Source organism: Actinoalloteichus sp. GBA129-24, assembly GCF_001941645.1.
Classification (GTDB): Bacteria; Actinomycetota; Actinomycetes; order Mycobacteriales; family Pseudonocardiaceae; genus Actinoalloteichus_A; species Actinoalloteichus_A fjordicus.
Genome location: NZ_CP016077.1, coordinates 1 through 57671 on the forward strand (window position 1 = coordinate 1; position 57671 = coordinate 57671).

46 protein-coding genes, 3 tRNA genes and 2 pseudogenes (1 of these 51 running past the window's edge) are annotated in these 57671 nt (G+C 68.7%); 32 read left to right on the forward strand and 19 right to left on the reverse strand.

The window, feature by feature from the left end; genetic code table 11:
* The 13 genes and pseudogenes from dnaA (at position 1) to UA75_RS00070 (ending at position 16357) form a co-directional block, all read left to right on the forward strand.
* Positions 1–1974, forward strand: coding sequence for a chromosomal replication initiator protein DnaA (dnaA, locus tag UA75_RS00005; protein WP_075737760.1), 1974 nt, complete (start codon positions 1–3; stop codon positions 1972–1974).
* A 984-nt stretch (positions 1975–2958) separates the two neighbouring features.
* Complete coding sequence (gene dnaN / locus UA75_RS00015) at positions 2959–4128, forward strand: DNA polymerase III subunit beta (RefSeq protein ID WP_075737764.1); 1170 nt, start codon at positions 2959–2961, stop codon at positions 4126–4128.
* Positions 4129–4162: 34 nt separating this feature from the next.
* Positions 4163–5101: pseudogene (gene gnd / locus UA75_RS00020) on the forward strand (phosphogluconate dehydrogenase (NAD(+)-dependent, decarboxylating)); the annotation flags it as partial.
* 186 nt (positions 5102–5287) lie between these two features.
* Positions 5288–6445, forward strand: coding sequence for a DNA replication/repair protein RecF (gene recF, locus UA75_RS00025; RefSeq protein WP_075737768.1), 1158 nt, complete (start codon positions 5288–5290; stop codon positions 6443–6445).
* Positions 6446–6593: 148 nt separating this feature from the next.
* Positions 6594–7139 carry a DciA family protein gene (locus UA75_RS00030; protein ID WP_075737770.1) on the forward strand — a complete coding sequence of 182 codons (546 nt, stop codon included), beginning with the start codon at positions 6594–6596 and terminating at the stop codon, positions 7137–7139.
* A gap of 458 nt (positions 7140–7597) precedes the next feature.
* Positions 7598–9565: a DNA topoisomerase (ATP-hydrolyzing) subunit B gene (gyrB, locus tag UA75_RS00035; protein ID WP_075737772.1), complete on the forward strand. Its 1968-nt coding sequence runs from the start codon at positions 7598–7600 to the stop codon at positions 9563–9565.
* Between the two features lie 49 nt (positions 9566–9614).
* The gene (gene gyrA, locus UA75_RS00040) at positions 9615–12167 is read left to right on the forward strand and encodes a DNA gyrase subunit A (protein WP_075737773.1); all 2553 of its coding nucleotides are present in this window, start codon (positions 9615–9617) and stop codon (positions 12165–12167) included.
* Positions 12168–12574: 407 nt separating this feature from the next.
* Positions 12575–13234 carry a DUF3566 domain-containing protein gene (locus UA75_RS32350; protein WP_075743236.1) on the forward strand — a complete coding sequence of 220 codons (660 nt, stop codon included), beginning with the start codon at positions 12575–12577 and terminating at the stop codon, positions 13232–13234.
* 124 nt (positions 13235–13358) lie between these two features.
* A tRNA-Ile gene (locus UA75_RS00050) sits at positions 13359–13432 on the forward strand.
* Positions 13433–13508: 76 nt separating this feature from the next.
* Positions 13509–13625 (forward strand): annotated as a pseudogene (locus UA75_RS34230) (DLW-39 family protein); the annotation flags it as partial.
* Positions 13626–13742: 117 nt separating this feature from the next.
* Positions 13743–13815, forward strand: a tRNA-Ala gene (locus UA75_RS00055).
* 1019 nt (positions 13816–14834) lie between these two features.
* The gene (locus tag UA75_RS00065; protein WP_075737777.1) at positions 14835–15674 is read left to right on the forward strand and encodes a class I SAM-dependent methyltransferase; all 840 of its coding nucleotides are present in this window, start codon (positions 14835–14837) and stop codon (positions 15672–15674) included.
* A gap of 134 nt (positions 15675–15808) precedes the next feature.
* Positions 15809–16357 (forward strand): DUF2020 domain-containing protein, encoded by a 549-nt coding sequence (locus tag UA75_RS00070; protein WP_083682812.1) that lies wholly within the window; start codon positions 15809–15811, stop codon positions 16355–16357.
* 93 nt (positions 16358–16450) lie between these two features.
* On the opposite strand, the gene UA75_RS00075 is transcribed toward UA75_RS00070, so the two are convergent.
* Positions 16451–17608 carry a DUF418 domain-containing protein gene (locus UA75_RS00075; protein WP_075737779.1) on the reverse strand — a complete coding sequence of 386 codons (1158 nt, stop codon included), beginning with the start codon at positions 17606–17608 and terminating at the stop codon, positions 16451–16453.
* 105 nt (positions 17609–17713) lie between these two features.
* Between UA75_RS00075 and UA75_RS00080 the strand changes: the two genes are divergently transcribed.
* A complete protein-coding gene (locus UA75_RS00080) occupies positions 17714–18475 on the forward strand; it encodes a TetR/AcrR family transcriptional regulator (protein WP_075737781.1) in 762 nt (253 codons plus the stop codon).
* A gap of 115 nt (positions 18476–18590) precedes the next feature.
* Here UA75_RS00080 and UA75_RS00085 read toward each other — a convergent pair whose 3' ends face one another.
* Positions 18591–19187 (reverse strand): hypothetical protein, encoded by a 597-nt coding sequence (locus tag UA75_RS00085; RefSeq protein WP_157433909.1) that lies wholly within the window; start codon positions 19185–19187, stop codon positions 18591–18593.
* Positions 19188–19289: 102 nt separating this feature from the next.
* Between UA75_RS00085 and UA75_RS00090 the strand changes: the two genes are divergently transcribed.
* Positions 19290–19844 (forward strand): peptidylprolyl isomerase, encoded by a 555-nt coding sequence (locus tag UA75_RS00090; RefSeq protein WP_075737785.1) that lies wholly within the window; start codon positions 19290–19292, stop codon positions 19842–19844.
* A 231-nt stretch (positions 19845–20075) separates the two neighbouring features.
* Positions 20076–20816 (forward strand): rhomboid family intramembrane serine protease, encoded by a 741-nt coding sequence (locus UA75_RS00095; RefSeq protein ID WP_318533343.1) that lies wholly within the window; start codon positions 20076–20078, stop codon positions 20814–20816.
* 284 nt (positions 20817–21100) lie between these two features.
* Here UA75_RS00095 and crgA read toward each other — a convergent pair whose 3' ends face one another.
* Positions 21101–21367, reverse strand: coding sequence for a cell division protein CrgA (crgA, locus tag UA75_RS00100; protein ID WP_075737789.1), 267 nt, complete (start codon positions 21365–21367; stop codon positions 21101–21103).
* Positions 21368–22579: 1212 nt separating this feature from the next.
* On the opposite strand from crgA, the gene UA75_RS00105 reads away from it, so the two are divergent.
* The 3 genes from UA75_RS00105 (at position 22580) to UA75_RS00110 (ending at position 24854) form a co-directional block, all read left to right on the forward strand.
* Positions 22580–23926 carry a class E sortase gene (locus UA75_RS00105; protein WP_232251143.1) on the forward strand — a complete coding sequence of 449 codons (1347 nt, stop codon included), beginning with the start codon at positions 22580–22582 and terminating at the stop codon, positions 23924–23926.
* A 27-nt stretch (positions 23927–23953) separates the two neighbouring features.
* Positions 23954–24130, forward strand: coding sequence for a hypothetical protein (locus tag UA75_RS33655; protein ID WP_198042886.1), 177 nt, complete (start codon positions 23954–23956; stop codon positions 24128–24130).
* A gap of 82 nt (positions 24131–24212) precedes the next feature.
* Positions 24213–24854 carry an aminodeoxychorismate/anthranilate synthase component II gene (locus UA75_RS00110; RefSeq protein WP_075737791.1) on the forward strand — a complete coding sequence of 214 codons (642 nt, stop codon included), beginning with the start codon at positions 24213–24215 and terminating at the stop codon, positions 24852–24854.
* Between the two features lie 34 nt (positions 24855–24888).
* On the opposite strand, the gene UA75_RS00115 is transcribed toward UA75_RS00110, so the two are convergent.
* The 9 genes from UA75_RS00115 to UA75_RS00155 all read right to left on the reverse strand — a co-directional run bounded on the left by UA75_RS00115 (position 24889) and on the right by UA75_RS00155 (position 35539).
* Complete coding sequence (locus UA75_RS00115; protein ID WP_157433910.1) at positions 24889–25161, reverse strand: hypothetical protein; 273 nt, start codon at positions 25159–25161, stop codon at positions 24889–24891.
* 100 nt (positions 25162–25261) lie between these two features.
* On the reverse strand, positions 25262–25666 hold the full coding sequence (locus tag UA75_RS00120) for a nuclear transport factor 2 family protein (protein ID WP_075737795.1): 405 nt from the start codon (positions 25664–25666) through the stop codon (positions 25262–25264).
* 177 nt (positions 25667–25843) lie between these two features.
* Entirely contained in the window at positions 25844–27814 is a 1971-nt protein-coding gene (pknB, locus tag UA75_RS00125; protein WP_075737797.1) for a Stk1 family PASTA domain-containing Ser/Thr kinase, read from the reverse strand.
* Between the two features lie 101 nt (positions 27815–27915).
* Positions 27916–29400 carry a protein kinase domain-containing protein gene (locus UA75_RS00130; RefSeq protein WP_075737799.1) on the reverse strand — a complete coding sequence of 495 codons (1485 nt, stop codon included), beginning with the start codon at positions 29398–29400 and terminating at the stop codon, positions 27916–27918.
* 3 nt (positions 29401–29403) lie between these two features.
* Positions 29404–30870 (reverse strand): peptidoglycan D,D-transpeptidase FtsI family protein, encoded by a 1467-nt coding sequence (locus UA75_RS00135; protein ID WP_075737801.1) that lies wholly within the window; start codon positions 30868–30870, stop codon positions 29404–29406.
* Positions 30867–32312: an FtsW/RodA/SpoVE family cell cycle protein gene (locus tag UA75_RS00140; protein WP_075737803.1), complete on the reverse strand. Its 1446-nt coding sequence runs from the start codon at positions 32310–32312 to the stop codon at positions 30867–30869. The genes UA75_RS00135 and UA75_RS00140 overlap by 4 nt, the downstream gene beginning before the upstream one ends.
* Positions 32312–33748 (reverse strand): PP2C family protein-serine/threonine phosphatase, encoded by a 1437-nt coding sequence (locus UA75_RS00145; protein ID WP_075737805.1) that lies wholly within the window; start codon positions 33746–33748, stop codon positions 32312–32314. Before UA75_RS00145 ends, UA75_RS00140 begins: the two co-directional genes overlap by 1 nt.
* Positions 33745–34203: an FHA domain-containing protein gene (locus UA75_RS00150; protein WP_075737807.1), complete on the reverse strand. Its 459-nt coding sequence runs from the start codon at positions 34201–34203 to the stop codon at positions 33745–33747. Before UA75_RS00150 ends, UA75_RS00145 begins: the two co-directional genes overlap by 4 nt.
* Before the next feature lie 136 nt (positions 34204–34339).
* Positions 34340–35539 (reverse strand): DUF3662 and FHA domain-containing protein, encoded by a 1200-nt coding sequence (locus tag UA75_RS00155; RefSeq protein WP_075737809.1) that lies wholly within the window; start codon positions 35537–35539, stop codon positions 34340–34342.
* Between the two features lie 138 nt (positions 35540–35677).
* Here UA75_RS00155 and UA75_RS00160 point away from each other — a divergent pair.
* From UA75_RS00160 to UA75_RS32355, 6 genes are all read left to right on the forward strand, one after another.
* Positions 35678–35763 (forward strand) — tRNA-Leu (locus UA75_RS00160).
* Between the two features lie 1287 nt (positions 35764–37050).
* Entirely contained in the window at positions 37051–38799 is a 1749-nt protein-coding gene (gene argS, locus UA75_RS00170; protein WP_075737813.1) for an arginine--tRNA ligase, read from the forward strand.
* Between the two features lie 291 nt (positions 38800–39090).
* Positions 39091–39708, forward strand: coding sequence for a hypothetical protein (locus tag UA75_RS00175; RefSeq protein ID WP_075737815.1), 618 nt, complete (start codon positions 39091–39093; stop codon positions 39706–39708).
* A gap of 145 nt (positions 39709–39853) precedes the next feature.
* The gene (locus tag UA75_RS00180) at positions 39854–40504 is read left to right on the forward strand and encodes an SDR family oxidoreductase (protein WP_075743239.1); all 651 of its coding nucleotides are present in this window, start codon (positions 39854–39856) and stop codon (positions 40502–40504) included.
* 500 nt (positions 40505–41004) lie between these two features.
* Positions 41005–44229 carry an L-tyrosine/L-tryptophan isonitrile synthase family protein gene (locus UA75_RS00185; protein ID WP_075737817.1) on the forward strand — a complete coding sequence of 1075 codons (3225 nt, stop codon included), beginning with the start codon at positions 41005–41007 and terminating at the stop codon, positions 44227–44229.
* 341 nt (positions 44230–44570) lie between these two features.
* Positions 44571–44909, forward strand: coding sequence for a hypothetical protein (locus tag UA75_RS32355; RefSeq protein ID WP_157433911.1), 339 nt, complete (start codon positions 44571–44573; stop codon positions 44907–44909).
* Between the two features lie 343 nt (positions 44910–45252).
* Here UA75_RS32355 and UA75_RS00190 read toward each other — a convergent pair whose 3' ends face one another.
* The gene (locus UA75_RS00190; protein WP_232237573.1) at positions 45253–45879 is read right to left on the reverse strand and encodes a TetR/AcrR family transcriptional regulator; all 627 of its coding nucleotides are present in this window, start codon (positions 45877–45879) and stop codon (positions 45253–45255) included.
* Between the two features lie 197 nt (positions 45880–46076).
* Between UA75_RS00190 and UA75_RS00195 the strand changes: the two genes are divergently transcribed.
* The gene (locus UA75_RS00195) at positions 46077–47105 is read left to right on the forward strand and encodes a class I SAM-dependent methyltransferase (RefSeq protein ID WP_075737821.1); all 1029 of its coding nucleotides are present in this window, start codon (positions 46077–46079) and stop codon (positions 47103–47105) included.
* 556 nt (positions 47106–47661) lie between these two features.
* Here UA75_RS00195 and UA75_RS00200 read toward each other — a convergent pair.
* Together UA75_RS00200 and UA75_RS32360 are read right to left on the reverse strand one after the other, a co-directional pair.
* Positions 47662–48030, reverse strand: a complete 369-nt coding sequence (locus tag UA75_RS00200; RefSeq protein ID WP_075737823.1) for a hypothetical protein — start codon at positions 48028–48030, stop codon at positions 47662–47664.
* Between the two features lie 7 nt (positions 48031–48037).
* A complete protein-coding gene (locus UA75_RS32360; protein ID WP_157433912.1) occupies positions 48038–48190 on the reverse strand; it encodes a hypothetical protein in 153 nt (50 codons plus the stop codon).
* 516 nt (positions 48191–48706) lie between these two features.
* Here UA75_RS32360 and UA75_RS00205 point away from each other — a divergent pair.
* The 3 genes from UA75_RS00205 (at position 48707) to UA75_RS00215 (ending at position 51501) form a co-directional block, all read left to right on the forward strand.
* Entirely contained in the window at positions 48707–50080 is a 1374-nt protein-coding gene (locus UA75_RS00205) for a helix-turn-helix transcriptional regulator (protein WP_157433913.1), read from the forward strand.
* Positions 50077–50991, forward strand: coding sequence for an aminoglycoside phosphotransferase family protein (locus UA75_RS00210; RefSeq protein WP_075737827.1), 915 nt, complete (start codon positions 50077–50079; stop codon positions 50989–50991). The genes UA75_RS00205 and UA75_RS00210 overlap by 4 nt, the downstream gene beginning before the upstream one ends.
* A gap of 195 nt (positions 50992–51186) precedes the next feature.
* The gene (locus tag UA75_RS00215) at positions 51187–51501 is read left to right on the forward strand and encodes a hypothetical protein (RefSeq protein WP_157433914.1); all 315 of its coding nucleotides are present in this window, start codon (positions 51187–51189) and stop codon (positions 51499–51501) included.
* A gap of 147 nt (positions 51502–51648) precedes the next feature.
* Here the strand turns inward: UA75_RS00215 and UA75_RS00220 are convergent, their stop codons facing one another.
* From UA75_RS00220 to UA75_RS34235, 4 genes are read right to left on the reverse strand one after another with little or no spacing between them, the layout of a single operon-like run.
* Positions 51649–52665, reverse strand: coding sequence for a copper resistance D family protein (locus UA75_RS00220; RefSeq protein WP_075737831.1), 1017 nt, complete (start codon positions 52663–52665; stop codon positions 51649–51651).
* 42 nt (positions 52666–52707) lie between these two features.
* Entirely contained in the window at positions 52708–53271 is a 564-nt protein-coding gene (locus UA75_RS00225; protein ID WP_232237574.1) for a copper resistance protein CopC, read from the reverse strand.
* Between the two features lie 2 nt (positions 53272–53273).
* Positions 53274–53870 carry a YcnI family protein gene (locus tag UA75_RS00230; RefSeq protein ID WP_232251144.1) on the reverse strand — a complete coding sequence of 199 codons (597 nt, stop codon included), beginning with the start codon at positions 53868–53870 and terminating at the stop codon, positions 53274–53276.
* Positions 53837–54649, reverse strand: a complete 813-nt coding sequence (locus UA75_RS34235) for a hypothetical protein (RefSeq protein WP_232237576.1) — start codon at positions 54647–54649, stop codon at positions 53837–53839. Before UA75_RS34235 ends, UA75_RS00230 begins: the two co-directional genes overlap by 34 nt.
* Positions 54650–54937: 288 nt before the next feature.
* Between UA75_RS34235 and UA75_RS00240 the strand changes: the two genes are divergently transcribed.
* The 3 genes in view from UA75_RS00240 to UA75_RS00250 are tightly spaced (each overlapping or abutting the next) and all read left to right on the forward strand, a layout consistent with a single transcriptional unit that may run on beyond the window.
* Positions 54938–56632 (forward strand): BCCT family transporter, encoded by a 1695-nt coding sequence (locus tag UA75_RS00240; protein WP_257787613.1) that lies wholly within the window; start codon positions 54938–54940, stop codon positions 56630–56632.
* Entirely contained in the window at positions 56629–57276 is a 648-nt protein-coding gene (locus tag UA75_RS00245; RefSeq protein ID WP_075737839.1) for an ABC transporter permease, read from the forward strand. The genes UA75_RS00240 and UA75_RS00245 overlap by 4 nt, the downstream gene beginning before the upstream one ends.
* Positions 57263–57671, forward strand: the 5' portion of a protein-coding gene (locus UA75_RS00250) for an ATP-binding cassette domain-containing protein (RefSeq protein WP_157433915.1). The gene runs 800 nt beyond the window's last position; only the first 409 of its 1209 coding nucleotides appear in the window; the start codon lies at positions 57263–57265; its stop codon lies beyond the right edge, outside the window. Before UA75_RS00245 ends, UA75_RS00250 begins: the two co-directional genes overlap by 14 nt.

The window sequence follows — 57671 nt, forward strand, 5'->3', positions numbered from 1 at the left end:
GTGGCCGACCACCAGGCCGATCTCGGCGTCGTCTGGAATCAGGTGGTGCAGGAGCTCTCATCCAGCACCCTCTCCCCGTTGCACCGTGCGTGGATTCGGGATACGAGGCCGATCGGTCTTCTGGACGGGGTCGCGATTCTCGCCGCGCCGAGTGAATTCGCCAAGGACGCGCTCGAGCGGACCCTTCGAGTCCCGATCTCCGACGCGCTCTCCCGCTATCTCGACAGACAGGTCACGCTGGCGGTCAAGGTCGATGAGATCAGACCGCAGTCGTTCTCGCCGCCGCAGCCGGACCAGCTCGCCTCCGAGGCCCCGACACCGCCGCAGGGATTCGAACGGCCGATCGTCGATCAAGCCGAGCTGCCCGACTGGGACCGCCCTGCGCCACTCCCTCCGTCGATGGCCTGGACGCCGCCGCCGAGCAGATTCGCGGCAGGACCGGGCTACGGCCCCGGCAGAGGTCAGGGCGAGCCGCCGCCGAGACTCGACGGACCGGGCAGACCGCCGCACTTCGAGACTCTCCCGTTCGAGCCGCTCCCCTTCGACCGGCCGTCGTTCGACGGCGGCTATGAACAGCGTGACTTCGAGAAGCGCGAGTTCGACCAGCGCGATTACGAGCCACGCGACTTCGAGAAGAGCCGAGCCGAGCACACCGGGCCGCTGCCCGCCCTCGACGCCGTCCTGGCCACCGGGGTCGTCCCGAACGAGGACGGCATCGAGCCGGATGTCGCAGTCCTGGATTCCGTCGGCGCGGCCGAGGACGTCGACGACGAGCAGGACTCGTTCCCGGACCCGGCCGAGGGCCGGGTCGCCTTCGGCGGCCAGTCCCAGCCCCCGGCGCACCATGGCCCGCCGAACACCGGGCAGTCCGCGGGCGTGAGCCAGGCGCACGGGCAGTTCGAGGCCTACACCGCGCCGCGACACGGGCCGCCCAGCTCGCAGACCAGGCTGAACGCCAAGTACAACTTCGACACCTTCGTCATCGGCGCGTCCAACCGCTTCGCGCACGCCGCGGCCGTCGCGGTCGCAGAGGCCCCGGCCCGCGCCTACAACCCGTTGTTCATCTGGGGTGAGTCGGGCCTGGGCAAGACCCACCTGCTGCACGCGGTCGGGCACTATGCGCAGCGGCTCTTTCCGGGGATGCGGGTTCGGTATGTCTCCACCGAGGAGTTCACCAACGACTTCATCAACTCGCTGCGTGACGACAGGAAGGTGGCCTTCCAGCGCCGCTACCGGGACGTCGACGTGCTGTTGGTGGACGACATCCAGTTCCTGGAGGGCAAGGAGGGAACTCAGGAGGAGTTCTTCCACACCTTCAACACGCTGCACAATTCGAACAAGCAGATCGTGGTGTCCTCGGATCGACCGCCGAAACGGCTGGAGACCCTGGAGGACCGGCTGCGCACCCGCTTCGAGTGGGGTCTGATCACCGACATCCAGCCGCCGGAGCTGGAGACGCGGATCGCGATCCTGCGGAAGAAGGCTGCCCAGGATCGACTCGCGGCCCCCGCGGAGGTGCTGGAGTTCATCGCGGCCCGGATCGAGCGCAACATCCGGGAGCTGGAGGGCGCCCTGATCAGGGTCACGGCCTTCGCGTCGCTCAACCGCCAGCCGGTGGACGTCCAGCTCGCCGAGATCGTGCTGCGTGACCTGATCCCGGACTCGCATGCTCCGGAGATCACGGCGTCGACGATCATGGCGGTGACCGCCACCTTCTTCAACGTCGGGATAGACGATCTCTCAGGTCCGGGGAAGACCAAGGCGTTGGCGCAGGCCAGGCAGATCGCCATGTACCTGTGTCGAGAGCTGACCGACCTCTCGCTGCCGAAGATCGGGCAGACCTTCGGCGGACGCGACCACACCACGGTCATGCACGCAAACAAGAAGATCCGTAAGGAGATGGCCGAGCGCCGTCGTATCTACGACCAGGTGCAGGAGCTGACCTCCCGGATCAAGCAGCGCGCCAGGAGCTGACCGGGCGGTCTGCTCGCACCACTCGCACCACTCGCACCACTCGCACCACTCGCACCACTCGCACCACTCGCACCACTCGCACCACCCCTCACCGACTCGACTGCGTACCGACTCGGGCCCTGTCCCGACCACTCGGTGAGACGCATCGTCGCGACTCGCCCCAGGCGATCGCAGACGGTGTGCCCCTGCGGTCGCTGAGCCCGGTACTGCCTTCGCCGTCGCGCGGCGGACGGCCACCGCCAGGCGGCTCGGCCGCCACAGTGCCGCCGGCGCCGCCGGCGTGGCGGGCGCCCGGCCCGGCGAGGTGTTGCTGCCGAGGCCGTTTCCTCGGCCTGACCCCTTCGCGGCGGCCGATATTTTCCCGTCCCGTGGAGGCCGACGGGCCGCATCCTGCCCAGAAAAGCCTCGGATTAGAGTTGTCCACAGCCCCGATCGGGCGAGATCCACGCCACTTCCTACCTGTGTAGTGCCTGGGTACAACCACCCCCAGATCTGGGGATGGAAATGTGCACAACTCGGCTCGACTGTGGACGGATCGCGGGGGTCGCCGAGTTGTCCACCGAGCGGCCAAGTTGTCCACCGACTGATCCACTGGTTCGCACACAGGGGTGCACGGACGGTGAGCAGCCAAAACAAGGGTTATCCCCAGTATCCACAGCCCTTACTACTATCCCTGTCTTTTTCTCCTTAGAGAGAAGGTGAAGAAAAACAGGGGGTGGGGACAGCTCGCCGAACCACAGTCCGAGAAACCTCCGTCAGCGCCGGCCCGTGTCACACCCGAGGTCGGGGAGGCTCTACGGTGGTGACCCTGCTCGGGGTCGTCTCCGTCTGGGATTGCCCCGTCTCCTCGCCCGGTCGAGCCTGACCATCGACGATGGCCCGCCCGGTGAGCAGCGTCAGCGAGCCCGGTACGACGTCGATGCTGTTTGACCTGGTCAAGCTCGGTCGGCTGCCCAAGATCGCAGCGGCCTGAAAGGACGCCTGATGAAGATCCGAGTCGAGCGTGACGGTCTCGCCGATGCCGTCGCCTGGGTTGCCCGGAGCCTGCCCTCCCGCCCGCCGATCCCGGTGCTGGGCGGTGTCCTGCTCGACGCAGGGCAGGAGCACGGCGACGACTCTTCGGAGGGGACCGGCGGCGAGGGGGCCGAGCGCACCCTGACGGTCTCCGGCTTCGACTACGAGGTCTCCGCTCAGGTGGGAGTGCCCGCCACCGTCGTCACGCCGGGCCGGACGCTCGTATCCGGTCGGCTGCTCGCCGACATCACCAAGGCGCTGCCGAACAAGCCGGTGGACATCACCGTCGACGGGTCCCGCGCCACCATCGCCTGCGGCAACTCCAAGTTCAGCCTGCCGACCATGCCGGTCGAGGACTATCCGCAGCTGCCGGCGATGCCGGGACTCGCGGGCAGCGTGCTGGGCGAGACCTTCGGCGAAGCCGTCGCGCAGGTCGCCGTCGCGGCCGGGCGAGACGACACCCTGCCGATGCTGACCGGCGTCCGGGTCGAGATCCAGTCGAACCGGATGACCATGGTGGCCACCGACCGCTTCCGGCTCGCGGTGCGTGACTTCACCTGGGAGTCCAGCGACGAGGCCATCGACACGTCCGTACTCGTGCCTGCCAGGACGCTCGCCGAGGCGGCGAAGACGCTCGGCGGCGCGGGCAACAAGGTCGAACTCTCTCTCGCCTCGGGCGACGGGCTCCTCGGCCTGGCGGGCGCGGGCCGTCGCACCACCACGCGGCTGCTGGACGCCGACTTCCCGAAGTACCGGCAGCTGCTGCCCGACGAGCACAACACCAGCGCCATCGTCGAGGTCGCACCGCTGGTCGAGGCGATCAAGCGCGTGTCCCTCGTCGCCGAGCGCGGCACCCAGGTCCGATTGGAGTTCGGCGAGTCGAGCCTGCGGCTGACGGCGGGCGGCGACGATGAGGGCAGCGCCGAGGAGGCGCTGCCGATCCAGCTCGACGGCGAACCGCTGACGATCGCCTTCAACCCCGGTTACCTGCTCGACGGGCTCGGCGTGCTGCGCACCGACCGTGCCCACCTCTCCTTCACCGTGCCCACCCGGCCCGCGCTGATCAAGCCGGTGAACGACGAGGGCGGGGTCATCGAGGGCTACCTGTACCTGTTGATGCCGGTGCGGCTGCCCGGTTGATTCGCTCCGAACTCACCAATCGTCAAGGCTTCGTCGGCAGGGGAGGACGTCGTTGAGGATCGGACTGGTCGGTCTCGGCAGGATGGGCTTCAACATGCGCGAGCGCCTGCGCCGTGCTGGGCATGAGGTCATCGGTTACGACCGAGATCCGCAGATCAGGGACGTCGGCGGGCTCGCGGAGCTGGTAGGTGAGCTGACGGGGCCTCGAATCGTGTGGCTGATGGTTCCCGCAGGCGATCCGACCCGCGACACCGTGGCGGAGCTTGCCGAGCTTCTCTCGCCCGGCGACCTGATCATCGAGGGCGGCAACTCGCGCTACACCGATGACCAGCAGCACGCGACGGTGCTGGCCGAGCACGGCGTCGGGTACCTGGACTGCGGGGTGTCCGGCGGCGTCTGGGGCCTGGAGGTCGGGTACGGCCTGATGGTGGGCGGCGACGCCGAACTGGTCGAGCGGGCGATGCCGATCTTCGACGCGCTGCGCCCCGAGGGCCCGCGCGACGAGGGCTTTGCGCACGCGGGCGGGGTCGGCGCGGGCCATTACGCGAAGATGGTCCACAACGGTATCGAGTACGGCCTGATGCAGGCCTATGCGGAGGGCTTCGAGCTGCTCGATGCCTCCGACGTCGTGACCGACGTGCCTGCGGTGCTCAAGGCGTGGAGCCGGGGCACCGTCGTGCGGTCCTGGCTGCTCGACCTGCTGATCAAGGCCCTGGACTCCGATCCGGAACTCGACGACCTGCGTGGATACGTCGAGGACTCCGGCGAGGGCCGGTGGACGGTCGAGGAGGCAATCAACCACGCCGTCCCGGCGCCGGTGATCTCGGCCGCGCTGTTCGCCCGATTCGCCTCCCGCCAGTCCGACTCGCCCGCCATGCGGGCCGTCGCGGCGCTGCGGAACCAGTTCGGCGGACACGCGGTGCAGCATGCGGGTCCGTCCTCCGGCACCGGTCGGGTGTCCGAAGGCACGTGAGTCGGCGGCGCGGCGGAGATCTCCGCCGCGCCGATGCCCGCGGCCTGCAGGCAGGTCTTCTCCCCGACCTGCGATCCACCGCCGGCGTGTCCGACGCGGCGTACACCCGCGGTCGAATCTCGCCACAGCCCGCCCGACACCCTGCGAGCTGATCGCCTTCGGCGGTCGCGTGGACTGACGGAGCTCATGCATCTACGCCATCTTCAAGTCACCGACTTCCGCTCGTGGCCGCAGCTCGACCTGGCCTTGGAGCCGGGCCCGATCGTCCTGGTCGGCGCCAACGGGCAGGGCAAGACCAACCTCATCGAGGCGGTCGGCTACCTGTCGACGCTCGGCTCGCATCGGGTCGCCCTCGACGCGCCGCTGGTGCGGCAGGGTTCGGACCGGGCCGTGGTACGCGGCGCGGTGGTCAACGAGGGTCGTGAGCTGCTGGTCGAGGTCGAGATCGCGCCGGGCCGGGCGAATCGCGCCAGGGTGAACCGGGCGCCGGTCTCGCGCCCGAGGGACGTGCTGGGAATTCTGCGGACGGTGTTGTTCGCACCGGAGGACCTCAGCCTGGTGCGGGGCGACCCGGCTGACCGCAGGCGGCTGCTCGACGAGCTGCTCACCGCGCGCCTGCCGCGCTATGCGGGGGTGCGGGCGGACTATGACAAGGTCTTGCGGCAGCGCAGCGCCCTGCTGAAGTCGGCAGGCGCACTGCGTCGCAGCAGTCGGTCGCGACGGGACGGACCGGAGCCGCACGGAGACGAGGTCGCGACCCTGGACGTCTGGGACGCGCGGCTCGCACACTTCGGCGCCCTGCTGCTGGCAGGCCGGGTGGAGCTGGTCCGAGAGCTGGCACCTCGGGTGGCACTCGCCTACGCCCAGGTCGCCCCGGAGTCGAGGGAGGCCTCCCTGCGTTATCGCTGCTCGGTGGAGGGCCTGGCGCCTGCCGGTCGCTCGGTCGCCGAGCTGGAGGAGACGCTGCTCGCCGAGTTGAAGCGGGTCCGGAACCGGGAGCTCGAGCGCGGTGTCTGCCTGGTGGGCCCGCATCGGGACGAGCTGGAACTCGCTCTCGGCGAGTTGCCTGCGAAGGGATACGCCAGTCACGGAGAATCGTGGTCCTTCGCGCTGGCACTGCGGTTGGGCGCCTATGAACTCCTGCGATCCGACGGTGGTGAGCCGGTGCTGTTGCTGGACGACGTGTTCGCCGAACTCGACGAACGGCGGCGAGGACGACTGGCGGAGGTGGCGGCAGAGGCGGAGCAGGTGCTCATCACTGCAGCGGTGGCGGCGGACGTGCCGCCGGAGTTGGCCGGGGTTCGATACCAGGTGCGAGACGGCGAGGCGCGACGTGACGACTGACCGACCACGAGACCAGTCTCAGCCGCGCCGACCACATGGTGTGGGTGATCTAGGTCCGACTACCCCCATATCTGGGGATAACCCTGTGGATGGTGTGGATAACTCACGTTGGGGCGCCGACGCGGCGAGCCGATCAGCCCACCGGCCCGTGCCCGGCGTCACATCCGCTGGTTCCCTGCCGGACGCGGCCGCTCCCCGAGGTGCGGACCTGGCGCGCGCCACTCTCGCCGCCGCGCGGGCAGCGGCCAAGGCCAAGGGACGTGCACCCGGGCAGCAGACGGCCAGGCGGGGGGTGCGCACCGGGCGACGGCGGACGTGGTCCGGCCCGCGCCCCGACGATCGCGATCCGCAGCTGCTCGGCAGACTCGCCTCCCGCATCGCGGTGGAGCGAGGCTGGTCGGAGAGCCTCGCTGGCGGGTCGGTCTTCGGCAGGTGGGCGCGGCTGGTGGGGGAGGACGTCGCCGAGCACAGCACGCCGGTCGCGCTGCGGGACGGCGAGCTGACCGTGCAGGCCGACTCGACGGCATGGGCGACGCAGCTTCGGCTGCTGCAACGACAGCTGCTCGCGCGCATCGGAACCGGCGCCGGTCCCGGCGTCGTCCGCCGCCTGAAGGTCCAGGGGCCTGCCGCACCGAGCTGGCGATACGGCCCGAGGCACGTTTCAGGGCGTGGCCCGAGGGACACCTACGGCTGAGCTCGGCCCGTGCGACGTCGAGCTCCGGAGTTCGACGACCGCCCCGCGCCGTCTCCGTGGAGCGCCGGGTGGACTCGGCCGGGGGCGACAGCCCGGTGGGGAGTCGCGCCGTGACTCCCCGGCGTAACCAGAGCAACACCGACGGCTGACCCTTGTCGGGCTCGGCCTCTGGTCAGCGCGGAGCCGCCCGCCAGGCTGAAGGAATGGTGCGGGGGGTTGCCGACCGCAGACGAGTCCGCTTCGATGGCTCTGCGAGGATTCTAGAGGTGTCCTTGGGGCACTCCTGACGTACCGGCCCAGTAGAATCGGCGGCAGAGCGTGTTCTCGCCTGGCCCGCACCGGGCGACGGCAGATCGAGGACTGCCCCGTGGACCGGGTCGGTCAGGCTGGTTCCCCTTTTCACGCCGCACCGGATCATCCTGTGCGACAAGGGCCGCAATGAGGAGACTTCGAAGCTCGTGGCAGCGAAGAAGAACGAGTACAACGCGTCATCCATCACCGTGCTCAAGGGCCTTGAAGCGGTCCGTAAACGTCCCGGCATGTACATCGGCTCGACCGGTGAGCGGGGCCTGCACCACCTGGTCCAGGAGGTGGTGGACAACTCGGTCGACGAGGCGATGGCCGGGTACGCGACCAGGGTCGAGGTCACCCTCCTCGCCGACGGCGGCGTCCGAGTGGTCGACGACGGACGAGGCATCCCGGTCGCCATGCACCCCCTGGAGAAGAAGCCGACGCTGGAGGTGGTGCTGACCCAGCTCCACGCAGGCGGCAAATTCGACGGCGAGTCCTACGCGGTCTCCGGTGGTCTCCACGGCGTCGGCGTGTCGGTGGTCAACGCCCTGTCCCTTCGGCTCGACGTCGAGATCCATGTCGACGGTCGGATCTGGCAGCAGAGCTACGTGCAGTCGGTGCCCGGTGAGCTTCGCGACACCGGTCCCACCGACCGGACCGGCACCTCCGTCACCTTCTGGGCCGACCCGGAGATCTTCGAGACGACGACCTACAACATGGAGACGGTGTCCCGCAGGCTCCAGGAGATGGCCTTCCTCAACAAGGGGCTGACGATCCGACTGCGTGACGAGCGCGTCGTCGAGGCGGCCGATCAGGCCGATGCCGAGGGGCAGCCCGCGCAGGCGAGCGAGCGGGTCTTCTATTACCCCGGCGGCCTGGAGGACTTCGTCCGCCACATCAACGCCACCCGCGAGGCGGTCCACCGCAAGGTCATCTCGTTCGAGGCCAAGGGCACCGGTGTCGAGGTCGAGGTGGCGATGCAGTGGAACACCGGCTACACGCCGTCGGTGTACACCTTCGCCAACACCATCAACACACATGAGGGCGGCACGCACGAGGAGGGCTTCCGCGCGGCGCTGACCAGGGTGGTCAATGAGTACGCCCGGGAGAAGAAGCTGCTCAAGGAGAAGGAGAACAACCTCACCGGCGACGACGTCCGGGAGGGGCTGGCTGGCATCGTCTCGATCAAGCTGGCCGAGCCGCAGTTCGAGGGACAGACCAAGACCAAGCTGGGCAACAGCGAGGCGAAGTCCTTCGTGCAGCGGACCTGCAACGAGCGGCTTGCGGACTGGTTCGAGCGGCACCCCACCGAGGCGAAGTCGATCGTCAGCAAGGCGGTCTCCTCCGCGCAGGCCAGGATGGCGGCGCGTAAGGCCCGCGAGCTGGTCCGACGCAAGGGCGCCCTGGACATCGGCGGCCTGCCCGGCAAGCTCAAGGACTGCCAGTCGCGCAATCCCGAGGAGTGCGAGCTCTACATCGTCGAGGGCGACTCGGCAGGCGGCTCGGCGAAGGAAGGCCGTGAGTCGCGGTTCCAGGCGATCCTGCCGATCCGTGGCAAGATCATCAACGTCGAGAAGTCGCGGCTGGACCGGGTTCTGAAGAACAACGAGGTGCAGAGCCTGATCACCGCGTTGGGCACCGGCATCCACGACGAGTTCGACATCAGCAAACTCCGGTACCACAAGCTGGTGCTGATGGCCGACGCCGACGTCGACGGTCAGCACATCCGAACCCTGTTGTTGACGTTCGTCTTCCGCTTCATGCGCCCGCTCATCGAACACGGGCACGTCTACCTGGCCTCGCCGCCCCTGTACAAGATCAAGTGGCCTCGGGGCGAGCCGGAGTTCGCCTACTCCGAGCGCGAGAAGGACGGGTTGATCGAGCAGGGTGCCGCCGCCGGGCGCAGGCTTCCCAAGGATGACGGCATCCAGCGGTACAAGGGGCTCGGCGAGATGAACGCCAACGAGCTGTGGGAGACGACGATGGATCCGGCTCATCGTCTGCTCCGCCAGGTCACCTTGGACGACGCGGCCACGGCCGACGAGCTGTTCAGCGTCCTGATGGGCGAGGACGTGGAGGCACGGCGCGCGTTCATCACCCGCAACGCCAAGGATGTCCGCTTCCTCGACGTCTGAGCCGTCGCAGCCGGAAGACAACGCATACGTCCCCACACGAAGGACTTCAATGACCGAGACCCTGCCGCCGGAGGGCGACCGCATCGAGCTGGTCGACATCCAGCAGGAGATGCAGCGCTCCTACATCGACTATGCGATGAGCGTCATCGTCGCCAGAGCGCTGCCCGACGTGCGCGACGGGCTCAAGCCGGTGCATCGTCGGGTGCTCTACGCCATGTACGACTCCGGCTACCGGCCGGATCGGGGTTACGTCAAGTGCTCACGCGTGGTGGGCGACGTGATGGGCAACTACCACCCGCATGGCGACTCGTCGATCTACGACGCCCTTGTTCGACTCGCTCAGTCGTGGTCGATGCGGCATCCGCTGATCGACGGACAGGGCAACTTCGGCTCTCCCGGCAACGACCCGGCTGCCGCGATGCGGTACACCGAGAGCAGGCTCACGCCGTTGGCCATGCAGATGCTGGCCGACATCGACGAGGAGACCGTCGACTTCTCGGACAACTACGACGGCCGGACGCAGGAGCCGGACGTCCTGCCTGCTCGAGTGCCGAACCTGCTGGTCAACGGCGGCGGCGGCATCGCCGTCGGCATGGCGACCAACATCCCCCCGCACAACCTGCGGGAGGTCGCCGCAGGCGTCGTCTGGGCATTGGAGAACTGGGACGCCTCCGACGAGGAGACCCTGGCCGCGCTCATGCAGCGGATCAAGGGCCCCGACTTCCCCACCCACGGACTCGTCCTGGGCACCTCGGGCATCGAGGACGCCTACCGCACCGGCCGCGGCTCCATCCGGACGCGGGCCGTGGTGGAGATGGAGGAGGACGCCAAGGGGCGCGCCATCCTGATCGTCACCGAGCTGCCGTACCAGGTGAACCCGGACAACCTGGTCGAGAACATCGCCGCCCTGGTGCGCGACGGGAAGATCAGCGGCATCGCCGACATCGCCGACGAGTCCAACCAGCGGCGCGGCATGCGGATCGTGATCACGCTGAAGCGGGACGCGGTCGCCAAGGTGGTGCTGAACAACCTCTACAAGCACACCCAGCTGCAGACCTCCTTCGGCGTGAACATGCTGGCGCTGGTCGACGGCGTGCCGCGCACGCTGCGTCTCGACCAGGTCATCCGCCACTACGTGCGGCACCAGGTCGAGGTCATCGTCCGCCGGACGCGCTACCGGCTGCGCAAGGCCGAGGAGCGGGCCCACATCCTGCGTGGTCTGGTCAAGGCGCTCGACGCGCTGGACGAGGTCATCGCCCTCATCCGCCGCTCGGACACTCCCGACATCGCGCGGACCGGGCTGATCGAGCTGCTCACGGTCGACGAGGTCCAGGCCAACGCGATCCTGGAGATGCAGCTCCGGAGGCTGGCGGCCCTCGAACGGCAGAAGATCGTCAACGAGCTCGCCGAGATCGAGCGGGAGATCGCCGACCTCCAGGACATCCTCGACCGGCCGGAGCGGCAGCGACGGATCATCCGGGACGAACTGATGGTCGTCGTCGACAAGCATGGCGAGGACCGTCGGACCAGGGTCATCCCCTATGACGGCGAGGTCGCCGTCGAGGACCTGATCGCGGTCGAGGACGTCGTGGTCACGATCACCCGGACGGGGTACGCGAAGCGCACCAGGACCGACCTCTACCGGGCGCAGAAGCGTGGCGGCAAGGGCGTGCAGGGCGCCGCGCTCAAGCAGGACGACATCGTGGCGCACTTCTTCGTGTGCTCGACCCACGACTGGATACTGTTCTTCACCAACAAGGGACGGGTCTACCGCACCAGGGCGTTCGACCTGCCCGAGGCCAGCCGCAACGCGCGGGGACAGCATGTCGCCAACCTGCTCGCCTTCCAGCCGGACGAGCACATCGCCCAGGTGATGCAGATCAAGGACTACACGGCTGCGCCCTACCTCACGCTCGCGACGAAGAAGGGCCTGGTCAAGAAGTCCAGGCTGTCCGACTTCGACTCGAACCGGGCGGGTGGCCTCATCGGCGTCAACCTGCGGGACGACGACGAGCTGGTCGGTGCGGTGCTGTGCTCCGACGACGACGACCTGCTGCTGGTCTCGGCCGAGGGACAGTCGATCCGGTTCCACGCCACCGACGAGGTTTTGCGCCCGATGGGGCGGGCAACCTCAGGCGTGCTCGGGATGCGGTTCAACGAGGGCGACGAACTCCTGGCAATGGGCGTCGTGCGCGCCGACCGGTTCGTGCTGGTGGCGACGGACGGCGGCTATGCCAAGCGCACGCCCATCGACGACTACCCGGTGCAGGGTCGGGGTGGAAAGGGCGTGCTGACCATCCAGTACGACCGTAGGCGTGGCAGGCTTGTCGGTGCGCTCATCGTCGACCTGGAGGATGAGCTGTACGCCATCACCTCCACGGGCGGTGTGATCCGCACGACCGCCAAGGAGGTCAGGAAGGCAGGCAGGCAGACCAAGGGAGTCCGGCTGATGAACCTCGGCGACGGCACCACCCTGCTCGCGGTCGCGCGCAATGCGGAAGAGGCCGCCGACCCGGACGCTGCGGGCGATGACTCGGCCAGACAGAGCCTGGTAGCCGGCTCCTCTGACCAGACTGCGTCGGCCGGGAAGGACCAGCCATGAGTTCGCCAGGCAACTCCGATTCGGCCTCCGGCACGGACCAACAGGCGCCGGACTCGGAGAAGACCTCTTTCATGACGACTCTGGACGCCAAGAACGCAGGCGACGACAAGGGTGCGAAAGCGGTCGCCGAGAAGCCGATCGCCGAGAAGCCGATCGCCGGGAAGACGATCGCCGGGAAGACGGGCGATCAGAAGACGGGCGACGAGAAGGCGAGTCCGGCGGCGTCCCCCGTCTCGACCGCCTCGGCCGAGGGCACCACCCCGGCGCCCCGGGCCGCAGGCACCGTCGGATCGGGGACGGGGTCGCCTGCGGGGAAGGACTCCTCGTCGGCGACCAAGTCCGAGTCGAGACCGGAGTCGCCACGAGCCGACACCCCGGCGGCCACCCCGCCGTGGCAGCGGACCACGGTGGCCGGGCAGCCCTCCGCTCAGTCCTCCACTCAGTCTCCTGACGCGATGAAGTCGTCCGGGTACGCTTCGAGTGGGGCACCCGCAGGCCCGTCCACGGGCGCGGGGGGAGGCGAGGCGACGACCATGACGCAACCCGTGGGCAGCGGTCAGCAACCCGGTGCCGGTCGCGGCGCCGTGACCTTCCCCGCAGGCAACGTTCGCACGCCAGGGCAGCCGCCGGGCGCCGCACCCGGAGTCCAGCCGCCGCAGGCGAGGCCTGCAGGCAGCGCGCCGAGCGGCGGCGGCCGTCGACCAGGGCGCGGACCTCGTCGGGCGAGCCTCCAGATCAAGCGCATCGACCCCTGGTCGGTGCTCAAGCTCACCCTCGTGCTGTCGATGGCGATGTTCGTCGTCTGGCTGATCGCGGTCGGCGTGCTCTACGGCGTCCTCGACGGGATGCAGGTGTGGGATCAGCTCAACGGCACCTACAACGACCTGGCGGGCGAGAGCGCGGACAGCGCGCTGATCAGCGCGGGTCGGGTGTTCGGCGTCGCGGCGATCATCGGCGCGGTGAACATCGTGCTCTTCACCGCGCTCGCCACCGTCGGCGCCTTCGTCTACAACGTGTCGGCGGATCTGGCAGGCGGCATCGAGGTCACGCTCTCCGAGCGCGACTGATTCCCGTCCTTCGGAGTGCTCCCGGTGGCGTGATCAGCGACGATCCTGATCTCGCACCCCGGGCGAGCAGCCGGTTTGGGTGCGGTGGGAGGCGTACGGTAGTCTCTTCCCATCGCACCCACGGGGGCCTATAGCTCAGGCGGTTAGAGCGCTTCGCTGATAACGAAGAGGTCGGAGGTTCAAGTCCTCCTAGGCCCACTGCACATGATGATCTTCGATGAATCTCAGGCCCGATCGGGCCATTGTGCGCCACATTCTTAGGAGGCGATCAAAGGTGAAGAAGCTGCTTGCACTCGCCGCTGTGGCTGGAGTCGTGCTGCTCCTCGTCCGTCGCAACCGTTCCGCCAAGGCGGAGGCGGACCTGTGGCGCGAGGCCACCGCACCCAGCGAGGGCTGATCCCACGCTCCGCCTGCCGCGTCATCACGCGGCAGGCCGGGGCGTTCGGATATCGCCACTGCGGTGTTCGTGTCGGGCTGCGAGGATGACAGTCCTGCAGTTCGGCCAAGCGGGGACGTAGCTCAATTGGCAGAGCACCGCCTTTGCAAGGCGGGGGTTAGGGGTTCGATTCCCCTCGTCTCCACGAGCCGGGGACTGCTGTCGGCAGTCGCTTCGGCCCTGGCCCCGGTGCCCGCAGTGTCTATTGCGGATCGGGGCGCCGCACCGCGCTTCGTGGCTGCGGTTCACGTGTTCCACCTCAGCTTCGCCAGCGTGTACTCGGGCGACCCTTCTGGGTCGCCTTTCTGCATTGTCACCGCAGGCATACCGGCGAGGCCGGTGTTCGTCGTCCGCCGAATCGCCGCACGACGGTCCTAGCGCGACTCATCCCGCGTCATCTCCGTCGGAGGTCTCGGGCGTGGTGGCCGTCGCGGTGGGACGGACGTCGAGAATCCGATCTGGCGCAGGGACTCGGCGGGGCTGCGCCGCGAGCCGGCCGCGAACTCGGCGTCGAAGTCTTCCTCGCCTGCCGCCGACCGCGCCCGGTCGGCGATTCGGTCGTCGTCCTGTCGTTCGGCTTTCGACAGTGGCGCACCGATCGACTCCCGTGCCGAGGCGGCGGCGCCCGCCCAGCAGCGTGCCCACTCCTGCGAGTCCCTCCAAGGCGAGAGCCACGCCTCGGGTGTCGTCAGCGGCGCGCACAGCGGCGACCCCGTCGAGGTGCAGCAGGCGGGCACCGTCCGCATCCCCTGGCTGCTCGGCGATGAAGCCCGGTTCCGCGTAGATCAACGTGGACCGGTCCCTGCCGGCCTGCCGTGGGCTGACTTCGGCCGGTGCCGGCCCGGTCGGCGGGTGAGACGACCGGGCCCGACCGGACTCGGTCAGCACCCCTCGCGTGGGCCGCACCGAGTCGACGCGCGAAAAACAGGTCGATCGGCCGGTCGATACTGGTTAACCTGCCGTGCGGGTCGTCCACCGCCGGAATCGACGTCCCGGCACCGGCCTCCCGGCGGACGGCGATCCGATGGTCCGGCCGCACACGATGGATCGTCGGATGATCGTTCCAAGGAGCGCGCCCGGCGAATTCCGCACCCAGGACCGAGCAGGGTGCGGACCGGCTGCCCAGCGAGTCGATGTGCACGAGAGTGAGGGATCGCGGCAGACATGGACGAGTACGACGAGGCAATCGCGGCGAATCGAGCGAACTGGGATCAACGTGCCGACGTCCACGCGCGGTCACAGATGTACGACGTGGCGGGTCTGCTCGCGGACTCGTCGTTCATCTCCGAGGTGGTGCGCAACGACCTCGCCGTCCTGGCGCCGCATGTGCCGGGCGGGACGGTCGCCGGGAAGTCGTTGCTGCACCTGCAGTGCCACATCGGCTCCGACACCATCTGCTGGGCTCGGCTGGGCGCGGTGGACGTCCACGGCCTGGACCTGTCCCCGAACTCGCTGGCACATGCTCGGCGTCTCTCCGATGCCGACGGTGCCCGGCTCACGCTGGTCGAAGGCGATGCGCGCAGGGCATCGGAGCTCATCGACCGTCGTTTCGAGGTGATCGTCACGAGCGCGGGCACCATCGTCTGGCTGCCGGAACTGCGATCCTGGGCCCGATCGATCCACGACCTGCTCGAACCGGGCGGGGTGTTCATGGTCCGTGACGATCACCCGATCCTGGGAGCCATGGGATTCGAGCCGTGGCAGGTGACCGGGGACTATCTCAGCGGCGGCGGCACGAACACCTACGACGAGGCCGCCACCTACACCGACGGCCCCACGGACACCATCACGCACACTGTCAACCACGAGTGGCGCCACGACCTGGCCGAGGTGACCGGTGCGCTGCTCGAGGCCGGACTGGTGATCGAGGCGCTCGGGGAGCATCCGTTCATGGACTGGCCTGCCTTCGAGGGCCTGGTGTCCTGCCCGGAGGGGTGGCGACTCCCGACGGGCGTTCCTCGAATTCCGCTGAACTTCTCGGTGGTCGCCCGACGCCCTCGGTGATGCACGACGTGACCTCGCGTGGCGCAGGCTCGGCTGCATTCGTCGCCCGGCCCCGCGCGGCATCCGATCCGGCGGCACGGCGTGGCGGGACCCCGCTGTCGGTCGGAATGCAGGGTGGTCGATTATCGCCTGCTATGAAGAACTCGGTTCTTGTCGCGGTGGTTCTGGCGGGCGCCGCCGTCGCCCTCGCAGGCTGTGCGTCCCAGGACGCGCAGTCCCAGCCGGACACGCCGGGCACGGTGACGTCGACGACCATCGTGCACGACGACGGAGCGCCGCCGCCTCCGGTCGAGCCGGTGGCCGACGGGCCGTGTCCCTACCTGGACGCGGCATTAGTGGAGCAGGTCAACGGGCAGCGCCTCGGCGAGGTACGGATCGGTGATGACGAACCGCATCCCTCCTGCTTCTTCGCTCGACCCGACGGCGGCGATCAGCTGACCGTCCGCGTGTTCGTCGGGGAGCCGCAGACCGCCAAGGCGCTGGTGGACGAGCAGGCGCCCGTCGACTCGTCGCAGCTCGCCGAGGTCGACGGCGGCTGGACCGGCGGCAGGATCAGCGGCGACGACGGCTCCGTCTTCGCCGTCTACAAGGACGAGACCGCGGTCGTCGTGTGGACCAATCAGCAGCAGAGCTTCCCGGCTCAGACGGTCGTCGAGACGGTCATCGCCGACCTCGCGCTCTGACGAGCCGCCTCGTCGATCCGCATGGTTCCCGGCGACGGGCCGCTCCGCGCCTCGCCGGGAACCATGACCCCGCACAGCGTCGCTAGTGGGACGTCACCGCCGCACGGGTCGGCGCCAGTCGGTGATCCAGCGGAGCAGGTACTCGGCCGGACCGTATCGATGGCTGCGGAGCCACCAGATGCTCGCGGCGACCTGGACCATGAAGACGGCGACTGTCATGGCCAGCAGCAGGGGCGGGGACATCTGTCCCGCGAGTCCGAGCCCGATGCCGTTGAACAACGCCACCCCGATCAGTGCCTGCATCAGGTAATTCGTCAGCGCCACGCGGCCTGCCGGTGCCAGCAGGCTCCGGAGCCAGGCGATCCGGGGACTGTGCATGGCACGCACCAGGGTGGCCAGGTACGCGGCGGCCAGGAACGGGGCGGTGGCCACGCTGACGGCGGTGGCGAGAGTGTCGGCATGGGCGCCGAGGGCCGCATACGTCACGCCGCCAGCCAGGCCGATCGGGAAACCGATCAACTGGATTAGTCGTAGGACCGGCTCATTCCCGGTCAGCGTCGCCAGGACTCCTCGGCGCGCGACCACCATGCCGAGAAGGAACATCGCGAGTGCCGTCGGCCCCTGTAGCGAGATGGCCTGGACGGCATGGAATCCGAGGCCGTCGATGTTGCCCCGCACGATGTCGGCGAACGGGCCGAGCATGCCCTGTGTCTGTGCCGCCGCGTTGACAAGCGCCTCGTCGTGGGCAGGGACGAACGCCGAGCGGTCGAGGAACAGCGCGCTCGTGACGAGCGACGTCACCACCACCGCGTAGATCCCGCAGGCGGTGCGCAGCGCGACCACGTCGCGAACGCGATGCATCGCCAGCAGCACCAGTGCTGCCAGCGCATAGGTCGTCAGGATGTCGCCGCCGAGCAGGATCAGGCTCGCAGCCCCGATCAGGAACAGGCCCCCGATCCTGCGGAGCATCCGCCCCCCGAAGCCCTGGCCTGCGCGCTGCGCGGCTTCCATCTGGAACACGAAGCTGTACCCGAAGAGGAAGGAGAAGAGCAGATAGAACTTCATCGAGAACAGCGCTGCGACCACGAAGCGGGCGGTGTCGTCGAGCGGTGCGGCGAAGGCCGGATCGTCGACCAGGTTGGCCGGGTATGCCGAGGCCATGAACGTGATGTTGACGGCGAAGATCCCGAGCAGTGCGAACCCGCGGAGTGCGTCGATGTCGTGGACGCGCGGGGCTGCCGGTCGTGTCATGTCGAGTTCTCGGCTATCCACGCCGTGAACTTATCAAATAAACTATCTGATATAAACTTTATGGTCGGATACGCTGCGGCGGCCGATGCCACCAGGAGCGAAACCATGGACTACGACGCCGTACCCGACTCTCTTCGCAGGCTGTGGCGGTTGCCGTCACCCCCGGCTCGGCTGGGGCGCAAGTCGACGCTGGACGTGGAGACGGTGGTTGCCACCGCTGTACGGCTTGCCGACGCCGGGGGTCTCGACGCGGCGACCCTGCCGAGGGTGGCGGAGGAACTGGGCGTCACCGCCATGTCCCTGTACCGCTACGTGGGCTCGAAACAGGAGCTGCTGCAGCTCATGATGGACGCCGCGAGCAAGCCCGGTGTCGCATCGGCGGGCGGGGCAGCCTGGCGCGAAGGACTGCGATCGTGGGCCGTCGACCTGTGGGAGTTGTATCGAGGGCGACCGTGGGTTCCCCGCGTCCCGGTCTACAGCACGCCATCCGGTCCGAATCAGATCGCCTGGCTCGAACGAGGCCTCGCCCAGCTCGAGTCCAGCCGACTCTGCTGGGGCGAGAGACTCGCGGCGCTCACCCTGCTGAACGGCTTCGCGCGTCACTCCGTCCTGTTGACACAGGATCTCGCCGAGGGGCGTCCACCTGGCCAGACGCAGGCCGAGAGCGAGCAGCAGTACGCAGTCGCGGTGCGGGACCTCGTCGACCCGGAGCGATTTCCGCACACCGCGTCGATGTTCGCCTCCGGGGTGCTCGCCGCTTCGGACGCATCCTCTGAGGAGACCGCACGCGAAGACTTCGCCGCAGGTCTTGAACTGGTGCTAGACGGACTCGCAGCACGGATCGGTGACGTACAGGACACAGACTGAATCCGAACCCGCCGACGCACGGTGCGGGTCGGGCCGCGTCGCAACGGGGACGGACGACGACGACGGCGGCGGGAGCGGATGACTCCGCTCCCGCCGTCGGCCTGTCGTCGGCTGGTCAGTTTCGGTTGTCGGCGCCTCGGTCTAGATCGCGTGCGGCGCCGTTGCCTCGATGCAGCGTCCCCGTGCCGTTGGTGCTCGGGCCGCCGTCCGATCCGGTGCCCGTCGGGTCGCGGCCGTCGCCGTGCATGGCATCGGGCGAGTCGAAGACATCCTCGGCCTGGACGGCCGAGCTGTCGGATCGCCTGGTCGCTGCGACCGCCACCGCGCCGAGCGCGATCAGGCCGAGGACCCACGGCCAGCGCCTGCGCTTGTGGGTGCTCTTGAACTTCTTCTCCAGCTCTCGCCGGGCCGAGCGGCCCGCCTTACGCAGGTCTCGGCCGGTGCGGGCCTGCTGCTTGCGCAGCTTGCGCTTGTTCACCGCCACCGTCTTCTTGCCTTCCTGAGCATTGCTCTCGATGAGTTCCAGGAGCTGTTGCGGTGTCAGTCCGCGTTCGGCGAGTTGCGACTCGGCCGACCTGGCGGCCTGTCGCGCCGCCTTGATCGTCGCCTGAGCGCTCGCCTTGCCTGCCCGTTGTGCGCCTTCGCGGACGGTCTTGACCCCGCTGCCCATCGCCCGGCCCACGGATTCTCCCGCCGCGGCCATTGCTCTCACCTCGTCCACGTTGCCTCCGGAACCTTGGTTGACGGACGTCATTCCGCGATCCCCATACTGCCCCTCCGCCAGAGGTCTCGCTGAAGATGGCACGATGGTTGAGTGGCTGACAGTAAAGAGACACTGGTCGGAAGCAAGCTGATCGCCACCCTGCGGACCTCGCTGGGTGACATCAGGATCAACCTGCTGCCCGATCACGCACCGAAGACCGTGGCGAACTTCGTCGGGCTTGCCGAGGGGACCAAGGACTACAGCGAGCCGAACGCGCAGGGGGAGCGCTCCGGGCCGTTCTACAACGGCTCGATCTTCCACCGGGTCATCGACGGCTTCATGATTCAGGGTGGCGACCCGACCGGCACCGGTCGCGGCGGCCCCGGCTACAAGTTCGCCGACGAGTTCCACCCGGAGCTTCAGTTCAACAAGCCCTACCTGCTGGCGATGGCCAATGCCGGGCCCAACACCAACGGCTCGCAGTTCTTCGTGACCGTGGGACCGACCACTCACCTGAACTTCAAGCACACCATCTTCGGTGAGGTGGCCGACCAGGCGTCGCGCACGGTCGTCGACACCATCGGACACACCTCGACCGGCCCCGGCGACCGTCCCTCGACCGACGTCGTCATCGAGAGCATCACCATCGAGCGCGGGGAAGGCTGATCCCGACATGACGGCCCGGACCGTGCGGGTGGCGTGATGACGACACCCCCTGGGCAGCAACCTGGCACCGGCGGCGGGGGAAGCCCCTCGCTGCCGGGCTGTGCGCGGCACCCGGAGCGTCCGACGGGGCTGAGCTGCACTCGGTGCGGACGCCCGGCCTGTCCGGAGTGTCTTCGCGACGCCTCCGTCGGTTATCAGTGCGTCGACTGCGTCACGGAGGGGACTCGTGCGGTGCGCAGGCCCCAGACGCTGGCTGGTGCGGCGGTGGGCACCAGGCCGATCGTCGTTCCGGTCCTCATCGCGTTGAACGTGCTGGTCTATCTCATCACCGCTGCCCAGGCGGGCAATCCGATGCGCAACTCGGCATCGGCACTCTTCGACGCCTGGGCGCTGTGGCCGCCCCAGGTCGCCGCAGGGGAGTGGTGGCGGCTGGCCACCTCGGGCTTCCTGCACTTCGGTCTGCTGCACCTCGCGTTGAACATGTTCGCGCTGTGGGTGCTCGGTCGGGACCTGGAGGTCCTGCTCGGCAGGGCACGCTTCATCGCCGTCTACCTCGTGTCCCTGCTGGGCGGCGGGGTGGCGGTGTACCTGCTCGGTGATCTGGGCACTCAGGTCGCAGGCGCCTCCGGCGCGGTGTTCGGCCTGATGGGCGGCATCGCAGTCGCGGCGATCCGCCTGAAGGTCAACCCCAGGCAGGCGCTGATGGTCATCGGCATCAACCTGGTCATCAGCATCACCATCCCCGGCATCTCGCTGCTCGGACACGTCGGCGGGCTCGTGATCGGCGCCCTGGCCGTCGCCGGGATGGTCTTCGCGCCTCGGGACCGCCGCAACCTCGTCCAGATCGGCACGGTGGCGGCCCTGCTGGTTTTGATCGTCGCCCTGTTCTTCCTCCGCGACGCCCAGCTCGGTGAGTGGATGTGCGTGACGGGCGCCGACGGGCGGCCGGGTTGTGGGCGAATCGGCGGCTGACGCCGACGATCCTCGACGATCTCAAGCCGGTGGGCTCACCCGAATGGGTGAGCCCACTCTTGTGTTGTGGACAAGTAGGACCTTCTACCGGCGCTTGTGCCGAAATGCTCAAAGTTATCCACAGGAGTTGTCCCCACTGGGGATGACTTACACGGCTGTGGTTCGACGACCCCGTGTGCACGGCCCAGTCGTGGGCGTAGTGATCTTCATCAGAAAGAGCGCGGCCCGGATGCACGTCGCATCCGGGCCGCGATCACTCTCAGTGCTCTTGGGGAGACCTTCGCTCAACGCCACCGCATGGTCATCAGCAGGCCGGTGATCATGAGTGCGAAGCCGATGGCGAAGTTCCACGCTCCGAGCTCGGCCATCAGCGGGATGCGGTCCCCGGCGATGTAGTTGACGATCAGCCACAGGAGGCCGATCAGCATGATCCCGAGCATCACGGACACGTAGACCGGATGCGAAGGACCCACCGCCTTCACCTTCACCGGCGTGCGCTTATCCTGCGGAACGGTGTAGACGTCCTTCTTACGGACCTTGGACTTCGGCATCGTGTCCTCGCTGGCGTCGACCGGTGTTGCTCGTCGTCATCACGGAATGTGGCCGTCCAGTCTACGCCTGGTGATAAATCGCAAGGTGGACGCCTCGATCCCGCAATCACGTTAACGTAGTCGAGGCCTTCAGCGAAGGACAGGTGTACCCGTCGAGCATGTGGTGCCTGTGACGGCGACGATGGAGCCGTCCGCATCGCAGGCCGGTTGATCCGCCCGCGAGGCCCACGACGGCCTGCGCAGTGCGACCGGTGTCTCTCGACAAACGGACACGATGACAACAGACGTGTGTTTACGCTGCTGGTGCAGAGCCGCAGAAGTCGGAGTCCAGGAGGTTTCGTGGTGAGTGAGTTCCCGCCGGAGCGGGACGACTACGCCCCCCGCACGCGCGCTCCGCAGACCACGCAGGACGAGCCGCACCGGGCTGCGCCGCGTCCCCATCGCGCCGCCGCGCCTGGTCGCAGGCACGCCGCCCGCGAGGCACCGGACGATGGCCGCCCCGGCGGTGGTGCAGGCAGGCATTCGTCGGGCACCTGGGAGGCGCCGGGTCCTCCCCAGCCGACTCGTCCGCCGGGCGATGCTCCTCGGGGGTACAACGAGGAGCCTCGCCGGGTCTCCGAGGCTGAGCCTCGCCGTGTCCCCGAGGCTGAGCCTCGCCGGGTCTCCGAGGCTGAGCCTCGCCGTGCTCCCCAGCGCCCACCGCGACGCGCTGCCGAGGGAGGCCTGCCCCCCGAGGGTGGATTCCGTCCCGAGGCAGGCCGTCCCGCCGGGGGCGGCGGTCGTCGGCGTCGCCCCGAGCCGGACGAGCAGCCGGCGCCGCGCAGGGCTCGCCGGGAGCAGCCGGACCACCCCGTCGCGCCGGAGACGTCTGCGACGGCGCTGTCGGCCGCGTCCCCCGATCACGCCTGGCCGCAGACGGGGCGACTGGAGACTCCTGAGTCGCAGGCAGGCCCCCGGCGCGGACCTGGACCACGCCCGGCCGCGCCACCGCCCGGCGGAGCCCAGCAGCAGCCCGCCCGTCGTCCTGTCGAGTCGCCGACGGGCAGGCGCACCCGGCCGCCGCAGGCCGCTCCGCTCGCGTCGGAACCGCCCGCCAGGCCGCGTCGGGGCGTGGAGCCTCGGGAGGAGCGGACTCACTCGGACCCGTGGCCGGGGTCTGCGGCGCTGATGGGCGGCGTGCTCCCCGTGCCAGGCTCGGATGAGCCGCGCGGGATGCCGTCGGGCCAGGCCGGACCGAGTCAGGCCGGACCGGGACAGCCGCCGCCCGGCCCCGGAATGCCGGGGCAGTCGGGACAGCTCTCGCCGCCGAACCCCTCGATGCGGTCCGATCCGGTATTCCCGCCGCCGCAGCCCGGCGGCCAGGACGGTCTGGAGTCGAGGCTGGGCTCGCGGCTCGACGGCGATCTCGATCTCGACGACGGCGAGCGGTCTCGTCCGCCGCTTGAGCAGGACACAGGCATGCCGACCCGGCAGATCCCGCAGGTGGCCCGCCAGGCAGGGCCGCCGATGCAGGCAGGCGCTCCGATGCAGGCAGGCCAGGGCAGGCAGCAACCTGCCGAGGCGGTCACCGAGTTGATCGCCCCGGTGGAGGACCAGGACGCCGAGACCTATCACGAGGACGACTACGACGACGATCGCCACGGCGATCACGACGACGAGTACCCCGACGATGATCTCGACGAGGAGCACGAGGCCGCGGCACAGGCCGCTCCCCGGCGGCGGCCGAAGAAGAAGCAGGCCCCGGCACGGAAGAAGGACAGCGCAGGTCGGATCATCGCGCGCTCCGGCGGCGAGCTGATGCTGACCGCAGGCTTCGTAGTGCTGCTCTTCGTCTTCTACGAGCTCTTCGTGACCGGCTGGTTCACCTCGGCGCGGCAGGCACAGGCCGACTCGCGGATGGAGGAGCAGTGGCAGGCGGGCGACAACGAGCGCGGCGCGGGCCTCGATCCGATGGAGGGCGAGGCGTTCGCTCGCATCTTCGTGCCCAAGTTCGGCCCTGACTACCAGTACAGCATCGTCGAGGGCACCAGCGACGCCCACCTCGAGGTCGGTCCCGGTCACTACATCGACACGGCGATGCCCGGTGAGCGCGGCAACTTCGCCGTGGCCGGACACCGGGTCGGCTGGGACTCGCCGTTCAACAACCTCGACCTGCTGGAGAGCTGCGACGCCATCGTCATCGAGGGCGCCTCCGAGTGGTTCGTCTACCGCGTGCTGCCCATGGAGAGCGAGATCGCGGACTGGGAGAACACGCGGGCCAGCAGGCCGGAGTGCACCGACGTCCCGTCGCTGGTGGACCCGACGGTGGACGGCGGCGGCGCCTACGGGAACACTCCCGGCAGGCAGATCGTCACCCCGAGCCAGGGCGAGGTCATCCTGCCGGTGCCGAGTAACCGAGGCGCCGAGGTGGCCGAGGCCGATCAGCGCGCGTTGATCACGCTGACCACCTGTCACCCGAGATTCTCGGCGCGGGAGCGGATGATCATCCACGGTCTGTTGACCGCTCAGTACCCGAAGGACGGGGAGGGAGCTCAGCTTCCGCCTGAACTCAGCCAGTGATCAGCGACGAGAGTAAGCGGGGACGACGTGTACGGCTGGATCTGGCGACACCTGCCGGGACCGCTCGTGGTCAAGATCATCGAGGCCTTGGTGCTGTTCGCCATCGTGGTCGCGGTGTTGTTGTTCATCGTGTTCCCCCTGGTGGCGCCGATGCTGCCGTGGAACAACGTGGACCTGCCCACCGACTCGAACACGGTGGGCTGACGCGGGGGCGAGGTCGGCGACCGGGCCGGTCGCGCGGGCGCAGCACGGCGGAGCGGGCTTGACGCTCGACTATCCTGACGGAGTGCGCATCCTGGTCGTCGACAACTACGACAGCTTCGTCTTCAACCTGGTCCAGTACCTCGCCCAGTTGGACGTCGAGGTGCTGGTCAGACGCAACGACGTCGTCGAGCCTGCCGATCTCGACCAGGTGAGCGGCGTGCTCATCAGTCCCGGTCCGAGCACTCCGGAACGAGCAGGGCAGAGCATCGACGTCATCCGACGCTGCGCCGCGCGCTCGCTGCCGGTGCTCGGCGTCTGCCTGGGTCACCAGGCGATCGCCGCAGCCTGGGGCGGGGTCGTCGATCGCGCCCCCGAACTCCTGCACGGCAAGACCAGCCAGGTTCACCACACCGGGGTCGGGGTGCTCGCCGGGCTGCCGCAGCCGTTCACCGCCACCCGATACCACTCGCTGACCGTCCGTCCGGACACCGTTCCGGATGCCTTCGAGGTGACGGGGCGCACCGAGTCGGGGGTGGTGATGGCGATCCGGCATCGAGAGCTGCCGATCGAGGGCGTCCAGTTCCACCCCGAGTCGGTGCTCACCGACGGCGGGCATCGGATGCTGGCGAACTGGCTGGCCGTCTGCGGCCGGACGGTTCCGGCGGCACTGGTCGACGAGCTGGAGCGCGGCGCCCGCACGATCGCGGCGGCGGCGCACGCCTGACGCACCACGGCCTGCCTGTGGGTCAGTCGCGACCTCACCTAGGGCGCGAAGCATGCTGCCTCGGCCGGGGCACCGGGATGGACCGTGCCCTGATCCGGGCCTGAATCCGAGCGACCGCGCCCCGCAGTGCGGTCGCCAGTGTCTGGACGGACTCTTGATCCAGTATCAGGACGTCGGTCTCCGAGGAGCTCAGTTCGATCCGATCCTCGACGACACGCACCGCGACCCGACACGGCCTGCCCTGTGCATCTCGGCAGAGCACGTCCGGCAGTGTCTCGCCGCTAGGCGGGATGATCTCTGCTGCCATCGCGCACACCTCCTCCGCCAACGCCGGAGCCGCCTGCCGGTCCGGTCGTGTCAGCGTGGTGCGGAGTCCGCCCGGTCGCAACAGGAGGATGCGCGACTCGTCACGGTGCGGGGAGGCTGGCCTGCCAGGCCATCCGCAGCGGATGGGTGTCGTAGACGATGCGCAGCTCGGCGATACGGCCGGTGTCGTCGAGCGTGATCACGTCGATGCAGTCGAAGGTGGTGGCGGTGTCATCCGGGAGGCGCCAGTCATAGCGGAATCGAACGGCCGCGCACCGCGGGTCGGTGACGGAGAGGTAGACGTCGATCGGCGTGATCATCGATCGCGCGGTGGTGGCGGCGAGTTCCGGATAGAACTCGCGTGCCGGGATCGCTCCGTTCATCGGTGAGCGGACCACCCCGTCATCGGTGAACAGCTCCAGCACGCCCGCCACATCACCGGCGGCGAGCAGCTGAAGATACCGATCGATGGTCCGCCGCGCCTGTTCCTCCGCCGTGGACACCATGACACTGGAGCGTACTGGGACCGAGGTCCGATCCGTGTCTCGCCCGGTCGGCCACCGTAGCCGGGGCGGCGGCTCGGTCTGCGGCCGTCCGCCTCGTGCGTCGCCCAGCAGGGACGACGCAGGGGACGTCCCGGGCATCCCCGAAACGTCCCCTGCGGTGGGATCACATCCGATCGATCACGGCGGGTCGAACGAGGGCCCGCCACCGGTCAATCGCCCGACGCCGACCGTCACCGAGGCACTCCTGCCGAGCGGTTCGCCGGTGTTCACCGACTGATCCACGACGCGGCCGATCTGCTCGATGTCGTCCACGCCCGTCGTCTGCTCCGTGAACGTGCCCTCCCAGCCCAGGTCCCGCAGCCGCAGCTCCGCCTCCTCGGGCTCGAGCAGGCTCAGGTCGGGCATCGTGATCTGGTTGCCGCGCGACACCTGAAGGGTGATGGTCGTCCCCGGATCGACGGTGGAGCCCGCCGGGACGTTCTGCGAGAGGACCTCGCCCTCCTCCGCCACGCCGTCGACGTCTTCCCGCCGCACGTCCAGCTCGGCGCCCTGCAGGTTTCCGGCTGCCACGTCGTACTGCTGGCCGACGACATTGATCACCGAGACCTGCTGAGCAGCCACCCCGAGGGTGATCTGGACGCTGGTGTCCGCTTCGACCTCCTGGTCCGCAGGCGGGTCCTGCCCCACGACGAGGTCGACCAGACTCTCGTCGTCGACCTCCTCGCGCCCGTAACTCGGATTGAGCTGCAGGCCCACCTCACGAAGCGCCCTGCCCGCATCCTCGGCGGACATGCGCGACAGATCCGGCACCGTCGAGGTGCCGGGTCCGAGCCCGAGGGTGATCGTGACGGACGAGCCCTCGTCGACCGAGCTACCGGGCGTCGGATCGGTGGCCAGGACGGTGCCCGCATCTTCTGCGGTCGACTCCTGGCCTTCGCCGATGTTGATGCGCAGACCGGCAGCGGCCAAGGCGCTCCGAGCGTCCTCCTCGGTCATCCCGACCAGATCGGCAGGCACCTCCACCTGCTGAGTCGGCGGCGCCTCGTCCTCACCCGAATTGAAGAACCCGCTGCTCGTCAGATACGCGGCCAGGGCGATGATCCCGACGCACAGGACGGTGATGAGGGCGGCGACCAGTCCCTTGCGCCTGCGAGCGCGGCGTTCCTCCTCCTCGTCGTCGGCGAGGTCGTAGTCCTCCTCGACCGGCGGGGGCGGCCGACGACGCCTGCCCGGCTGGGGCGAGTCCTCGGCCCCGCCGAGCATCGTGGTGCGTTCCTCGTCGGTCATCACCATCGGCGCGTTCGGCCGCTGACCCGACAGCACTCGAATCAGGTCGGCACGCATCTCCGCCGCCGACTGGTACCGGTTGGCCGGGTTCTTGCTCATCGCCTTGAGGATGATCGCGTCCAGGGCGGGCGTGATCTGGTCGTTCACCTCGGACGGCCGCCGGGGGTCCTCGCGAACGTGCTGGTAGGCGACGGCCACCGGCGAGTCACCGGTGAACGGCGGCTCCCCGGTCAGCAGCTCGAACAGCACGCAGCCCGCCGCGTAGACGTCACTGCGGGCGTCGACGGCCTCGCCGCGAGCCTGCTCCGGCGACAGATACTGCGCGGTGCCGATCACCGCCGCGGTCTGGGTGACGGCGGCCTGGCCGTCGTGCAGGGCACGAGCGATGCCGAAGTCCATCACCTTCACGGCGCCGGACTTGGTGATCATGATATTCGCGGGCTTGACGTCGCGGTGGATGATGCCGTGCCGATGGCTGAAGTCCAGCGCGGCGCTCGCATCGGCCATGATCTCCATCGCGCGGCGGCCGGTGAGCGGGCCGTCGCCCTTCACCATGTCCCGCAGCGTCCGGCCGTCGACGTACTCCATGACGATGTAGGGGAGCGGACCGTGCTCGGTCTCCGTCTCGCCCGTGTCATAGACCGCGACGATCGCCGGGTGATTCAGCGCCGCCGCGTTCTGGGCCTCCCGACGGAAGCGAAGCTGGAAGGTGGGGTCTCTGGCGAGGTCGGCGCGCAGCACCTTGACGGCCACATCGCGGCTGAGTCGGACGTCCCTGCCCATATGGACCTCGGACATGCCGCCATAACCGAGTGTGTCACCCAGTTCATAGCGGTTGGAGAGCAGTCGCTGCGTGCTCATTACTGCGTCGTCCCGATCCTCGATAACGGTCGTCTCATCATGCCGGGTCGCCCGGCTCGATGCCGAGTCTGTCTAGCCTGGCCCCTTGGTGGTACATCGGATCAAGCACCTCCAGGGCTACACCGCACGGTGATCTCGGTGCCAGGCGGCAGCGGACCACTCGGTTCAACGGACGTCACCATGCAGGTACGAGGGGATTCCACGGCCTCCCCGTCGACCGACGACAGGGTCGTCCTCATCTTGAGTTCGGCGAGCATCACCTCAGCCCGTTCGGCCGGTCTGCCCTCGAAGTCACTCGGTGCGATCTCGACGAGATCGAAGTCCTCGACCGCCGGTTCCTCCGTCGGCTGACGGTCTCCCGGTGAGGGCAGCGACGGTAAGACGTCCTCGCCGGACACGGCGGGGCCGGTGCCGCCCGCCCCGCCCTCGGCGCCCGACGTCGACTGAGCGCGACCGTCCTCCAGCATCGAGTTCACTCCCCAGACGGTCAGCGCGACGATCGCGACGGTGAGGACGGCGATGACCACCCAGAGCACCGCGCCGCCCCGCCGTCGTTGCGGCATCGGGCCGGGGTGGTGATACCCGACCGGCGGGGGACCCATCGGGACTCCGCCGTGCCCCGAGGCCGGCGGTACGTTCGGGACGGGCTGCGCGGGCATCATCATGTTGCCGGTGTGCACCCGAGGGATGTTCCCCGTCACTGGACCGGTCTGAAGCGCCATCGCCAGTCCGGACGGCGGCGGCAGCGGATGTCCCGCCCGGACCGCCGACACCGCGGCGGCGAACTCACCCCCGGTCCGATACCGCCGACGCGGGTCCTTGACCAGGGTGTTCTCGATGAGAGTCCGGGCGCCGATCGGCACGTCCGGTGGGAGCGGCGGCACGTTCTCCCTGATGTGCATCATGGCGACGGTGACCGCGTTGTCCGAGACGAACGGCCGATGCCCCATCAGACACTCGTAACCGACGACCGCCAGCGAGTAGACGTCGCTCGCGGGCTCCGCCTCGCCGCCCAAGGCCTGTTCCGGTGCGATGTAGTGGGCGGTGCCCATCACCATCCCGGAACGGGTGACCGGTGCGGCGTCGGCTGCCTTGGCGATGCCGAAGTCGGTGAGCTTCACCTTTCCGTTCGGCGTCACCATGATGTTGCCGGGTTTGACGTCCCGGTGGACGTAGCCCCGTTCGTGGGCGGCCTGTAGTGCCTGACCGGCCTGCTCGAGCATGTCCAACGCCCGATCGGCGTTGAGCCTGCCCTGGTTCGCGAGGATCGCGGCGAGCGGGTCGCCCTCGACCAACTCCATCACCAGGTACGCGGTGTCCTCGGGCCCGTCGGGCACGGCGGCGGTCTCGCCGTAGTCGTGGATCGCCGCGATGTTCGGATGGTTCAGCGAGGCCGTGGTGCGGGCCTCGGTGCGGAATCGATGCAGGAACTCGGCATTGCCGCAGAGCTCCGGCTTGAGCACCTTGACCGCGACCTTGCGGTCAAGTCGGGTGTCCGCCGCCTCCCAGACCTCGCCCATGCCGCCGACCGCGATCCGCCTGCCGAGTCGGTAGCGGTCCGCGAGGAGCTGCCCGGACGTGAGCACAGCTCAGCCACCTCCGAGCCCGGCGCCGATCACTGCCCGGCCAATCGGAGCGGCCACTCGGCCGCCGGTGGCACCCTGGCCGACGTTGCCGCCCGCCTCGACGAGCACCGCCACCGCGACCTGCGGATCCTCGGCGGGGGCGAAGGCGACGTACCAGGCGTGCGGGTTGGTCGCATTCGGATCGACGCCCCACTGGGCGGTACCGGTCTTCGACGCGATCGTCACGCCGGGGATCTGGCCTTCACTGCCTGCGTGGGCCTCTGCGGCGATCATCATCTCGGTGAGGCTCTGCGCCACCTGCGGCGACATTGCGTCCTCGACCTCGTCCGGCCGGGTCTGATCCAGCTCGTCGAGTTCGGGGGATCGAATCGTCGAGACCACGTGCGGCTGCATCCGGGTGCCCTCGTTCGCGATCGTCGCGACCATCATCGCGTTCTGCAACGGAGTGACCCGGACGTCGCGCTGCCCGATGCCGGTCTGGAACGTCGCAGGCCTGTCGGACATCGGTCCCAGTTCGGACGAGGCCACCGTCATCGGGATCTCGAGATCCGGATCACTGAAGCCTAGCGCCTCGGCCTTCTCCTGAAGGACCTCCGGGCCGAGTTCGTCGGCGAGCTCGCCGAAGGGCACGTTGCAGGACTCTTCGACCGCCTGGAGCAGGGTGGCGTTCCGGCCGTTGCCGCAGTCGTTGTTGTTGAAGTTGGGCAGCATGGTGTTGGTGCCCGGCAGCTGGATCGAGGATGCCGGGTTGACCGCGCTGTCGGCCGTGTAGCCGTTCTCCAGCGCCGCCGCCGTGACCAGCAGCTTGAAGGTCGACCCGGGCGGCTGGGTCTCCGAGATCGCCCGGTTGTGCAGCGGGCGGCCCTCGTCCTCCTCCAGCCTCGTGATCGCCTCGGACCTTGCCTCGGAATCCAGTGTGGCCAGGTCGTTGGGGTCGAAAGTGGGTGTCGAGACCATAGTCAGGATACGGCCGGTGTCCGGCTCGATCGCGACGACCGAGCCGGTGAGCCCCTGGTCGGTCATCATCTGATAGGCGGTCTCCTGCATCCGCCGATTGATGGTGAGCTCGACCATGCCGCCCCTGGCATCCCGACCGGTGATCAGGTCGGAGAGCCTGCGGACGAACAGCCGGTCGTCGGAGCCATTGAGCACCGGGTCCTCGGCGCGCTCCAGTCCGGTGCGGCCTGCAGGCGAGTAGTAGCCGGTGATCGGCGCGTAGACCGGGCCGTCGGGGTAGGTCCGCTGGTAGGGGTAGACGTTGTCGCCCGTCTCCACGACGGTGGCAACCGCCTCGTTACCGACGATGATGTCGCCGCGCTGGCGTGCGAGCTCCTCGGTGAGCGTCCGGCTGTTGCGCGGATGAGCCCGCAGCTCGTCGGACCAGATCACCTGGATGTAGGTCAGGTTCGCCAGCAAGGCGACGATCATCAACATCACGGTGAGTGCGACTCGACGGATCGGAGTGTTCATGTCGGTCGAGCCACCATTTCCGTGTGCGCCTCCGCGATCGGCGCCTGCTTGGGTTTGGGCTTAGATGGCGGCGGAGGCCTGCGGGCCGCGTCCGAGATGAGCAGGAGCAGCGCGATCAGGATGTAGTTCGCCAGCAGCGAGGAGCCGCCGTAGGACAGGAACGGGGCGGTGATGCCGGTGGACGGGATCAGTCGGGTGGCCCCGCCGACCACGATGAACACCTGAAGGCCGATGATGAAGGCCAGCCCGCTGGCCATCAGTTTGCCGAAGCTGTCCCGAACGGCCAACGCGGTGCGCAGACCTCGCATCACCAGCAACAAGTAGAGGAGCAGGACGGCGGCGACGCCGACGAACCCGATCTCCTCACCGATAGCCGAGATGATGAAGTCGGTCTCTGCCGCAGGGATCAACGTGGGCCTGCCGCCGCCCAGTCCGGTGCCGAAGATGCCGCCGGTTCCGAGGCCGAACAACGATTGGACGAGTTGGTAGCTGTCCCCATCGGAGGCATCCAGCCTGCCCAACGGGTCGAGGAAGTTCAACACCCGGACCCGAAGGTGGTTGAAGAGCGGATAGGCGATGACACAACCCGCCGCGAAGAGGCTCAGCCCGATGACGACCCAGGACGCGCGCTCCGTGGCAATGTAGATCATCACCAGCACCAGGCCGAAGAACAGCAGCGAGGTGCCGAGGTCACGCTCGAAGACCAGGACGCCGACGGAGGCGGCCCAGGCCAGCAGCATCGGGGCCATGTCGCGCATCCGAGGGAATTCCATCCCGAGGAAACGACGGCCCGCCACGGTGAACAGGTCTCGTTTGGACACGAGGAAGGAGGCGAAGAAGATCAACAGAAGGATCTTGGCGAACTCCCCGGGCTGGATGCCCGCACCGCCGATCCTGATCCAGATCTTCGCGCCGCCCGCACCAGAGATGCTGTAAGGCAGGAACCCCGGCAGGGCCAGGGCGAAGAGCCCGACGAAACCACAGGTATAGCCGAAGCGCGCCATCATCCGGTGGTCCCTGACGAACGCCAGGACCAGCACGAACAGCACGATGCTGACGACCATCCACCCGATCTGACGGTTGACCAGCGCGTTGCGTTCCGGGGCGGCCGCGATCCTGGCGAGGTCGATCCGATGAATCATGATCAACCCGATCCCGTTGAGCAGTGCCGCGAACGGGAGGATCAGCGGATCGGCATACGGCGCCCACTTGCGCACCGCCAGGTGCGCGATGCCGAAGAGGGCGAGGAAGGCCACCCCGTTGTAGAGCAGCTGACTGGTCAGCTCCTGCTCCTGGTTCGCCTCCACCAGCACGTTGGCGATGGTGACGAGCAACGCGGCGAAGGCCAGCAGCAGCAGTTCGGTGTTTCGACGAGTGGGCATGGCAGGAGGCCGTGGCGCTGCCTGCCCCGGATTCGACGCGGCGTCGACCGGGTTGGCCATCAGCCCACCGTCCGACAGTCGACTCCGGGCTCCTGCACGGGCCGTGCGGTGCCTACCGCAGCGTCCTGCTTGGCGTCGTCCTGTGCCGAGCCGACCCGATCGCCGTCGTCCTGGCCGATCAGCGAGCTCGGTCCGGTCGGTGTCCCGGAGGGAGTGTCGGGCTCGGTCGACCGGCCCGCAGGCTCCGCGTCGTGCTGCGGCGAGGTCTCCTCGGTGCACGGCGGCAGGAGCTGTTCGGTGCGCAGCTGCTCGATCGTCTCCCTGGCATCGGCCAGGCTGCCCTGATTCACGATGCCGTTCCGGACGGTGCCCTGGTAGGCGGGCCGGAGATCGGTGATCTGAATCCGCTCGCAGTCCTCGCCCGCGTCTCCGCACGAGTCTTCGACCTGCCGATGCAGGGGAATCCCGAGCACGGTGCCGCGCACGCCTTGGAAGACGGCGACCTCGTCGTCGTCGTTGGTGCTGACGAAGTGCTGGCCCATCACGACCGAGTAGCCGAAGTATCCGCCGACGCCGAGGACGATCAGTACGGCCAGCAGCACCAGGAAGGTGCGCAGCCGCTTCCGCTTCGGTCGGGTCGGCTGCTCCGGCGGGGTCTCGGGCCGAGACGGCCTCGGCAGGGTCGTCGCCGAGGCGCGGGCCGCTGCCGAGTCCGGCGGCGGCTGCTGCTCGGAGCCGTCGCCCGCGGCGCCGCCCACGATGGGATCGTTCTCGCCGAACTCGACGTCGACGACGTCGGCGACGATGCACGTGACGTTGTCCGGCCCGCCGCCCTTGAGCGCCAGCTCGATCAACCGGTCCGCGCAGGTCTGCGGGTCCTGGATGCGCATGGCCTCGTCGAGCGTCTCCTCGCTCACCGGGCCGGAGAGTCCGTCCGAGCACAGCAGATAACGGTCGCCCGCTCGTGCCTCCCGGACGGTGAGCGTCAGCTCGACGTCGTTGCCGGTCAGTGCGCGGAGCAACAGAGAACGCTGCGGGTGATTCGCGGCGTCCTCCTCGCTGATCCGGCCCTCGTCGATGAGGGACTGGACGAACGTGTCGTCATGAGTGATCTGGGCGAACCTGCCGTCACGCAACAGATAGGCGCGCGAGTCGCCGACGTGGACGAGCCCCAGCCTGCTGCCCGCGAAGAGCACGGCGGTCAGCGTGGTGCCCATGCCGTCGAGGTCTGGATCACCCGCGACCAGTTCGTTGAGCATGCCGTTGCCGTTGCTCACGGCCTCGCGGAGTCGACCAAGCAGATCGTCGCCCGGCTCGTCGTCGTCGAGCGGGGCCAGTGCGGCGATGACGACCTTGCTGGCCACCTCGCCCGCAGCGTGCCCGCCCATGCCGTCGGCCAGGGCGAGAAGTCGTGGGCCTGCGTATACGGAGTCCTGGTTGTTGGAGCGAACCAGGCCTCGGTCACTTCGGGCCGCATAGCGGAGGACAAGGGTCATGAGTGCAGCTCGATCACCGTCTTGCCGATACGGATCGGGGCTCTGAGCGAGACTCGGGTCGGACCCGTGACCTTCGCCCGGTCGAGGTAGGTGCCGTTGGTGGAGCCTAGATCCTCCACGTACCAGTCCGTTCCTCGGAGTACCAGACGCGCGTGCCGAGTCGAGGCATAGTCGTCGTCCAACACCAGCGTCGAGTCGTCGGCCCGGCCGAGTGTGATCGGCCTTCCGTCCAACGAGATCCGGGTGCCCGCGAGAGCCCCGTGGGTCACGACGAGCTGCCGAGGAGATCGACCACGACCCGCCTTCTGCGGTTCACGTCGTCCGCCGGGGACCTGCACTCGAAGCCCGGAGGCCGCGTACAGATCCGATCGGACGACCCGGAGCGCGGCCAACACGAACAACCAGAGCAGGGCGAGGAATCCCGCCCTGGTGAGCTGGATCACCAACTCTGGCATGACCGACCACCCCCGCTACGGAGGGGATATGCGCCTTCCACCGTTCTGGATGCTCCTACTCCATGCCGCGAAGTCTCGTGGTCGGGACTCCATGCCGCCCACCGAAGTCTCGTGGTCGGTCGTGCCTGCGGTGTCCTCAGCCCTGGCTGCGGAAGACCAGGGAGGAGTGGCCGATGCGGACGACGTCGCCCTCCGCGAGCTGCCAAGTCTGGACTGAATTTCCGTTGACCGTGGTGCCGTTCGTCGAGCCGAGATCTGCAAGGGTCGCACTCTGCCCGTCCCAGGTGATCTCCAGGTGCCGCCGGGAGACTCCCGTGTCGGGCAGTCGGAACTGTGCGTCCTGCCCCCGGCCGACGACGTTGCTTCCCTGCACGAGCGTATAGGTGCGGTTGGAACCGTCGTCGAGCTGCAGTGTCGCGGTGATCTGCCGAGGGCCGGTCTGCACGGCGGGGGGAGCATATCCGCCCTGCTGCTGGCCGTAACCCTGCTGCTGGCCGTAACCCTGTTGCTGCTGACCGTAGCCCTGCTGACCGTAGCCCTGGTCGTACCCCTGCGGCTGAGCGCCCTGGTCATAGCCCGGCTGCTGACCGCCCTGGCCGTAGCCCTGGTCATAACCCTGCGGCTGCTGGCCATAGCCCTGGTCGTAGCCCGGCTGGCCGCCGTAGCCCTGTGGCTGCTGGCCGTAGTTCGGGTCGTAGCCCTGCGGCTGCTGGCCATAGCCCTGGTCGTAGCCCGGCTGGCCGCCGTAGCCCTGCTGCTGCTGGCCGTAGTTCGGGTCGTAGCCCTGCGGCTGCTGCCCGTAACCCTGGTCGTAGCCGTACTGCTGTTGTTGTTGGCCGTAACCCTGCTGGTCGTAGCCGTACTGCTGCTGGCCGTACGGGTCGCTCTCGGGGTACTGCTGGCCGGGGGGCTGGCTCATGGGTGGGTCTCCTGCGTTGCGAGGTGGTGCCGCCTGGCTGCCCGCATCCGGGTCGACAGACGAACTGGTTCGGAACTGTCCCGTGTGCAGCGTTTCAGAGCGCTCCAGGGAGACTACGACGTCACCATAGGTATCCCACCCTTGTTCGGCGAGGTGCTCCTGGACGCAGTCGGCGAGTAGCTGCTTGACCCGCTGCTCGTCACCGGTGAGTCGCTCGTGGTCACTGGGTCCGAGCGTGACCACGTAGTGATTCGGTGCGAGCAGGCGGCCACCCGCGAGCTCCTGAACATGGCCGTCGGCCTCCCGCTGAAGGTTCTGAGCCAGCTCCTGCGGCACCACGTTTCCACCGAACACCCGCGCGAAGGTGTTCCCCACCATGCCTTCGAGACGGCGCTCGAAGCGCTGCACGAGGCCCACGGCATACCTCCACCCGATACGACTACTTGACCCGATCGTATCCGTGCGCGCAGCGGTCCACAGCCTCTAGTGCAAAGTGCCCCGCAGAACGTGTGCTACGCTTTCGCCGCACCCAGCAAGCAGGGGTGAAAGTCACTCGGGCGAGTGGCGGAATGGCAGACGCGCACGGTTCAGGTCCGTGTGTCCGCAAGGACGTGAGGGTTCAACTCCCTCCTCGCCCACCATGTTCGCTGGCCCTTGGGCCAGCTTTCCGGTTTTCCTTGTATCTACCGGGGGGCCGAGCCCCCCGAGACCCCCCACGGTGCCTGCTCCTCGGCCGTTTCTGTGGTTGCGGGTGTGTCTACTAGCGGGTGCCTGGGGCTCGGCCTTTGGCCTTCGTGTGCGGCCTTCGGCCTTGGCCGTCGGTTTCGTTGGTGCGTCGCCTTTGTCTGGGGCTCGGCCTTTGGCGCTCGTGGTGGTAGTGCTTCTCGTCCTGGCCTTCTCGTCGGGGGCGGGTTCAGGGTAATGCTTCGGGTGGCTGGTCGTCAGGGCTGAACGGGTGTTCTCTCGGCTGACGGTCCAGGCGCGGGCCCGGGCTGTGGTCTGTGCGGGTTTCTGGTTCGGGTGTGGTGTGAGGCCTGCGTGGATCTAGCCCTGGAACTCGAGTTCGTGTTGTGAGGGCTGGGACGGTCAGGGTCCGTCCTTTCCTACCTCTCAGGTGTCGGTTCAGAGGGCGTCTCGGTGGGCTTGGGTGACGGCTACGGAGCGGTCGCGAGTCAGCTGTCTGCCTGGGGATTCGCGTGGTTCGGGGTCGGTGCCGGGGCGGGTGCCTCGACGGGTCGGCCAGGATCGGAGGTCGCGGAAGGCCATGTGGCCGGTGCGCGGACCTGGAGCCACCGACGCCGGTCCTGACGTGAGCCCGCTCACGTGGCCAGGTCCCTCGTGGCGTTCATCACCGGCGGGATGAGTATGGCCCTGTGCGCCGACCAGCAGGAAGGGGCGAGCAGGCCCGTCCGGCCCGCCGACGGTCGGCGTGCCGTCCTGGTTCACGCCGCGTCGATCCGCTTGTCGGACGCCGTCGTGGTCAGGGTGGCCGAACCGCCCGGCGAGTGGCGTCATCGCGATCCGGGACTCGTCGATCCGGCCTCCGCCCGCGTAGGCCGGGTGATCGGCGGTCGGCTCGTTGATGACGTACGACGCGTCGGCGGTGCGGCCGACGGGCAGTTTCGCACCCGGCTCTTGGGAGGACCCCTCCTCGCCCCTCCGTCACTCGCCCGCCAGGAGTTCGACGGTCCCGTCATGCTGGTGATCTATCCCGGCGACCACGTACCCGTGGGGGCGAGGTCCTCGCCCGGCAAGGTCAGGGAGTCCCGGCTCAGGACCGCGTTCGACGACAGGACCCCCAGCGGACGATCAGCCGGGGTCGACGACGGTGCCGAGCGACGTCCGGACAACGGTCTCGCGGACGAGCTTGAGATACTCGTCTTGGACGGGTGTGCAGGTATGACGGAGAGAAACAGGAGGACGCCGGGGTGCTACAGGGCGATGTCGGGCTGGAACTCGGTGGTCGGATCGCGGCCGCGCTGCGCACGGCACTGGACGTGTCGATCACTCCTGAGGAAGCCCTGATCCGACCCTCCGGCAGAGCAGGCGTCGACTATCAGTGCAACGTGGCGATGAGCCTGGCCAAGCGGATCGGCCGGAAGCCGAGGGAGGTCGCGGAGGCCGCGGTCGAGCACTTGGCCGCAGACGACCTGGTGGCGAGCACCGAGATCGCAGGCCCGGGGTTCATCAACATCGTGCTCCGCGACGACTGGCTCGGCGACCGGCTGACCACCCTGCTCGGCGACCCGAGAGCAGGCGTGCCGGTGGTCGACGCGCCTCGGCGGTTCGCGATCGACTACTCCAGCCCCAACCTGGCCAAGGAGATGCACGTCGGCCACCTGCGGTCCTCGATCATCGGGGACGCCCTGCTTCGACTGATCGAGTTCATCGGCCACGAGGTCATCCCGCACAACCACGTCGGCGACTGGGGAACCCCCTTCGGCATGCTCATCGAGCACCTGCTCGACGAGGGCTGGACGGCGGACGGCGCTCAGACTTACGCCATCGCCGACCTGAACAGCTTCTATCAGCAGGCTCGCCTCAAGTTCGATGCCGACGCGGGCTTCGCCGATCGGGCCCGGCGGCGCGTCGTCCTCCTCCAGGGCGGCGATGAGCAGACCCTCGCGCTGTGGCAGGGGTTCGTCGACGAGTCCACCCGCCATTTCGAGGAGGTCTACCAGCTGCTGGGGATCTCGCTGCGGCGCGAGGACCTCTACGGCGAGAGCTTCTACAACCCGATGCTGGACGAGACGGTCACGGAGTTGACGGCCAAGGGGCTCACCGAGATCAGCGACGGCGCCGTCTGCGTCTTCCCGCCCGGTTTCACCAACCGGGAGGGCGAGCGGCTGCCGTTGATCGTCCGCAAGTCCGACGGCGGTTACGGCTATCCGACCACCGACCTGGCGACCGCGCGGTACTGGGCGGACGATCGCGCGGCGACCGACCTGCTCTACGTCGTCGGCAACCCGCAGGCCCAGCACTTCGCGATGGTCTTCGCCGTCTGCAGGCAGGCAGGCTGGCTGACCGAGAAGCATCGGGCCGAGCACGTGGGATTCGGCTCGATCCTCGGTTCCGACGGCAAGACGATCCGCACCAGGGCGGGCGGCTCGGTGAAGCTCGTCGAGCTGTTGAACGAGGCGGTCGAGCGGGCGGGTGCCGTGGTGGCGGAGCGCACCGAACTCGACGCCGAGGCCAGGGCGTCGGTGGCGCATGCGGTGGGCATCGGCGCGGTGAAGTACGCCGACCTCTCCAGCGATCGGGAGAAGGACTACGTCTTCTCCTGGGACAAGATGCTGGCCATGGACGGCAACACCGCCGTCTACCTCCAGTACGCCAACACGCGGATCCTGTCGATTCTGCGCAAGGCGGGCTCCCGGCCGGCACCCGGCACGCCGGTGAACCCAGCAGACCCGGCAGAGCGGGCGTTGGCGCTGGCGCTGCTGCGCTTCCCCTCGGCGGTGTCCGCTGCGGTGGAGGGCCTGGCGCCGCACCGCATCTGCGGGCACCTCTACGAGATCGCCACGGCGTTCTCGGGCTTCTACGAGCGGTGTCCGATCCTCGCGACGAACACGCCGGAGGACGTCCGGCAGTCGCGGCTGGTGCTGGCAGCGCTCACCTCGCAGGTGTTGACGCTGGGACTGTCCCTGCTCGGCATCGAGGCTCCCGAGCGACTCTGAGGTTCACCGGCTCCTTCATCTTTCGGGCTGTTCTCCTTGCATCGGGCCGACTCCGGCCCGATGCCTGCCCCGGCGCGTTACTCCGACTCGCGGAGTCCGACTCACACGAACGGCGGCATGTGGGGCCGAAGACCGCCTACCGGTTATCGACCGGTCATCGACCGCTCGCCGCCGTCGGTCGCATCGGCAGCCGGTAGTCGGTCGTCGCTTTCTCCTCAACTGGTACCCCTGCTCTGAGTAGAGCAGAAATGCGCGACTCACCCATTGTCGTGAAGTATCGGATAAGGAGGCATGTCCGTGAACCGCTCACCAGGGCACGCGACCGGAAACAATGCCGACGTGTTGCCCGCCAGGCAGGAGCCGGACGTCGCGCTTCCCACCCCGGCGGAACACCTCGCGGTGGCCGCAGCCGATCTGCTGGGATGGCAGGGCGTCGTGTTGCCCGCCCTCACGCTCTTCGGCAGGCGCGTCATCCCTGTCGCCGAGCTGATTCACGAGGCGCATGCGGAGCGGTTGTGTCTCGGCTATGCGCCGGTGGTCGACCGGGCCTCGGTGGAGACCTGGGTCTGGCCCGAGCTGACCGCGCAGGTGCCGCCGCCCGCCGTTCGGATCGCGGGCATGCTGTCCCTCGGCAGGCACTGGCGTACGGGCCTTGCCTCGGTCGCCCCGTTCGCCCGGTTCTGCGGGGCTGCGATGGTGCTGCCCGACGGCGTGCTGGGTCTGGCGGACTTTCAGGACAACTGTCTCTCGCGTGCACAGCGGCATGAGGTCACCGTGCTGACGACCACCGCAGCCGACGACGGCCTCGACGTCGCTCAGTCCGCCTGGCCGGAACTGGTGGACCCGACCGTCTCGGTGACGGGGTTGTGGCTCAACGAGGTGATCTATGAGCGGATGCTGGCCGAATAGGTCGGTCGCCGCTGATGCTCCGGTCCCGACGTGGAGCGGAGCGCATCGAGACGCCCAGCGCGCATCGAGAGTCGGAGCGCGCGCCGAGCGGTGACGACGGGCTGTGAGACGGCGCCCGCGACGAACCCGCACTACTGTGATCGTCGTGCATGTGGTGATCGCGGGTGGACACGGAAAGATCGCACTTCGACTTCAACGACTGCTGAGTGCGCGAGGTGACAGCGTCATCGGCCTGGTCCGCAACCAGGACCATCTGGACGAGGTGGCCGACACCGGAGCGCAGGCGGTTCTCTGCGATCTCGAGCAGGCATCGGTGTCCTTCGTCGCCGACACTCTCGATCGCGCCGACGCGGTGGTGTTCGCCGCAGGCGCCGGGCCGGGCAGCGGTGCGGCCAGGAAGGACACGGTGGACCGAGCGGCCGCGGTGCTGCTCGCCGACGCGAGCGTGTCGGCAGGCGTGCGGCGGTATCTGCTGGTCAGCTCGATGGGAGTGGATCGGGCGACTGATCCCGGCATCGACGAGGTGTTCGCCGCCTACCTGCGGGCGAAGAAGGCAGCCGAAGAGGAGCTGCGGACGAAGGACTTGGATTGGGCCGTCCTGCGGCCGGGCTCCCTGACCGACGAACCGGGGACGGGGCTGGTGCGGCTGGCGTCCTCGACCGAGCCGGGATCGATCAGCAGGGACGACGTCGCCTCGGTGCTGCTCGGGTTGTTGGATCGTCCGGAGCTGGCCGGGGTGACGGCGGAGCTGGTGAACGGTTCGACGCCCATTCCGGAGGCGCTGGCCGCCCTGTAACTCCGTGGAGGTCGATCCCGGCGAAGCCGAGGACGGAGTGTCGAGCCGCGCAACGGAGGAAGATCGACGCGGCTGGGGTCTCGGCGGTAGTCGCCCCTGCGGCTCCTCGGCGAGACCGGGTTCGTCGGGAGAAGAATCGGCGCCTCGCCGGGCCGACTCCGCCCGACTCGTGAGCTTCTTGTGTGTTCCTGTCGCGCTTACTCATAAGAGTGCGCGATGGACACGTTCCGCAGTCATAACGGCCATACCGGGCGACTTGTTTCATTCCCCTGGGTGGTCAGGTGCTTACCCAGCAGGTTCGACTCCGCTGCGATCCGTTGCGACAATGCTTCTTCGCGTGACAACCGCTGTCGCGGATCCGGTGGGGGAGGTATGCGCGCGTGATGGGTCAGGACGGGCTCTTGTTGTCCTGGGAGCATTCGGCCACTGAGACTGCGCCTGCGAGAACAGGCCCGAGCATTCCTCGACCGGACGCGTTGAGACCGGCTCCGTTAGCCCGAATGGCGGCAGAGGAGGTGCTCACCGGGGAACAGCTCAACACACTTCTGCGCGACGGCGGCTATCCGCTCACCGTCGTCGAGAATCGCACCGGCATCCTGCTCACCGGTCCGGGAACCGGCGCGGGAATCCGAATCCGAGGGCCCGTCGACCGCTTGGCGTTGTACCGGGTGCTGGTGCGGTTGCGGCAGACCCGATCACGGACCGACCTCGACTGGCAGCAGGACACCGTCGGGCAGGCCGAGGCGGGCGGTGTCTTCCGGGACAGGACCGTCGGGGATCGACGCCGGTTCGACGTGCTCGGTGAGCGCCACGTCGTCGCGAGCGAGTCGGATCTGCTGCCTGCGGTGCCGCGAGGTCCGTTCGCGCTGCCCTGCGCGATGCTGCCTGCCGATCGAGTCGACACCCTCGTGCCCCGCGCGGCGCTGCCCGAGTCGTTGACGGACGAGGCGCGACGCAGGCTGCACTTTCTGACCAATCCGGACGGGACCGTCACCTTTCCCCTGGTCGGGGGTCCGGACGTCGCCGCGAGCCGGTCACCGATCAGCCACCGCACCCTCGTTGCGGAGCTGACCTCCTCGAGCGGGACCCTGCTGCTGGCCGAGCCGGATCTGCGGGGCGGCCGGGGGCCTTGGCGGGTCGAGCTCGAGACCGAACCGGGCGCGGCGCCGCTCCTCGGCGGATCGCAGCAGATCTGGCCCGCCGAGAACGTCGTTCGCAGGCAGACGCAGAGCACATTGGACCGCTGCTGGTCGCTGACGGAGATCCTGCGCACCGATCCGCTGCTCCGGCTCTACGCGGCAGGCAGGCCCGCGCTGCTGGCCTTGGTCGACGCCGCGTCCGGCGCGACCTCGGTGCTGCGGTCCACCCAGGTCTACCCGGCGCATCCGGAGTTCCCCGGCGGCACGCTGTCGGTCAGCATCAACTCGCTGATCAGCGGGCAGGACCGGCATTCCCCGACGCTGCTGCAACGGGCGCTGGAGAATCGCTTCGAGCGCTCCGAGAGCGAGCTCGACCATTTCATCGAGTTCGTCGTACGTCCGATCGTCACGGTCTTCCGCGTCCTCGTCGACCGGTACGGGTTCGATCTGTCCGCCCTGCACGAGAAGAACGTCGCCGTCGAGCTGTCGCCCGAGCTGCACCTCACCGGCAGGATGGTGCTCCTCGACCCGGCGGCGCCGTCCGAGGCGTTCGGTCCAGGGGACGGCGAGGCGGGCGACGGGATGCGGGCGCTGTACGACCTGCTGGGCGTCCTGGCCGTCGCCTTCCGCCGCTGTACCGGCTGGTTCGATCGGTACCCCGCCGCCGAGGTCCGGCGGGCGGTGACCGCCGTGCTGGTGGAGGAGCTGCGATTCCTTCGCCCGGACACCGCGGCTCGACTCGACACCGACCATCCGCTGCGTCGGTTCGTGCACAGCGTGTCGACCACGCAGGACGAACAGCTCAAGGACGTGCTCGCCGAGGTGCGCGGGCGCACCCAGGCCCGGCGGGCCGGGCAGACGCGGCATCGACCGTCGGTGCTGATCCAGCTCGGCTCCTCGGAGTCGGAGGGCTCGCTGCCCGGACTGCGTCGATTCCGGTGGGACGTGTCCGACGCGGGCGGTGAGGTGTTCCTCGCCAAGGGCGGGGAGATACGACAGACGGTGGCACAGATCAAGAGCAGGCAGTGTCTGGAGACGGTGGCGGTCATCGCCGACTCCTCGGCGAACTGGCCGCTGCTCGTCCGTGAGTTCCCGCAGGCCGTGCGGCTCGTCGTCGGCCCGTCCTCGGCAGGCGTCTCGGCGGCCTCCTCGATCAGCCCGACCATCCAGAACTTCGAGACCACGCCCCGGCCCGCAGCGGAGACGGCCGAACAGCCCCGCCTCTCCTATGCCTGTTCGCTGGCGGGTCTGCGGATCGGCGAACTGCGAGCCAACCGGCCCGCACGGGGGCAGGCGGTGCGGCTGTCCATGGCGGAGAGCCGGTCCATCGTCGATGCGCTGGTCCACGGTGCCGACAGCGCGGCCGTCCGGGTGGCGGCGAACGCGCGGCGGCATCTCGCCGATCGACTCGACGCGGTGGACTCCGAGCGGGAGCAGACCGTGTTGTTGATCCACCACCTGCTGACCCGCAAGCAGTTCATCAAGGGTGCCCGGTCCAACTACCCGCCGGAGCAGGCGATGCGGGACATGAGCCCGTTCCTCGCGCGGAACGCCCCGATCCGCATGGTCATCACCGGCTTCCCGATCAAGCACGGTCAGAACGGCCTGAAGGCCTCGGGCCCGCTGCCCGACCTGGCCGAGCTCGGCGTCCTGGTCCGGCTGCGAGAGCTCGCGAAGGCGGTCGCGCAGATCTATCCGCCCGGGGTGCGGCTGACGGTGTTGACCGACGGCCAGCACTTCCACTCCCGTCCGGACTCGGCGACGGCGGCCTATCAGCGCAAACTCCACGGCTACCTGTCACTGGTCGGCGCGGAGGACGTCATCGAGCTGACCGACATCGACGAGTTGGCCGACCACCGACTCAGTTCGGAACGCAAGGCAGAGCGGCGTGGCCGCATCCGCCGGTATCACCGGGGTCTGGTCGCCCTTCTCACAGGCCTGGACGTGGCCGAGGATCCCATCGGCACGCTGGCGGCCGTCGCCCGCCGAGCCGCTCGGCCCGACCACGGCGTCCTCGATGCCGGGCTGGCCCACGATCTCCTCGCGGCCCTGCCGGACTTCTTCCATTCGGCTCTCTACTCGACCGCGCCCGACGTCCCGCCGTCCGTGGACTCGATGAACTGGTCGGCGAGGGTGTTCGCCGACGTCTTCGACGTACGGGAGTCCGCTGCGGACGCGGCCGTGCTCGACGCGCGCAGGCAGGTGTTGCGGCGGGCCTGGCGGTCGGCCGTGCGTTACGTGGTCGTTCGGCGGGCCGACCACGACTCGAACTACGAGGACGTCTTCCCGGCACGGGTCCGACTGACGAACGTGCCGAGGCCGGGGCGATGCGGCTTCTCGGGTCTCGGCGGCTCCGGTCTGCTGCCGTGGCACGGGACCGGTGCCGTCGACCGGAAGGGCAACGTCTCGACGGATTTCGCGGTCTCGCTGTACGACCAGGCGTTCGTGCCCGTGTACTCGCCGCTGCTCGGCAGCAGACAGCCCTGGATGATGGTGCCGATCACGGCAGCTCGGGTGGTGCCCGGCGAGTTCGGCGCGCGCCTGGACCCCGAGTTCGCCAACACCATCCGGCTGCGGCGGAGGTGACCCGAGTCGTGCGGGCAGCGGCCGTCGGCGACGGGCGCCGTCGGTCGTCGCAGCCTGTCGCCGATGCCGCCCGCCGACGGTCGTGATCGACGGAAACCGTTGGCAGGACAGGGAAATCGAGGCCGCCGCCGACGCATGAAGATCATTTATCACCCGGTCGGCTGATAGGCCAGGTCCTCCGCCTGCCGCCGTGAGATGCCGATATTCACTCCGTGAACGGCCGGGTCGTGGCGCGTCGGCGCGTGCGGACGGTCGTGTCGCGCGGCCCGGTTCGGGTCGAGTCCGCCCGGCGTGATCATGCCCGGCGGTAGCTGCGCGTCGCGTGCTGAGGAGTGGTAACCGTGGAATCGTCTGCACTCGCCGAGTGGACCTGGCCGCCCAGGGACACCTCGTGGCCGAGCGGGTCCAGCTGTCGTCCGATCGGGCGTGAGGCGCGGCACTCCGAGAAGCCTGCGTTGCTGCGGATGCCACGTCGGGACAGCCGCTGCTCCTCGTGCCTGGCGGGAGTGCATCGGTGGCACCAGGAGTCGGTGGAGAACACGCGGACCGCGGTGCTGCTGCGTTTCGAGTGCTCCTGTGAGGACTGCGGGAAGTGCACCGACGGAATGGTCCTGGTGACACCGCATCGCGAGGGCGAAGGGCGGCATCGCGCCAGGCGAGGCGTGCACCTGGCCGGATGAGCGTGCATCCCCCTCTCGGGCCGCGTCCGGGTGGGGGCGCTCGACGTCGTCGCCATCGTTCACCTGACGGACGGCCGACACACCTGGCCGTCCGAGTCGGTGCCTCGATGGAGATCGGCGGATTCGATTGATCAGCCTGTGCTGATACGGCGGCTCGACCTCCGCGTCTGCCGCCGCGCGGTCGGGATCGTCGGCCTGCGGGGACCCCGAGTCGAGATCGACGCACGGCCCGACGCCGCTGCCGGGTCGCCGTGCCGGGTCGTCCGCAGGATCGTGGTGTGTCGTTGGCTGGGCTTCGGTTTCGGCCTCGGCGCGACTCGGACACCGCCCGTCGCGGGGCTGGTCATTCCGTCGCCGGATTCAGTCGTGCCGACAGATAGCCTCGGATCATGGCCTTGGCCTCGTCGACGACGTGTCCGTCCCCGATCGGATCGCGACGGAACGCGAGGTTGAGCACCGCGTCGGCGGCCTCGATCGCCACGGCCAGCGGCAGCCGCAGGCGATCGGCGGCGATCTGGAACCGAGGCGCGAGCAACCGGGTGAGTCCGTCGGTGATCAGCGCGTTGTTCTCTTTGCGCTCGTCGAGGAGTTGCAGGTCCACGGCGTCACCGAAGTGCAGTCGGGAGAATCCCGGCACGGTTCGATGCATGGCCACGTACACGTCGAAGACCGTGTCCACCGCTCCCCACCAGTCTCCCGGCGTGCTGGTGGCGAGTTGTTCCCGCACCCTGACGAGGAAGTCGTCGAGGTTGCGACGGGTCAGTTCCGCGACGACGGCCTTCTTGTCAGGGAAGAACTGATACAGCGAGCCGACGGCGACGCCTGCCCGCTCGGCTATCAGGGTGGTCGTGACACCGTCGTAGCCCAGCTCGCTGACGAGTTCGGCGCAGGCGCTGAGCATTCTCTCGACCCGTTGTGTGCTGCGTTGTTGCACGGGTCGCCTACGGAGCGAGGTCGGGGCGATGGTCACAGCAACTCTCCTCACGGTGCGGTCGGTGGATCCGCTCGGGTCCGGCCCTTTTCACGTGAGCTGCGTCTCACCTAGTATGCGAAGTAGTTTCGCGTTCGGGAGGGCGGCTCAGCAGGCGGCTCCTCCCCTCTCTAACGATCTCCTTCGCATGGGGCGACGGTGCGCTACCAGATCGAGCGAATGAGACAGGAGGCGCCATGACATCGATCTCGTCGTCATCGCGATGGACCGACGCGGATCTCGGCCGGACCCAGATCCGTGACACCCATCGAGTCGACCTCAGACCCACCACCCGCGACGTGTTCGCCGATGCGAGGCCGATCGACTTCTCCCGCCTGAGCTGGCGGGACGTGGGCAGGCCGTTCCGGGTCGAGAACTGGTCTCGCGAACGCCGTGAATGGGAGACCGAGCACGACGAGTCGCTCCCGATCCCGTTGGCGTGGCAGATGTTCAACCGATCCTTCCAATCGCTCTTCGACGCCGATCCGGTGCAGGCCAGGGTCGCCGCGCTGCGCAGCGCAGGGCTGAAGCTGACCGCCATGCAGATCAAGGCCGCCTACGCCGCGATGTCCGAGGTGGCCAGGTGGACGATCTGGAACCAGGCGCATCGAGTCGGGGACACGGTATGGGACCCGAGGGCGAAACGGTCGTTGTTCAGCGGCCTGGACGTGGAGCGGCCGAGAATCCTGTTCCTCGGCGCGGCAGAGGGCTACGAGGCCATGCTGCTCTCCGCGATGTATCCAGGGGGCGAGGTGGTACTCGTCGACTACGACGAGTACTGCGTGACGGGCCGTTTCGGGGCCTTCCCGACCGACTATCCCTTCCTGGGCACCGATCCGGCCACCGGGGCGCCCAAGGTCTGGCACCGCGATGAGATGGACATCTCGTACCTGGTCTCCGACATTCGTGATCTCGACTTCGGCCCCGAGTTCGACATCGTCGTGTCGATCGGCCTGGTCGAGCACTTTCCCGACCAGTACAAGCCGATGGCCTTCGACTGGCATCGGCGCTTCCTCCGGCCCGGAGGCTACGCGATTCTCACGACGCCGAGGATCGCCTTGCGTACCAAGGCGTTCTACCGCCTGTTCGGCGACCTGATGAACTTCTCGTACCGCGAGCTGCAGAACGTCGCTCAGCTCGGCCTCTACGCGTATGAGAACGGGTTCGAGGTGCTGCGGCACGGGGAGATCAAGACGCACAACGGGATCGTCTGCCGGGCGCGGTGACGGCAGCTCGGCGACGAACTCATCGATGCCGGATCGGTGACGCTGACGAAGGTATGACGAGAGGCGGGTGGCGTGGGCGGCCACCCGCCTCTCGTGGGGCGGTCACGTCGTGTGGGCGTCGACGGACTCGGCCCCATCTCGTGATGGGCTCGGGTTGGGCTGGCCTCGATGTCCGTGTGAAGGCAACGGACACCGAGGCCGGTTGGAATCCGCGGACCAACACTGTCGGGGGAGGGACGTGAGTGTCGGCCCGCGGAAGTCTCGGGCTCGGCTTCGCGCTCGATCACTGCGTCCGTGGGATGTCGCCGTGACCCGGATGCGACTGCGACCGGGATGTGGCTGCGACGGAGCGGACGAGAGACGTGCTGCGGTTCTGCCGATGAAGATCACTGTGCAGTTGTCGGTGTCGCCGTGCCCGGCGAGGTCTTTCGGTGACCGGTGGCCCGCCGTGCACCGTCGGGGGCCGTGCGGTGGCGGACCACCGGTACCGAGGCGGTTGATCGAACTCGCTCCAGTCGGGGGTTGGCACGAGGTCGAGACCGCCCGTCTTCGATGTTCAGGCAGCTCCGACGGACACGGGGGACCTGCCTGGAGTTCCGACCTGGGGCAGTCCGGCGGGCTCGGGTGCCGGACTCGACACACCCTCCGGTGCCAGCCCGCCCATCACCAGGTGTTCGTAGGCGGCTCGCCACACCTCGCATGGCGCCTGCTGCTGTCGCCAGCGAGTCGAGCACTCGCGGCAGTTTCCTCGGTTGTCCGGCTGATGCGCGTTCAGCAGTTCGCGCCAGCACTCGGTCAGACGGGGCAGCTCCGAGCGAGCCACCGACAACAACGATGAGGTGTCGGCGCGCTCAGCAAGCCGGGTGAGCATGTCGAGCCGTTCCCAGACTGCCGTCCGCAGGACACGGCCTAGAATCTCGTCCACCGCAACGTCACCTTTCCGCCAGCTCGGCGGCCTCTTGCAGCACCGTCCGAAGTCGACTGACCTCGGACGCAGTCAGCACGGCCGTCTCACCGGGCGGTCCGAGCAGGACCACCCTGCCGTGATCGACGAGCACGGTGATGACGCAGGCGCGGTTCGCCACGTCTCGACAGTCCACCAACCAGTGGGGCCTGCCGCCGTGCGGTTCGACGGACCCGCTGTCGCCGAGGTCCCGCCCGCCGTCGTGGTGCCTTGACGGCCCGCCGCTGTTGTGGATTGACGGCCCGCCACTGCTGTGGATTGACGGCCCGCCACTGCTGTGGATTGACGGCCCGCCGTCGTGCAGTCCCTCGGCCCTGCTCGAAGCCGAGTCCGCACGGAGGCTCTGGCGACGGTCCGCCTGCTCCGTGTCACCCCCCGCAAGGGGGCCGATCTGACTCGTCAAGCTCACGACTCTCGGTTCCTCACTGTCGATCGCACCGTGTTCCGCCGTTCCGGGTACAACCTTGATTCACAGGCGTTGTCATGGGGAGACCGATTGCGTTGATCGGCTGCACTTCGACGACAAGCGGTCAGCGATGTTCGGCGGGGCCGATCAGCTCCACCGATCGGGACTTCACCGCGGCACAACGTGGCCTTACTCTGCGGGAGACGCCCGTTGGAGCGGGAGGGGGTTCAAATGAACACCATCGGTTCGCGTAGCTCTCTTGTTACATCGGAGTTCTGGGAGAGCCAGGAGATGCGCGAGGCGCTGCTGAAGCGCGAGATCAGCTCCGTCTACAAGCTGCTTCGCAAGCATGGGATCTCTCAGCGTCAGATCGCCGCCGCGACGGGCCAGTCGCAGTCCGAGGTCTCGGAGATCCTCAAGGGCAGGCAGGTCATGGCTTATGACGTGCTCGTCAGGATCGCGGACGGACTGGGGGTGCCTCGGGGGTTCATGGGCCTGGCCTATGACGAGGGCACTGCGATCAAGGTCGTCGGCACGTCCGGTGACCCACAGTCGGAGGAGGACGAATCGGTGAAGCGCCGCAAATTCCTGGCGCACGCTGCCGCCGTGACCGTCGGCGCGGCCGTCTTCGGTGAAGACGAGGGCTGGGCACCTGCCTCTGATCAGACCCCGATTCCGGGGCGGATCGGAGTGACCGACGTACGTCAGATCGAGGCGGCGACCAGTGCGCTGCGCTCCTTGGACTCTCGACACGGCGGGGGATTCTGCCGAGACGCGGTGATCGCCCAGCTTCGGTGGGCACAGCAGCTGCTCAGCGCGCAGCGCCGGGACGGGATCGAGAATCGACTGTTCGTCGCCATCGGCGACCTGCACAACCTGGCGGGCTGGACCTCCTTCGACACCGGGCTGATCGACTCCGCGCGCGGTCACTTCTCGCGTGCGCTGGAGTTCGCTCGCCGGGGCGGGGACGACTCGCTGGTCGCGAACGTGCTCTATCGCACGGGACGGCTGTACCTGCACCACGACGAGCCCAACGAGGCGCTGAAGCTGTTCCAGCTCGGGCAGATGGCGGCGCAGAACACCGGCTCGCAGCTCACCACCGCGGTCCTCTGCGCCAACGAGGCCTGGGCTTACGCGAAGCTGGGCATGGAGCGACCCGCCAAGAACCTGGTGAACATGGCCAAGGACATGTTCGAGCGCAGCGAGCGCACCGACCCGCCGGGCTGGGTGCGGTTCTTCGACGAGACCGACCTGTTCGCGATGATCGGCGCGATCCACACCGAGCTGGCGACCAAGGACGACGCCGACCCGAAGCACAGCAGGATCGCCATCAACTCGCTGACCAGGGCGATCAACGACTACGGCGGTGTGCCGACCAGGAACGTCGCGTTCCAGTGCACGATGCTGGCGCTCAACCACCTCATCGAAGGCGACACCGACCAGGGGGCTTCGATGGGCGCCCTCGCGCTCGACGCCAGTGAGCACGTGCGCTCGAAGCGGGTGTTCGACCGGATGCGACCGCTCGAAGACCTCGCGCAGAAGCGATCCGCCAACCCGATGAGCAGGGAGCTCGCGGAGCGGATCAGGAGTCACCGAGTGGCATGACGGTGATCGCGGAGAACCGACTCGACGGTCGTTTCACGATCGCCAAGCTGACCGTCGCCCTGGGCGAGGTGTGCGCCCGAGTCGGGCTGGACCCTGCCGGAGCGACCCTGCTCCGCTTCACGAACAACGCGGTGTTCGAACTGGCCGATCGGCGACACGTCGTGCGCATCGTCGCCTCGGCCCGCCTGCGGCATCGCGCGGAGAAGGTCGTGCGGATGGCCCGGTGGCTCGCCGAGAACGGCGTCGCCGCAGTCCGGCTGCCTGCGGGTCTCGACCAGCCGATCTACGCGGGCGGACAGGTGGCAACGGTCTGGGAGGCGATTCCCCATGTGGGGTCGCCTCCCGGTGCCGAGGAGCTCGCTCGGCTGCTGCGCGACATCCACCGGCTGCCCGCCCCGGACTTCCCCCTGCCGACCTGGCGACCCCTGGATGACGTGCGTCGCAGGCTCGCCGACGCCGAGGAACTGTCCGACCGCGACCGCGGCTTTCTGGAGCGCCGTTGCGCCGACGTGGCGGAGCGGCTGCTGGATCTGCGATTTCCGCTGCCGCAGGGAGTCCTGCACGGTGACGCCCACCTCGGCAACCTCATCCCCGGCCCGGACGGCACGGTGATCTGCGACTTCGACTCGGCGTGCGTGGGTCCGAGGGAATGGGATCTGACCCCGCTCGCGGTCGGGGCGCAGCGCTTTCTGCATCCGGAGGAGCAGCAACGGCTGCTGGCTCACGAGTACGGCTTCGACATCACCCGATGGTCGGGGTTCTCCGTACTGCGTGACGTGCGGGAACTCAAACTGACCACCAGCGTGCTGCCGATTCTGCGCAGCAACCCCGGCGTCCGAGCCCAATTGCAGCTCCGCCTCGACTCGCTGCGTTCTGGTGACGACAGCGTGCCCTGGACGCCTTATCGTTGATCACCCGATGTGGGTGAGCCGTCCGGGTGAGTAACAACGGGGCGTCCTTCGGCGATGGCCAGGCTGTCCGACCGAAAGAGCGTCCCTGCCGTGTCACGGCGACCGTTCATCGACTCCACCGCACCGTCTGCGGTCGTCGTCGCTGGTCGGACCGTGGACGGGCAGGGCGGTCGCATGTAGGCGAGGTGGCTGTCGGTGGCGTGGCCCAGGGAACGTCGGGTTCGACAGGGTTCGGCGCAACGGCGCGCGCTGCGCACCGCCGCGATGCTGGATGAACTGGTCGATGCGCAGCTTCCCCTGGTCGTCGGGCTCGCCGAACCCTCGGCACGACGTGCGGCGGAGTACCTCGCGGCACTGGTCATGCTCGGGCAGGCGTACCGCTGGTTCGCAGCGGGCTGGATCGGCAGGCGAGAACTGCACCGGCGCGGGCGGGAATGTGTGGCGACCCTGGAACGGATGACGCGCCGCCCCGACGCCGCCCGCGCACTGCGGCATATCGGCAGGTTCTAGAAGCGGGGCCCTCGCCTGCCGGGACCCGGCGGCTCGCCGCCGTCAGCGGCGCCGGGCGGCTGGGGCGCTGCCACTCGCAGCAGGCCGGAATCACTCGGCCGTGATCACCAGCCCGTCGGTATCAGACGAGACGGGTCGGCTCGGCGGCTACGCGATCGCGAGCACGGCAGCAAGTCCGAAGGCGAGCAGCATGACGCCGAGTTCGACGGACGCCCAACCGATCAGGCCTCGGCCGTGGTGCCGGACGACTCCGGGGACGACCCGGAATCTCAGCCGCGCCCCGAACACGGCGAGCAGGACGAGCGCGCCGGTCTTCGCCAGGATGAGGGCGCCGTATCCCGTGGTGAACAGCGCGGAGATCGTCAGATCGATGCGGATCAGCGCACTGAGCAGACCGCTCAGCGCAACGATCCCCAGGCACCAGCCCGCCACCGTGGAATAGCGGGGCAGCACCCTGGCGGCCAGGCCCCGTCGCGGCGCCACGAACAGGATGACCGCGGCCAGGCCGCCGACCCAGATCGAGGCCGCTCCGGCGTGCACCGCCGCCGAGGCCACCGCCACGGCGTCGAGGCTGGTCACCGCCGCGTGCCCGGTGAGCGGCAGTGCCGTCATGCCGAGCAGTGCGATGAGCAGCGGCGCCCACCTCGGAATCGCGCGATGCCGTCCGAGCACGGCCAGCACGCCGCAGGCCACCGAGGCGCCGACCACGACGAGCAGAGCCCGCCCCGCTGCGACGGCGTCCAGGTAGTCGATCAGGCGGGGCAGGGCGATCGTCAACCCGTCGCCGGAGGCGGCGCCCGCCTGGGCCCACAGCAGAATCAACGCGAGCAGCGCCCACGCCGCGGCCACGGCGACAACGAAGCCGCCCGCGGTGCGAGCCGCGGTGGAGGCCGCCTTGGCGGCGGTCGCCGTCGTGCCGTGTCTGGTCGACGGGCGCAGCAGCAGACCGAGGACGGACAGGCCGACCACTGCGGTGCCCGCGATGTCGACGGCCAGGCGGAGGGCGGGCAGCCCGAGCCCGTCCGCCGCCAGCCCGTCGGACCGGTCGAACGCGGTGGCGAGGGCGAGGCCGAGCGCCAGCCCGACCAGTGCCCCCGCCCCGGCGGTGAGCAGCGGAGACCGGAGCGAGCCCCGATGTTCCGTTGATCCAGTAGTACTACTCACCAGTGTTGCTCACTACTTCTATGGGATCGATCCGGCCGCCTGCTATTTCTCGGCAGGGCCGCCGCCGCTGAAGCGGATACCCGCAGCGACTCCGACGGCGAGGAGTACGGCCGCACCCACGATCCACGGCCAGACCGGCATCTCGCCCGCATCGGCCGACCCGTCGTCGGCCGGGTCCGTCACTGCGTCCTCGGCATCGCCGGCAGGCTGCGGGGGAACCTCGCCGCCACCGGCTTCGGTCAAGGTGAAGGTCGTGCTGCCCCGAACCGTATGACCGTCCGCCGAGAGGACCCGGAAGCCGATCGTGTACTCGCCTGCGGGCCCGAGCGGATGCAGCGTCGTGCTGACGGTCTCGCCGTCGACGGTCGCCTCGCTGGTCTCCTCCCAGCGATTGTCGTCTGGACCGGTGACGGTCACCGTGTTGAAGCCCGGCTGGACGTACTGATCGAAGACCAGCTCCACCGTCTCCGGTGCGGTGTCGATCTCGGCGGCGTTCGCCGGACTGCTGTCGACCAGGACGTTGTGTGCCGAGGCGGGAGCGGCCGTGCCGACCATGCTCAGGCCGATCACCGCCGCCGCCAGCGCCCAGGCCGGTCCGCGCCGCACGATCATCGCCTCTTCGAGCGGAGCATCGCCCCGATGCCGAAGCCGACGCCCAGCGCGCCGACTGCGAGGCCGCCCCCGCCGAGCAGCCGTGCGGTGTCGTCCTGCGCGCCGCTCGCGGACCCGTTCTCGGTGTCCTCGGCGTGGTCGTCCGACTCCTCGCCGCCGGACACGGCGGAGTCGACGCCGTGACCGTCGCCCCCGTGACCATGCCCCCCGTCACCCTCGACGAGGGTGAGCACCGGCGCCGGGCGGGCGGGTTCCTCGCCGTCCTCGGCCGGGGGCTCGTCCCAGGACACGACCTCGCCGCTGTCGTAAGTCTGCACGGCGGGCAGGACGAGCTGATCGGCGTCCGTCGGCAGCCCGCCGAGACTCAGCCAGAACTCCTGGAACTGGTCGGGACCGATCTCCGCGCCGTCCTCGGCGGTCCAGGTGATGGTGCTGACCGCGGGTTCCTGTTCCGCCTCGGCGGACTCCTCGAACCGCTCGACCTCCACCGTCCAACCCGGCTGCGGGCGGGTGCGGACCGAGCTGAGCGGGTGCTCGGCGGGGAAGGTGACCGAGACGCTCACCGTGCTTGCGTCGGGCCGCTCGTTGGGCACCCGCAGCGCGAGGGTGGCGTGCCCGCCCTGCGCCGCCTCGTCGGGGACGGCGGTGACGTGGGCGAAGGCCGTGCCCGCGCCCGCGAGGCCGAAGGCCCCGGCCAGCGCGAGTGCTCCGCCGAGCCGGCGGGCAGTGCAAAATGTCGACATGTCGCTTTCTCTCCTGGCGGCAGTGGTCCCGTGCCGTGTCGACGGGACCGCGGTGATGTCCGTGCGGAGAGCGCAGGCGGGCCGCGTCGGGTGTTGGCCCGACGGGCGAGTACTCGGGCATGTCGAGACTGACCGATGGTCAGCGGTGCGATGTCCGACGACCGGGGTGTGTCGACGACCGGTCCGTCGATCAACAGCAGCCGGAGCCTGGCCACGCTGCGGGCGAAGGCCCCGAGACCCCGGCGCAGCACCTGCTCGGCGTGAGTCAGCAGCAGCGCGCCGATGATCGTCGCCGCCGCATGCGCGCCGATCATGAGCAGTGGATCGAAGCCCGTCGTCTCCGCCGCCGCAGGATGGCCGTGATTGCTCAGCGCCTCCAGCAGCAGGTGCATCCCGAGCTGTGCGAATGTCAACGTGAGCAGGGTGGCGGGCAGACTCCGGCGGCGGCCCGGCGTGGCGATCAGCCCGGCCGCGAGCAGCGCGGTGAGGATCAGCGTGAGGCCGAGGTTGGGCGCCGTCCCGCCTGCCAGGGCATGTGCGGACACGGAGAGTGAGGATGCGATGCCTGCCGTCAGCGTGCCGCTGAGCGTGCTCAACGCGCCGCGACCACCGCCAGACACCCCTCTCACGCTGGCAAGCCTATGTGTCGTTTCGATGACACCCCGCGTGGGTCTGGTTGCTTCTGCGAGCGCGGTGAGCAACTGTTGAGCCCCTGACGGCATGCTTCTCACTCAGAGCACGCGATGGGTGCTCTGAGTAATGGGCGTGCCTCCCATGGAGAGGAGGGGCGCCCCTGACCGGGCGTCGCACATGAAGTGACGACAGAAGACCCTGATAGCGATCGATCAACCGACACCGCCGAAGCACCGGCCACGTCGCACACCGCGACGAGGGCCGCGCGTCCGAAGACCGACTGGGTGGTCTTCGGTGTCTCGGCGGTGCTCGCGGTGGCGTTCCTGGCCTGGGGAATGCTGGACACCAGCGGACTCGGCGACTTCTCGAGCTCCGCACTCGGCTGGCTGATGACCAACACCGGCTGGGTGTTCGTGCTGGCGGCCTCCGGCTTCGTCGTGTTCATCCTGTGGTTGGCGGCAAGCAGATACGGCAACATCCCACTCGGCCGTGACGACGAGAAGCCCGAGTTCCGGACCGTCTCGTGGATCGCGATGATGTTCAGTGCCGGTATGGGCATCGGTCTGATGTTCTTCGGTGTTACTGAACCGCTCTCGCATTACACGGCGCCCCCGCCCGGCACCGTCGCAGCCGAGACCAACGAGGCGGTCTCGACCGCGATGGCGACCTCGCTGTTCCACTGGACGCTGCATCCGTGGGCCATCTACGCGGTGCTCGGACTCGCGATCGCCTACGGCACCTTCCGTCGTGGCCGCAGGCAGTTGATCAGTGCCGCCTTCGCACCGTTGTTCGGCAAGCGGATGGCAGACGGTCCGATCGGCAGGCTCATCGACATCCTGGCGATCTTCGCCACCCTGTTCGGCTCGGCTACCTCGCTCGGCCTCGGTGCGCTCCAGATCGGCAGCGGGTTGCAGGAGGTCGGCTGGGCGAGCAACCTCGGCACCACCGTCCTCGTGTTGATCATCGCCGTGCTGACCGTCGCCTTCATCGCCTCGGCCGTCTCGGGCGTCGCGAAGGGCATCCAGTGGCTCTCGAACATCAACATGGTGCTCGCGGCCGTGCTCGCGGTGTTCCTGTTCGTCGTCGGCCCGACGGTCCTGATCCTGAACCTGGTGCCCACCTCGATCGGCGCCTACTTCAACGACCTGGCCACGATGGCCGCCCGTACCGACGCCACCGGCGGCGACGCCGTCAACACCTGGCTCTCCGGGTGGACCGTCTTCTACTGGGCCTGGTGGATCTCCTGGGCGCCGTTCGTGGGGCTCTTCATCGCGCGAATCAGTCGGGGCCGCACCATCCGCCAGTTCGTCAGCGGCGTGATCCTGGTGCCCAGCGCCGTCAGCCTGGTGTGGTTCGCCATCCTCGGCGGCAGCGCGATCTACGAACAGCAACAGGGGATAGACCTCGCCAATGCGGGCGGACAGGAGGCGCAGCTCTTCGGGCTGCTGGCCGCCTTCCCGCTCACCGAGGTGGTCAGCGTCCTGGTCATGGTGCTGGTCGCGATCTTCTTCGTCTCGGGTGCCGACGCGGCCTCGGTGGTCATGGGCACGATGTCCGAACGCGGGTCCATCTCGCCGAGTCGACCCATCGTCATCTTCTGGGGCGTGGCGACCGGAGCCGTGGCGGCGATCATGCTGCTGGTCGGCGACGGCAGTGGTGATGCGCTGGCCGGACTGCAGAACCTGACGATCCTCGGCGCCGCACCCTTCGTGCTGGTGATGGTGCTGCTGTGCGTGTCGCTGGCCAAGGATCTGCGCAGCGACCCGATGGTCCGCCGCAGTGAGAAGGCCGAGGCCGTGATGGAGCAGGCCGTGATCCACGGCAACCAGCGCTTCGCGGGCGATTTCCAGCTTCAGGTCGGCGCCGCCAAGAAGGGCGACACCGGTCAGCCGGGCGTCCCGGGCGCCACGCTGCCCGGCTCCTCGGCGGACGAGCCGCCGAGGAGCGGAAGCGATGAGAACAGAGACGGTTCCACGTGAGTCTCTGGGAGTACGTCAGCTCGCGTTGGGAACAGCTCGGCGTCGATGCCCTCCAGCACGCCAGTGCCGTGGTGCAGTGCACCTTGATCGCGGCGATCATCGGCGTGCTGATCGGCGTCGCCGTCTATCGCAGCCCGGCGGGCTCGTCGGTGGCGACCGCCCTGACCAGTGCGATCCTCACCGTGCCGTCCTTCGCACTGTTCGGGCTGCTGATCCCGGTGCTCGGGCTCGGCGTGCCGCCGACGGTGACGGCGCTGGTGCTCTACGCACTGCTGCCGATCGTGCGGAACACGATCGTCGGTCTCGGCGCGGTCGACCCTTCGGTGGTCGACGCGGCGAGGGGCATCGGGATGAGCCGGTGGAGGGTGCTGACCAGGGTCGAGCTGCGGCTCGCCTGGCCTGCGGTGCTCACCGGGATGCGGGTCAGCACGCAGATGCTGATGGGCATCCTCGCCATCGCGGCCTACGCCAAGGGCCCCGGCCTCGGAAATCAGATCCTGACCGGGCTGGCCAGGGTCGGAAGCGCGAACGCGGTCAACTCGGCCGTCGCGGGAACGCTCGGCATCATCGCACTGGCCCTGTTGCTGGACGCGCTGTACATCGTGATCGGCCGATTGACCACGTCAAGGGGTGTCCGTGTCTGAATCGAGCAGTACAGCCGGTGCGGGAGCGCAGTCGGGCTCGAGGGATGGGGACAGTGTCGAGATCCATCTCGACGAGGTCACCAAGCGCTACGGCAACCAGTCGGCACCCGCCGTCGACTCGGTGACCATGACGATCCCTGCGGGCGAGACGGTGGTCTTCGTCGGTCCGTCGGGCTGCGGCAAGACGACCACCATGAAGATGATCAACAGGTTGATCGAGCCGACATCCGGTCGGATCACCATCGGCGGTCGGGACGCGCTCAGCCTGAACCCGGACGAACTGCGCCGCAGCATCGGTTACGCCATCCAGCAGGTCGGATTGTTCCCGCACCTGACGGTGGGGGAGAACATCGGCGTCGTGCCCGGCCTGCTCGGCTGGGACAAGGCGCGAATCC

Excerpts from the sequence above, each read along its gene's own strand:
- UA75_RS00075 (WP_075737779.1), bottom strand. The coding sequence starts at position 17,608 with ATGACACGACCGGCAGCCCCGCGCGTCCACGACATCGACGCACTCCGC.
- UA75_RS00070 (WP_083682812.1), top strand. The coding sequence starts at position 15,809 with ATGAAGAACTCGGTTCTTGTCGCGGTGGTTCTGGCGGGCGCCGCCGTC.
- UA75_RS00150 (WP_075737807.1), bottom strand. The coding sequence starts at position 34,203 with ATGCCAGAGTTGGTGATCCAGCTCACCAGGGCGGGATTCCTCGCCCTG.
- UA75_RS00175 (WP_075737815.1), top strand. The coding sequence starts at position 39,091 with ATGTCCGTGAACCGCTCACCAGGGCACGCGACCGGAAACAATGCCGAC.
- crgA (WP_075737789.1), bottom strand. The coding sequence starts at position 21,367 with ATGCCGAAGTCCAAGGTCCGTAAGAAGGACGTCTACACCGTTCCGCAG.
- UA75_RS00115 (WP_157433910.1), bottom strand. The coding sequence starts at position 25,161 with ATGGCAGCAGAGATCATCCCGCCTAGCGGCGAGACACTGCCGGACGTG.
- UA75_RS00120 (WP_075737795.1), bottom strand. The coding sequence starts at position 25,666 with ATGGTGTCCACGGCGGAGGAACAGGCGCGGCGGACCATCGATCGGTAT.
- dnaN (WP_075737764.1), top strand. The coding sequence starts at position 2,959 with ATGAAGATCCGAGTCGAGCGTGACGGTCTCGCCGATGCCGTCGCCTGG.
- recF (WP_075737768.1), top strand. The coding sequence starts at position 5,288 with ATGCATCTACGCCATCTTCAAGTCACCGACTTCCGCTCGTGGCCGCAG.
- UA75_RS00135 (WP_075737801.1), bottom strand. The coding sequence starts at position 30,870 with ATGAACACTCCGATCCGTCGAGTCGCACTCACCGTGATGTTGATGATC.
- UA75_RS00080 (WP_075737781.1), top strand. The coding sequence starts at position 17,714 with ATGGACTACGACGCCGTACCCGACTCTCTTCGCAGGCTGTGGCGGTTG.
- UA75_RS00105 (WP_232251143.1), top strand. The coding sequence starts at position 22,580 with ATGCCGTCGGGCCAGGCCGGACCGAGTCAGGCCGGACCGGGACAGCCG.
- pknB (WP_075737797.1), bottom strand. The coding sequence starts at position 27,814 with ATGAGCACGCAGCGACTGCTCTCCAACCGCTATGAACTGGGTGACACA.
- gyrA (WP_075737773.1), top strand. The coding sequence starts at position 9,615 with ATGACCGAGACCCTGCCGCCGGAGGGCGACCGCATCGAGCTGGTCGAC.
- UA75_RS00195 (WP_075737821.1), top strand. The coding sequence starts at position 46,077 with ATGACATCGATCTCGTCGTCATCGCGATGGACCGACGCGGATCTCGGC.
- UA75_RS00210 (WP_075737827.1), top strand. The coding sequence starts at position 50,077 with ATGACGGTGATCGCGGAGAACCGACTCGACGGTCGTTTCACGATCGCC.
- UA75_RS00205 (WP_157433913.1), top strand. The coding sequence starts at position 48,707 with ATGAACACCATCGGTTCGCGTAGCTCTCTTGTTACATCGGAGTTCTGG.
- UA75_RS00145 (WP_075737805.1), bottom strand. The coding sequence starts at position 33,748 with ATGACCCTTGTCCTCCGCTATGCGGCCCGAAGTGACCGAGGCCTGGTT.
- UA75_RS00065 (WP_075737777.1), top strand. The coding sequence starts at position 14,835 with ATGGACGAGTACGACGAGGCAATCGCGGCGAATCGAGCGAACTGGGAT.
- UA75_RS00140 (WP_075737803.1), bottom strand. The coding sequence starts at position 32,312 with ATGGCCAACCCGGTCGACGCCGCGTCGAATCCGGGGCAGGCAGCGCCA.
- UA75_RS00185 (WP_075737817.1), top strand. The coding sequence starts at position 41,005 with ATGGCGGCAGAGGAGGTGCTCACCGGGGAACAGCTCAACACACTTCTG.